Below are 57,671 nucleotides of genomic sequence, written 5' to 3'. Positions count from 1 at the left end.
TGAGGTGTATTGTTGTATTGGAACTACAAAGGCAAAAACACCAGATAAAGAAACTTATAAACACATAGATTACGGCATACCATTGCAAGCAGCAAAGTTATGTAAAGAAAATGGTATAGGAACATTTATGGTAATATCTGCCTTAGGAGCAAACGCAAGTAGTTCTGTTTTTTATAATAAAGTTAAAGGTCAAATGGAAGATGCTGTAATTGCATTGCAACTACCAAAAACACATATATTGCAACCATCATTAATTGCGGGTAAAAGAGAAGAGAAAAGAATGGGCGAGTGGTTGGCAAAACAGTTTTTTAAGGTGTTTCAGTTTTTACTAATTGGTTCTTTAAAAAAATACAGACCTATACACCCAGAAACCATTGCAAAAGCTATGGTTTGGTTAGGAAATAATGAAGAAAACACTATAAAAATACAGTCTGATAAAATTAAGGAATTAGGAGGAGAATGATGATTGAAATAGAACGTAAATTTTTAGTAAAGAGTGATGCTTTTAAAACAGAAGCAATTTCTAAAAAAAGAATAGTGCAGGGTTATTTAAATACTAACCCAGAACGTGCTGTACGAGTTAGAATTAAAGGAGATGTAGGTTTTATTACTGTAAAGGGTATTTCTAACGCATCTGGTATGTCTAGGTTTGAGTGGGAAAAAGAAATACCTGTTACAGAAGCAGAGCAATTGCTAAGCATTTGTGAAGCAGGTGTAATAAGTAAAACACGATATAATGTTAATGTAGGCAATTATATATTTGAAGTTGATGAATTTGATGGAGATAACCAAGGATTACTACTGGCGGAAGTAGAATTGCAGTCTGAAACTGATGAATTTGAAAAACCAATTTGGTTAGCAGATGAGGTTACGGGTGATACTAAGTACTATAACTCACAACTGAGTAAAAACCCATTTAAAAATTGGAGTTTATAAAAAAAGTCTAGTAAATTTTACTAGACTTTTTTTATTTTTTCTTCTGCTATTTAGTTAGATGTGTAGTTTAGTTTTTTCTCAATAGCTCTAATCATAACATTAGCAATATCTAAACCGGTTGCATACTCTATACCTTCTAAACCAGGAGAAGAGTTTACCTCTAACAATAATGGTCCTTTGTTAGAACGTATTATGTCTACGCCAGCAACAGCCAGGTTTAATATTTTAGCTGCTTTTACAGCAAGTTTACGTTCTTCAGACGTTATTTTAATTAATGAAGCTACACCACCTTGATGAATATTAGCTCTAAATTCTCCTTTTTGAGCTTGGCGCTGCATAGATGCTACAACTTTTCCGTTTACTACAAAACAACGTATATCTTGCCCGTTAGCTTCTTTAATAAACTCTTGTACCAATATGTTTGTTTGTACACTTTTAAAAGCGTTAATAACACTTTCTGCAGCTTTATTGGTTTCTGCTAAAACAACACCTTTACCTTGTGTGCTTTCTAATAGTTTTATTATTAATGGCGCACCGTTTACCATACGTATAAGGTCTTTGGTATCCATAGGAGATTTTGCAAAACCAGTAATAGGTATGTCAATATCGTTTTTAGAAAATAACTGAGAAGCAAACAACTTATCTCTAGACTGTGTAATTGCTTCTGCGGTGTTCAAACAATACACACCAAGATTATCAAACTGCCTAATTAAAGCACAACCATAAAACGTAACTGATGGCTTAATTCTAGGGATTACCGCATCAAACTTATTTAAAACATTACCACCTCTGTAACGTATTTGTGGCGATTTTGTATCTAGTTTCATGTAAGCGTTTTCTACATTTAAAAAAACTACTTCATGACCTCTAGCTTCACCAGCCTCTATAATTCTTTTGTTGCTATATAAATTAGGGTTACTAGCTAATAAAGCAATTGTTAAACCAGATTTTTCGGCCATATGAGATGCGTACTTTTCTTGAACTTCTTCTTCAGAAAAATTTTGCATACAATAGCTTTCTGCAGGATTTACAATATAACGCTGGTTTATAGCTTCGCGCCCTAATAACATGCGGTATTCCATAGTGTCTCTGTTGGCCAGCGTAAGCTCTACACTATGTATATTATTACCTAACTTAATGGTAGTTTTTACCACTAAACGCTCTTCAGAAATACCAACAGAGCTTTTTACAGTTCTGCGGTCTACCAAAGGAGCCTCACAAGTAATTGTTACACTTCTGTTTTCTTGTATTGGGTTTACCTCAAATTTTACCCATTCTTCTAAACCTTTGTTGTATACTTTTACATTATTGGCTTGTATAGATGATGTTTTTGCGCCAGAATCTACACGTGCTTTTATAGCAGGTATACCAAGGTCTTCAAAAACGCACCATTCTTCTCCGCCAATAACTTGTAATCCTTCAAATTTAGTAGTGTTGCTCATAGGTAAAATCTTAATTTTAAAAAGTGCGAATGTAGCTTAAAAATAAATAAGCTTATGTTTCCTTAAGGCTATTATTTTGCTAAAATTCCGTCTTTTTCTATTAACGGTATTGTGGTTAAATTTGCCTTAGTTACTGTGTTTTTTTCAAAAATAAAACGCTTTTCAAAAAGCTTATTATCAGCAAAAAAAGTTACAAAAAACTCGTTATTTAACTGTAAAACATCTTCTTGTACCATTTCTACTTTAGCATAAGATTTACCATCTAATTTGGTAATAGAATGTCTCATAGTTGAGGTAAGTTTTTCACCATCGTACCCTTTAGAAACAACAAGTACCATTTCTATGGTTTCTGCTGTATTGTTAATTACATAAACATTCCATTCTTTATCTAAAAACTCTTTGTTAAACTCGTGTATAATAGCAACGTGTACATCTTTAACAACTGGTATTATGATGTCTTTTTTCATCTATTTATAACTTTAAGTTGTTTTTACAAAGCACTTTTAAATTGCTCTAAAAAGCGAACATCATTTTCACTTAACAAACGAATATCTGTAATTTGGTGTAATAACATAGCAATACGGTCTATACCAACACCAAAGGCAAAGCCAGAGTATTCTTCTGGGTCTATACCACAATTTTTAAGTACATTAGGATCTACCATACCACATCCGCCAATTTCTAACCAGCCGGTTCCTTTGGTAATTTTATAGTCAGACTCTGTTTCTAGCCCCCAATATACATCTACTTCGGCACTAGGCTCTGTAAATGGAAAATATGATGGGCGTAAACGAATTTTAGATTTTCCAAAAAGTTCTGTTGTAAAAAACTGTAATGTTTGCTTTAAATCTGCAAACGAAACATCTTTATCTATATACAAACCTTCTATTTGGTGAAAAAAGCAGTGAGAACGAGCAGAAATTGCTTCGTTTCTGTATACTCTACCCGGAGAAATTGTACGTATTGGTGGCTTGTTGTTTTCCATATACCTTACCTGTACAGATGAGGTATGCGTACGTAACAAAACATCTGGGTTGGTTTGTATAAAAAAGGTGTCTTGCATATCTCTTGCCGGATGATACTCTGGCAAGTTAAGTGCAGTAAAGTTATGCCAATCGTCTTCAATTTCTGGCCCTTCAGAAACATTAAAGCCTATTCTAGAGAAAATCTCTATAATTTGGTTTTTTACAATAGATATTGGATGTCTTGCACCAATAGACATTGGCTGTCCTGGGCGTGTTAAGTCACCATAAACACTATCGCTAACTGTTGTGCTAGCTAAAGCATCTTTTAAGGAGTTTACTTTTTCTGTAGCAGCATTTTTAAGCTGGTTTATAGTTTGTCCAAACTCCTTTTTTTGTTCGTTTGGAACATTTTTAAACTCGGCAAAAAAGTCATTTAACAATCCTTTTTTACCTAAATATTTTATTCTAAAACTTTCTATTGCTTCTAAGTCTGTTGATGTAAACTCGTTAACTATGGCAATATGTTTTTTTATTTCATCTATCATAACACAAAAAAATCCAATACGCGGCAAATTTAGCAATTATTCCCGTATTGGATTGTATTAATTAATGTTTTGTAGTCACATTTAATAGGTGTCTTTTACATTTTCTTTAACCCAAGCAACAGCGTCATCAAAATTAGAGAACAAATGCTCTGTTGGTATAAGGTCTGGTATAATGTCTATACGCTCCATCATATACCTAGGTTGTTGTAATAGATTTACAAAAAGTACGTTTACATTATTTTTTTTAAGATCTACCAAAACATCTTCCATAGCATACAGGCCAGACTGGTCCATATATTGCATTTTACCGGTTCTAATAATTACCGTACTTGCTGTACTAGGTATTTGTGATGCCAGCTGTTGAAACTCGCTAGTAGAACCAAAAAATAACGGACCTTTTATATGTTTTATAAAAACTTCTTCTTTTAAGTTTTTAGGAAAGTTATCTTCATCTTTCCAAGCTTTTTCTTCCAAAAGCGATTTAACATCTGAACGTTTGGCGGTTAAATCGCCTATTTTTTTCATAAACATTAATGATGCAATAACAAGGCCTATTCCTACGGCATATACTAAGTTCCATACTGATGATAGCACTAAAACTACAAGCATTATTATAACTTCTGAACTTACTTTTAATGGTCCTATTTTTAGGTCGCGTGGTAAACTAGGAATAGCTTTTAGTCCTTTATAGTCCATAACCCCAATACCAACAGTAATTAAAATACCTGCTAATACCGCAGCTGGAATTTGAGATGCTACCGGCCCTAATGCCAACAAAACAACTAAAAGTACTATACCGGCAACCATACCAGATATTTTGGTTTTACCGCCAGAATTAATATTTACAACTGTACGTATGGTTGCACCAGCACCTGGTATACCATTAAAAATTGCAGCAATGGTATTACCAATACCTTGACCAATTAATTCTTTATTTGGCTTGTGCTTAGTTTTGGTCATATTATCTGCAACAACAGATGTAAGTAAAGAATCTATTGCGCCCAAAAGAGCTAATGTTAAAGCCGTAAATACATACGGTGTTAAAGATGTTAGACTAAACTCTGTAAAAATAGCCATATTTGGCATTGGCATTCCTGTTGGAATTTCTTCAATAGGTCTGTAAGGTAATTTAAAGACATAAGCTACGCCAGAAACAGCTAGTAGAGCCACTAGCGTACTTGGTATGGCTGTTGTAATGCGTTTAAAACCATAAATAATAACAATTGTGGCAATTGCTAATGCTAGCTCTAGCCAATTAATAAACTGTAAAGCTCTAGGTAAAACTTTTATAGCTCCAATAACACCAGAAGCTTCTTTGCCTGCCAAGGTTTTGGCTTCATTAAATGTATCGTCATTTGTTATAGCATTAGCTTTGTTGATGGTTTGTTTAAAATGATCTAAAACCAAAATATCTTCACCAACTTCATCTTTTAATATATTTTGCAGTATAACTTCTTTTGCTTGTGGTTTAAATTGATTTACAAAGTCTTTATCCTCTTTAGGATAGTAACCAATAGCTGGAAGTATTTGAGTAACTAATATTATAACCCCAATTGCGGTCATAAAGCCAGAAACAACAGGGTAAGGTATGTATTTTATGTATTTTCCCATACCTAATAGGCCAAGGCTAATTTGCATTAATCCGGCTAAAATAAATACAGATAAAATATAGGGTAGGGCTTTTTCTACATTGCCATCATGAATAGCAATAATACTAGCAATAACTACCATACTTACAGCTGTCATAGGAGCTGTTGGACCAGAAATTTGTGTGCTAGTGCCACCAAATAGGGCAGCAAAAAAACTAATAAAAATAGCCCCGTATAAACCTGCAGCGGGACCAAGACCAGAGCTAACTCCAAATGCTAATGCCAAAGGCAGAGCAACAATACCAGCGGTAATACCACCAAAAATATCTCCTTTTATATTAGAGAAAAGATTTTTCATAGATTTAAGTTAATTTCTTAGAACAATTGAATAATTAAAAATTGAACTAAGTATTTATATAATATACAATTAAATTGATAGAACTACTAAATGTAGTTTTGTTGTCATTTTAGATAAAAAAATGATAAACTACTTATAAATATACGTGTTAAAGCAAATTTATAAATGATAAATTTAATGTTCTAAAATGAGAATTAGAATTAAAAGTAATGTTTTACTTTTTTAGTTTAGCGCATTGTAGTACATAAGCACTAAAATATAACCCAGTGTTAACTTAACTCTGGCGGCGGTAAAAGTAGATTAAAATGTGGTTTAGTGTAATTTTTATAGTAGTAACTAGGTATAGCTAAAGGCTTGAAAGGATTTGTAAAAGTCCAGTTATTGTTTGAAACTATAATTTCTAATGATTTACATTCTTCATCCTCTGCAGATTTGTATGTAACTGATAATTCTATATTGTCATCTACATACAAAAGAACGGTTGGGGTAATGATAAAACCAACTACTAAAATTGCTAAAAACAGTGAGAAAAATTTTCTAAACATTTTAAATTATTGGTGTGATAAATGTATTAAACTGAAATTTAAATTAAGTTGTAATACGTTTATTTAATTTCTTTTATTTCTTCAGATGAAATCCACCCAGTTTTACCATCAGCCAATTTTATTTTAGAGTAGTCTTTTAATTGCTCTAATACAAATACTTTTGTGCCTTCATGTAATCTAAATACCTCTTTGCCTCTGCTATTTGGTTCTGCTACCACTAAAGATTCTTCATTAAAAACAATTGCTGGTCTGTTTTTAATAAAATCATTATAATTTAAGTAAGCAGCAGTTACAGTTGCTATAGCTAAAAGTAAAAAGGTTATACTTAGTATAAAAGAAATCCTTTTTTTAGTAGAATAAATAAAAAACTTAAAGGCTATATAGCTAATAACAAATAAAACTACAAGCATAACACTTATATAAGCCCATTGGTCAAAATTAAAATAACCAACAATTTTATTGTAAATACTTTTTAGTGTAGTAACCGGTAAAGGGTTAATAACATCTAAAGTCATATTTTTAGCATAACTTAAGTTGTTTTTTATTTCGCTATCATTTGGTTTAAGTAATAATGCTTTTTCATAATAATAAATACTAGGAGCAACTTTATTTAGTTTGTAATAAGCGTTTCCTAAGTTGTAATATAGTTCCGCAGAATGTTTGCCGTTTTCTATTATTTGCAAATAATCTTTTATAGCGGCATCATATTTTCCATTATTATAAGCATCTGTGGCTTTTTTAAATAGATCGTTGTTTTGAGAATACCCAAAAAACGAAATACATAAAACAAGTATAAATATTATTTTTCTCATAATTATAGTTGTTTATCCATTTGCGAAATTACTTCACTTGCCTTGTTATAATCTTGCTGCATTTGTACATTAGAAAACGGACTATAGCGTGCCATTTCACAGTTTTTTAAGAGTGATATAAAACCTTCTATTGTACCATTATCTATCTCTTTCTCATTTAGTAATTCTGTTATTTTATCTTTACTAAAATCAGATGTTTCAATTTTTAACTTAGCTTTTAAATAATTATGTAATGCTTTTTCTAAAGCAATGTAAAAAGCATCTTTTTTACCTAATGTTTTCTTTGCTGCAGATAAGTATTTACGAGCTAATTTATTTGCTTTTCTAACCTTATTGCCAACAACGTCAGAAGCCATAGCTTCTCTTTTACGGCCAAGTAATATTGCAATAGGAATTAATAGTATTGGCAATAGTAACCATAAATAAAAAGCTGTAGACTTAAAAAAATAAGTACTTGCAATAGGTGTTAAATTTGTTTTTGTTTTTATAAAATTAAACTGCTTGCCTTTTGTTTCTACAACTTGCTTGTTGGTTGTAGTAGGGTTTTTAGCAGCGGTTTCTTCTGTATTTGTTGGGCCTTCTACCACATTTATAACTAGTTCATCTGAGTTAAGGGTGTGGTATTTGTTTGTTTTTGGGTTAAAATAACTAAATGCAATACTTGGTATTGGGTATTTGCCTCTATATTCTGGTACTATGGTATAACTGTCACTAATTTTACCTTCCATACCTGTGTAAGAGGTTGTTACCTTTTCATCATGCTCTGGATCATAAACCTCTAAAGAACCAGGTAAGTTTAAGGTAGGAATATCAAATAGTTTTAAGTTTCCTTTTCCGCTAATTTCTACTTTAGCTTGTAAAGATTCTGCTGCGTTTAAATGAGTTTTACTTGTGGTAACAAAGAAATTAAAATCTCCTACAGCTCCAGTAAAACTTGCTGGTTTTCCTTGTTCTGGTAAAGATTTAACATTTATATATCTGTTACCGGCAGATACTCTTAAATTAGCTTGTGCGTAAATTGGTCCGCCAAAAAAGTCTCTTCTTTGTGTAGGTACTTGCACACCAACATCTAAAGTAAGTGGTTCTAATATGAGTTTGCCTGTTTTTTGAGGATATAATACAACACGTTTTAGTATCACAGATCTGTACTCCTCTCCTTTATAAGTATCTTCTTTAGTGGTGTATCTTTTTACAGGAATATCTTGACTCCAAAAATTATTATATTTAGGATTATCTACAGCCTGAAAACCAGAAACTTCTATAGAAGGACTAACATACATTTTATAAACAACGGTTATGGCCTCGTTTAAATAAGGATTTGGTTTGCTTATTTCTGCAACTAAATGTAGGTTTTCTTGCGCAATATCACTAGGAGATGGAGGTGCGTTAGGGTTTACAACAGCATCTGTTACCGTAATAGTTTTGGCATCCGATTTGTATTCCTGGTCATCTATAGTAATTTTTGCAGGTTCTATAGTGATACTTCCTTTAGTAGTGGGTTGTAAAATATATGAGTATGATAATGAAAATTTACGTTTACCATTATTCCAAGATCTACTAATGGATGTTGCTGGGCCCATAAGTACCGTAAACCCATTAAAGTTAGGTGCAACAAAGTTATCACCTTGTTTATTAGTTGTAAATTCTACTTTTAAGCGCTCGTTTAAGCCTAGTTTTTCTTTACTAAGTTTTACAGAAAACGTAACTTTTTCTTCTTGTGCAGCTACACTACTAAGCGTAAAAAAAGTTAGAATATATAATATGTATAGTTTCGTTTTCATGTGTTTAATTACCAATCTTTTTCGTTCTTTACTTTAGCGCCTTTTACTTTTTGGGCATCCATTTTTTCTTGAACTTTTTTCTCCTCATTCTCCATAGCTTTTAATAGGTTTTTTACCTGTTGCTTAGAGAGCTGATTAGGCCTTGGTTGCTGTTGTTGGTCTTGCGGCTTTTTATCTCCTTTATCATTTGGCTTTTTTTGGTCTTTTTTATCGTCACCTTTGCCGTCCTTATCATCTTTATTTTCTTTGTCTCCTTCGTCCCCTTTATTCTTTTTGTCTTCGCCGTCTTTTTTGTCCTTATCTTTTCCTTGGTCGTCTTTTTTATCGTCTCCGTCCCCTTCGTTCTTTTCTTTGTCTTCGTTTTTATCTTTTTGGTCTTCCTTATTGTCTTTTTGGTCGTCCTTGTTTTGGTCGTTTTTCTTTTGCTCGTCTTGTTGTTTTTTTAGTAGCTCTTTAGCTAAGGCAAAATTGTACCTGGTTTCTTCATCAGAAGGATTATTTCTAAGAGCTTCTTTGTATGCTTCTACCGCCTTTTCATACTCTTTGTTTTTCATGAAAACATTACCCATATTGTGGTATGCCTTATGTTTATCTGCTTTGGTGCTAGCTAACTCGCCAGCTTGCTTAAACCTGCCAAAAGCTTCACTATACGTTTCTTTATTGTAATAAGCACTCCCTAAATTATATGGAGCAACGGCATTTTCTGAACTTTTAGAAATTGCTTTACGGTAATTTGCTTCTGCTTGTGAAAAATTATTTTCAGATAGTTCTTTATTAGCCTCCCAAGTTAAATTTTTAGAGGTGTTTAATGCTTTTTCTTTTTCTTTAACGTCTGCATCATCTTGTGCATAAGTAAAGCATCCTATTAAAAAAACAATGTATACTAGCTTTTTCATTTATTCTACTTCTTTTTCGTTAAACAAATTAAGTTTTTGAAGCCATTTTGTTTTTCGGTCTAAAAGAAAAATATCTATGAATAAAAAGAACAATCCTGCACCAATAAACCATTGAAATTGGTCTTTGTACTCAGAAAATTGTTTGGCTTCAAACTCTGTTTTATCCATTTTATTTAATTCTTCTTTAATAATAGTTACAGCATCATTAGTATTTGTGCCATCTATAAATTGGCCATTACCTTCATCTGCAATATCTTCTAAAACGCTTTTGTTAAGTTTTGTAATTACAACTTCTCCTTGTAAGTCTTTTTTAAGACTTTGTAAAACTCCATTACGCTTTATAGGTATTGGAGCTCCTTTTTCTGTGCCAACCCCAATGGTAAATATTTTTATGCCTTGGTCTACTGCTTTTTCTACTGCACCTTCTGTAGCACCTTCAGAGTGGTCTTCTCCGTCTGATATAATAAATAACACTCTGTTTGTTTGTTCATCATCATCATAATACGTAGAAGCTAAATCTAACGCTTGGTTAATGGCTGTACCTTGAGATGATAGCATATTGGTGTTTAAACCTTGTAAAAACATTTTTGCCGCACCATAATCTGTAGTAATTGGTAATTGCGGGTACGCTTGCCCTGCGTAAGCAATAATACCAATACGGTCACTACCAAGCTGAGCAATAATTTCTGAAACAATGCGCTTTGCTTTATCTAACCTACTAGGAGCAATGTCTTCTGCAAGCATACTTTTAGATACATCAACAGCAAAAACAATATCTACACCTTCTCTTTTTACGGTTTCAAGTTTTGTGCCAATTTTAGGGTTTGCCAATCCAACTATTAAAAGTGTTAATCCTAAAATAAATACACAGAATTTTAAAATTGATTTAAAGGTAGATTTAGTAGGTGTTAAGCGCTTTAGTAAGTGTATATCAGCAAATTTCTTTTGTGCTCTTTTTTTCCAGATTAAAAGCAGCACAAAGAAGATCACCATTACAGGAATGATGAACAGTAAATAGAAATATATTTTTTCGTCTATTTGTATCATTTGTCTTTCTTAATCTTAGATAAAACTTCTAAATAAAGTGTTTCGCATTACCCATTCTAGTAAAAGTAAAATACCAGCCAAAAGTATTAATGGTCTAAACTTTTCTTCAAAATTGGTATATTTAATTTCTTCTATGTCGGTTTTTTCTAACTTATTAATTTCATCATAAATAGCTGCAAGCTTTTCATTGTCTGTAGCTCTAAAATATTGTCCGCCTGTTACTGTAGCAATTTCTTCCAGCAATTTTTCATCAATTTCTACTTGCCTCATACCATACCTGTAAGTACGGTCTGGGTTAAAGCCAATTGGCGTTAATGCATTTCCATTGGTACCTAAACCAATGGTATAGGTTTTAATTTTGTATTCTACTGCTAAATCTGCTGCAGTTTTTGGCTCTATAAAGCCAGAGTTGTTAACCCCATCTGTAAGTAAAATAATTACTTTACTTTTAGACTTGCTGTCTTTTAAACGGTTTACAGCAGTTGCTAAACCCATACCAATTGCTGTGCCATCTTCTAACTGGCCGTGCGTTATTTGGCGTAATGATGATAGTACAATAGACTTGTCACTAGTAATAGGTGTTTTTGTGTAACTCTCACCAGCATAGGCAACCAGGCCAATACGGTCATTAGGCCTTTTTTTTATAAAATCTGCGGCAACTTTTTTTAATGCTGTTAGTCTGTTTGGTTTTAAATCTCTGGCAAGCATACTAGAAGATACATCTATTGCCATAACAATATCTATACCTTTTGTAGTTTTAGTCCTGGTAGATACATCTTTGGTTTGTGGGCGTGCTAAGGCAGTAATTATTGCGGCTAATGCTAATAAGCGAAAAATAAAGAGTAAAGGCTTTAGTTTAGACAATATACTAGTGTCTGTAAAGCCTTGTGTGCTAGATATTTTTAATGCTGCAGTTTCTTGCTTATGTTTAAAAAAATACCATAGCGCAGCCAGTGGTAGCAGTAATAGCAACCAAAAAAGCTGAGGGTTTGCAAAAGTGATATTTTCTAGCATTTATTCTTTTTTATCTTCTTTAACTTCAATTGAATTAAATATACGATTAGCAATTTCCTGTGCATACTCGTCATCTGCTAAGTAGGTTACCAGTATTTGTTGCTGAAAACCTTTGCCTCCAAAACAAATTATTGCATACTCTCCATTTACCAATTCTTTAGAATTTGGCATTTTAAACTTACCAGAACCATATATTTTTAAACCTTTGGTGTCTGATGAAAAAGTGCTAAACTCTTCTTGCTTTGTGGTAATGTTTTTAGTTCCAGAAGCTTCAAATTCAGCCAATATTTTTTCTGCTACTTGGTTAAAGTTTGGCTCTGTTTCTGGGTTAGCAAACGTAGCAGATGAAACACTTACTCCAAATAATGTTTTGTTACTTTTATAAGTAAACAATTGCAGTTCTTTAACGTTTGCTTGTGCCTCTGGAGGTAATTTAACTTCTTGCCTAATTAAAACCTCTGGTGTTTCTATTTGTATTGGTGGGTAGCCATAAGAGCTTTGTACCCAATCGTTCTCTAATAATTCTTTTACCGGATGTCCAAAAGCTGTGTCCTTTACTGTTTTAAAACCGTATATTTTAATTAAGACACCTAAACCAATTAATAAAGCACCTACAAAAGTGGCAATGGCAATAATCCATTTTTTCTTTTCTTTTTTTCGCGCTAATTCTTCTAGGTATTCTTCATTTTTAAGCAGTTCTTCCTCTGTAGGCTCTGGTAACGCCTCATGTGTTTTTTCTACAATCTGAGTTATTGCCACGCGGTCTTGCTCTGCAATAGAAGTTTCTGGTTTCTTTTTGGCAAATTTTACTAAATCTGCAGTTTGTAAAACACGTTTAAATTGTGATATAGTATCGTTGTCTAACTTTAATTGCCCTGCATCTTTTAAAAATTCTAGCTTGGTAATAAGTTGGTCTGTAGTGCTTTCTAAGGCAGATATTTTTACATCTTCTTCTAAATAAGAACGTACAATAGTGGTAAGCTCAGAGTAATACTCCTTATACTCATCTTGTATAATGTACTTAGAATTTTCTAGTTTTTTAAGTTCTATAATTGCTCGGTCATATGGTGGTAATAGCGCTATTTTTTCTTCGTCAGTTAATGGTTTTTTACGTAAAATAAACCAGTAAATTAAACCGATAACCACTAGTAAACTAGCTACAATAATACCAACTAGCAACCAAGGGAATGAAGAGGCTTTTTCTACCTCCATAAGTGGTTTAATATCGTACATTTTTTGGGCAAAAGTATCTACCTTAACAGTACCAACATTAACCCTTAAAGAATCTGTAAAAAAAGCTTTACCATTAATTTCTATGCGTTGTATAGGAATTGTATAAGCACCAGAATCAAACTGAGTAAGGGCATAAGAACGCTGTAATGTAATGCGGTCTTTATACTTTGTGGTATCTATTTCTAAGGCTTCAACCATTTCTAATGGAGAAAAAGTTTGATCTTCAGGAAATAGTACTTGTGCTGTAGAGTCCGCATCTACCAATATGGTATACTTTATTTGCTCACCAATTCTAATAGCAGTAGTATCTATATCTGCTGTTATTTTAGGTTGGTTTTGGGCATAACTATAGTACGAGCCAAAAATAAGGCACGCCAAAACACATATTATTTGTAATAATGTGTTACTAGAATTTGTTATTTGCTTGTTACTAATTGTCATTATCCTCTTCGCTTAAAATAGCCTAATAGCTTTTTAACATAACTTTCGTCTACTCTACAACTTAGTGTTCCGCAGCCCGATTTTGTGAATGTTTCTTTAAAGTAAGTTACTTTATCTTGGTAGTACTTACCATAAGCTAACCTTACTTTTTTAGATTGTGTGTTTATAAGTTTTATGGCGCCAGTTTCTGCATCTTGCATTTGCACCATACCTATGTTTGGTATAGTTTCTTCACGTTCATCAAAAATACGTATGCCTGTAACATCATGTTTTTTACCTGTAATGCGTAATGTTTGTAAATAATCATCAGTAATAAAGTCAGACAACACAAATACTATGGCTTTCTTTTTCATTACATTGGTTAAATACTTTAGGGCTTCAGATAAATTTGTTTTAGTGCTTTTTGGTGTAAATTCTAACAGCTCTCTAATAATACGCAATGCGTGACTTTTTCCTTTTTTTGGAGGAATAAAAAGTTCTACTTCATCAGAAAAAAGAATTAAACCAACTTTGTCATTGTTTTGGAGTGCAGAAAAAGCAAGTGTAGCAGATATTTCTGTAATAATATCTTTTTTAAACTGATTGGTTGTACCAAAGTTTTCAGAGCCACTTACATCTACCATAAGCATCATCGTAAGCTCTCTTTCTTCCTCAAAAACTTTAATGTAAGGTTCGTTATAACGTGCGGTAACGTTCCAGTCTATAGCACGTACATCATCGCCAAATTGGTATTGGCGCACCTCACTAAACGTCATACCACGTCCTTTAAACGTAGAATGGTACTCTCCGCCAAATATATGGTTAGAGAGACGTCTAGTTTTTATCTCAATTTTTCGTACTTTTTTAAGTAATTCTTTAGTATCCATTTTTCAGTTTGCAGTGTACATTATTAGATTGTAGTTTTTGTTTGTAAAAAAACAGAACCACGACATATAACTGACGACTGATTTAAGGCACTTCTACTTCGTTTACAATCTTATTAATTATTTCTTCAGAAGTAATGTTTTCTGCTTCAGCCTCATAAGTTATTCCAATTCTATGTCTTAACACATCATGAACAACGGCTCTAACATCTTCAGGAATAACATACCCTCTACGTTTAATAAAAGCATAACATTTAGCTGCTGTAGCTAAGTTTATACTACCACGAGGAGACGCTCCAAAACTTATAAGTGGTTTTAAATTTTCTAGATTGTATTTTTCTGGGTAACGTGTGGCAAATATGATGTCTAAGATGTATTTTTCAATCTTTTCATCCATATATACTTCTTTTACAGCTTTTTGTGCATTTAATATTTGCTGTACAGTAACCACAGGTTTAACCTCATCATAAGAACCTTTTAAGTTTTGACGCATAATTAACTGCTCCTCATTAATTTTAGGATAGTCTATTACTGTTTTTAACATAAAACGGTCTACTTGTGCCTCTGGTAGTGGGTACGTACCTTCTTGCTCAACAGGGTTTTGAGTAGCCATTACTAAAAAAGGTTTTTCTAAAACAAAGGTTTCGTCTCCAATAGTTACTTGTTTTTCTTGCATAGCTTCTAACAAAGCCGACTGAACTTTTGCTGGGGCTCTGTTAATTTCATCAGCCAAAACAAAGTTTGCAAATATTGGACCTTTTTTAATAGAGAAATCATTCTCTTTAATATTGTATATCATTGTACCTACAACATCTGCAGGTAATAAATCTGGTGTAAATTGTATTCTGCTAAAGTCTCCGCGGACTGCCTTAGATAAAGTGTTAATTGCTAATGTTTTAGCTAGCCCAGGTACACCTTCTAATAATATGTGTCCTCGTCCTAGTAATCCAATTAGTAGACGTTCTACCATATGCTTTTGACCCACAATTACTTTGTTCATCTCTAGCATTAGTAGATCTATAAAAGCACTTTCTTGAGCAATTTTCTCGTTAACCGCACTAATATCTACTGTAGTATTTTCTTCCATAAGCCATTAAAATTGTTCTGCAAAATATAAAAGTATTTAATAAGATGCAAAATCTTAATTTATTTACGGTTCTGCTGTTAATAATAGGTTAAATGTTGTATAACGCTACTATTATTATGAACTATTTAAGGAATTTATTTTTAATTTTCACATAGTGTTATGAAAACCAGATGCTAGCACCCAAAAGAAGGTTTTTTTGAATGTACTTAAAAAGTTGAAAATTATTTCATTTTTTCTTTAGCTTCAAGAGTAATCGGTTTTATAAATATACTATAAACCTCATCTGGAGATAAATTTAAGTTGTAAGTAGCTAGTTTTTTTCTAAAAGCATCGCTCTTTTCAACCTTGTTATCTCCTAATTCATTTAGAATATAATAATAACTACTTTTATTTAAAACTTTTGATAGTGTAAGGTCAAATTTTTTATAATCAAAAAGGGTATAGGCTAGTAACGAGGAATCCCATTCTTTGTATTCTGTAGTTTGCTTTATTAATTTAACCTCCTTTATTTTTTCTTTGTTTTGGGTGTAATTAGAGGTAGAATATAGAAAAAATAATATAAGTAGTATTTTTTTCATTTTGTAAAAGTTTAATTAAACAGAATAATGTTTATGAGTTTATTCTTTGGTCACTTATGTTTATTTTTTTTGGGTTTAGGTGTAGGAAATAATCTATATAAAAATAAGACAAATTAAATGTATAATATTTATAAAAAAATGTTATTTATATAGTGTTAGTTTAGTTGTTTTTTTATTTTCACAACTATTATGAAAGCAACACAAAATTATTCCAGAATTATTGCCGGAACAATGACCTGGGGAAACTGGGGAAAAAACTTATCTACAACACAAATAGACAAACTAATACACCATTGTTTAAGTGTAGGCATAACTACGTTTGACCACGCAGATATTTATGGCGGCTATACCAATGAGGCTATGTTTGGTAAGGCCTTTGTTAATAGCGGAGTGTCTAGAGAACATATGCAACTTATTACCAAATGTGGAATACAACACGTTTGTGAAGCCAGAGACAATAAAATAGGGCATTACCAGTATAATAAAGATTATATTGTAAGCTCTGTTCATCAATCTTTAAAAAATTTAAAAACAGATTATATAGATTTTTTATTGTTGCATAGGCCTAGTCCTTTAATGCATCCGCTAGAAATATCAGAGGCTATTTATCAATTAAAAAAAGAAGGGAAGATTATAGATTTTGGAGTGTCTAACTTTACACCTTCTCAAATTAAAATGATAGAGACTGCGGTTCCTGTTGTTGGTAATCAGGTAGAGTTTTCATTAACACAAAATAACGTGATGTATGATGGTACTTTAGATGATTGTATTACTAATAAAAGAATGGCAATGGCTTGGAGTTCTTTGGGGTCTTATTTTAAAGAGAAAAATGACCAAACATCTCGTATAAAAGAGGCTTTAAGTTTATTAATTAAAAAGTACAATGCAACAGAAGATCAGTTATTGTTGGCTTGGGTTTTAAAGCATCCGTCAATGGTTTTTCCTGTGGTTGGTACTGCTACTCCAGAACGTATAGCGGCATCTTTTAAGGCTCTAGATATTAAATTAGAATTAGAAGATTGGTTTGTGTTGTTAAAAGCTAGTCAGGGGCATCCTGTACCTTAGAAAAATTAGATATAAAATGAATAAAAATAAAATTGCTTTAATAACTGGTGCTACAAGTGGTATTGGTATGGCAACCGCTAAAATATTTGCTAAAAATAATATAGACCTAGTGCTATGTGGTCGTAGGCAAGAGCGTTTAGATATGCTTAAAAATGAGTTAGAAAAAGAGGTTGCCGTGCACACATTAAATTTTGATGTGCGCAATAAAACAGCCGTTTTAGAACAAATTAATAGCTTGCCGCCAGAGTTTTTAGATGTAGATATTTTAATTAATAATGCGGGTAATGCACACGGTTTAGAGCCCATACAAGATGGTAATTTAGACGATTGGGACGCAATGCTAGATATTAATGTTAAAGGGTTATTGTATGTGTCTAAAGCTGTAATTCCTAATATGATAGCTAAAAAGTCTGGGCACATTATAAATATTGGTTCTACAGCTGGTAAAGAGGTATACCCAAATGGCAACGTGTATTGTGCTAGTAAGCACGCTGTAGATGCAATAAACCAAGGCATGCGTATAGATTTGAATCCGTATAATATTAGAATTGGTGCTGTAAATCCAGGAATGGTAGAGACCGAGTTTAGTGAGGTGAGATTTAAAGGAGATACTGCAAAAGCAGCAAAAGTTTACCAAGGTTTTAAGCCATTACAAGCCTTAGATATAGCAGATATTATACATTTTGTGGTTACTAGACCGTACCACGTAAATATTGCAGATTTAGTAGTTATGAGCACAGCGCAAGCAAGTAGTACAATTGTTAATAAAAACTGATTTTCTATTTTGTAACTAACATTTTTTAAAATGATAAATAAGCGACTTTTAGTTAAAAACCTTCTGGCTCATAATGACGAGAATAGTTTTTATGACAAAAAGCGCTTTATAGATATTGGTCAAAAAGAAGGAAAAGCAAAATTTTTAAAACACGTTTGCGCTTTAGCAAATAGCAATCCTAATAACAATTCCTTTATTGTTATTGGTGTAGAAGATGAAGATAATAAAATAGTTGGAGTAGATTTTTTTGATGATAGTAAAATACAAAATCTAGTAAATGCGTATTTAGATAACCCTCCTTTAATCTCTTATGAAAATATACCATTTCCTCAGCTCCCAGAGGGTAAAGTTGTAGGTTTAGTAACCATAAAATCTAACGGTAAAGTATGTGCGCTACGTAAAAATATTTGGAAATATTATGGTGGCTCTGTTTTTTTTAGAGAGGGTAGTATAAGCTTGCCTAAAGCATATGGTATAGAGTTAAAAGATCTAAATTCTAATGCTGTTGCAACTATAGAAAAACACGCCAAAAATAACATAGAACTTACTTTAGATGGTGTTATAGATTTTATAAATAATAGGCATAAAGACTTAATAAGTAATTATAAAGTTTTTAAAGAGCAATTTGTGGTTTGTTGGGCAGGAAACCAAAAAAAAGTAAAAGATAAAACGTATTATTCTAGGGTAGATATAGAGCTAATTAACGAGCAAGTAAAACTATTTTACTCCAATTTAGATGAAATAACTATAGCCTATAATGATGATTCATTTACCACCACAGAGTATGTACAATTAGGTTTGGGCAAACAACAAAAGTATTATCCGTTTGAAAAAGTAATTTTAAACTTTAATGATAATGGAAAGTATTTTATACAAAGTAATTTAATATTTAACCCTCCACAATATAACAAAAAGTCATTATACCATACCTATAATGCTACTAATGCTTTGGTAGATAAACTAGAAAAGAAACAAAAATTAACAAAGCAAGAAGATGCAGATTTACAACAGCTACCAGATATTTATTTAATTTGTTATTTAAACGATTTTCCTGAAGCTATTACACAAATGGAACGCGTAAAACCATTTGTAAAAGAATACAATAAAAATGTGTATAGGTCTTTAAAAGAGGCTTTTAGGATATTAAGAAAAGTAAAGTATAATTAAGTATAGCTAGTTATCATGATAAATTTAATAGCTTTTTAAACTTTTTTAGTTTGATGATAGCCTTAAAAACACTATCTTTTTTCAGTAAAATTAAAACACTACCACAATGGGAATATTTGATGAAATTAAAAAGAAATTAAGTCACGAATTTATAGATATAATAGAATGGTTAGATAATACTGACGATACTATTGTGCACCGTTTTGAGCGTTACCAAAACGAAATTAAAAATAACGCAAAACTAATTGTTAGAGAAGGGCAAGTTGCAGTATTTGTAAATGAAGGGCAACTAGCAGATGTTTTTAATCCCGGGACATATACTTTAAACACTCAAAACTTACCAATTTTAACGACATTAAAAGGTTGGAAGTATGGTTTTAATAGTCCGTTTAAAGCAGAGGTTTATTTTGTAAACACACGCTTATTTACAGATGAAAAATGGGGAACTAAAAACCCAATTATGCTTAGTGACGCACGCTTTGGGTTAACAGAAATTAGAGCATTTGGTACGTATAGTTTTAGAATAGAAGATGCAGGTAAATTTGTAGTAGATGTTGTAGGTACAGATGGTAATTTTACAAACTACGAAGTTAATGAGCACCTTAAAAGTTTAATAGTTACACGTTTTACAGATACTGTTGGTGAAGCTAATTTGCCAATAGAATTGTATGCTGCTAACACAACAGAACTATCTGATACTTGCCAAGAGGTTATGCAGCCAGAGTTTGGGCGCATAGGGATATTATTAGAAAAATTCTACATAGAAAATGTGTCTATGCCAGAAGAGCTTAAAAAAGAAATTTTTGAGTACAGTAGGTTAGACAAGTTAGACTTAAATAAATTAACCCAATTTAAAACAGCAAAAGCAATTGAGGCCGCAGCCAAAAATGATGGCGGTACAGCAGGTGCAGGTATGGGAATGGGTATGGGTTTTGTAATGGCACAGCAAATGGGCGGAATGATGAACCCGCAAATGATGCAGCAACAACCAGCAGTGCAACCACAAGGCGCAGCAGTACCGCCACCAATGCCAACCCAGGTACAGTACTTTTACGCAGCTAACGGTCAGCAAATGGGCCCAGTTACTTTTGATAAGCTAAAAGAGCTTTTTGCCAATAGAACCATTAATAAAGATTCATTAGTTTGGAAACAAGGTATGGCAAATTGGTCTGCTTTACAAGATGTAGAAGAATTAAAAGTATTTTTAGGTGGTAACACACCTCCTCCTTTACCAACGGTATAATACGCTAATCTTCATCAACCTAAAAAAAGTTTTACCCTTTAGTTAGGGGTAATTTTTATGGAAGAATTAAAACAATCTGAACAAAAGAAATCTTGTGCCAATTGTGGTGCAGAGTTAAAATACAAACCCGGCTCACAGCAATTAAGCTGTGGGTATTGCGGGTATGAAGAGTTTATAGAACAAGCTAAAAGTAGTTTTGAAGAGCTAGAACTAGAGCATTATTTAAAAGCTGTTGGAGATAATGCTTATACAGAAACTATAGATTTACTGCATTGTAAAAACTGTGGTGCAAATCAGCATATAGAAGAAAATTACAAATCTTTACACTGTGTGTATTGCAGTGAGCCACTAATTATAGAAGATGTAGAAAAAGAAGGCTGGATTTTACCAAGTGCTGTAGTGCCTTTTCAAATAGATGCTAAAAAGGCAAGAAGCATTTTTAAAAATTGGGTAAATGGTATTTGGTTTGCACCAGATAAACTAAAAAAAGCAGCTTTAGACCCAGAGGGTATTCGTGGGTTGTATATGCCTCATTGGACTTTTGATGCTAATATGACTGCAGATTATATAGGTAAAAGAGGTGAGTATTATTATGTAACCAGAACATATAAAACTAAAAACGGAACAAGTACAAGGCAAGAGCGCAGAACAAGGTGGTATCCTGCTTCTGGTAGTGTTAATGGTTTTGTAGATGATATTTTGATAAATGCATCTGAAAAGAAACAAAGAGAAATACCCGCCAAAGTTGCTTTTTGGAATTTTAAGGAATTAAAACCGTACAACTCTGGTTTTTTAGCTGGTTTTGTTACGGAAAAATACACCATATCATTAAAAGATGGGCACCATCAATCCTTTGAAAAAGCTAAAGAAATTGCCTACAATTGGATTCGTAGAGATATTGGTGGAGATACACAGCAAATATCTTCCACAGATATTAAACTTAAAGATGAAACTTTTAAGCATATTTTGTTGCCAATTTATATAAGCGCCTATAATTATAATGGAAAAGAATATAGGTTTTACGTAAACGGACAAACAGGAAAAATTAGTGGTACCAGACCATATTCATTCTGGAAAATATTCTTTTTAGTACTTTTTGTAGTGCTAATAATTGCATTATTTATATTATTTACCCAATGAGAAAATTAGTAATAGGAGACATACACTCTGGCTTAAAAGCATTAAAACAATTGTTACAAAAAGCAGAGGTTACTACTAGTGATCATCTTATTTTTTTAGGAGATTATGTAGATGGTTGGAGTGAGGCAGTAGAGACCATTAGCTACTTAATAACACTAAACAAAACACACAACTGTACTTTTATTAGGGGTAACCATGATGAGCTTTGCTTAAACTGGTTAAAAACAGACGAACATAATGATACCTGGGTTTTACACGGCGGACAGGCTACACAGAGTTCATATTTGGGTATAGATAGTAAAACTAAAAATGAGCATATTTCATTTTTAGAAAATTTAGAGAATTATTATTTAGATGAAGAAAATAGACTTTTTCTGCACGCAGGGTTTACCAATTTAAAGGGAGTAGATTATGAGTATTTTAAAAAAAATTTTTATTGGGATAGAACTCTTTGGGAACTTGCTTTAGCTGTAGATCGTACTTTGCCAAAAGAAGACAATAAATACCCAAAGCGGTTATTAAAATATAACGAAATTTATATTGGGCATACTCCAGTCACACGTATAGGAAAAACAGTCCCCCAAAATGCTGCAAATGTATATAATATAGATACTGGAGCTGCTTTTAAAGGACCTTTATCTATGTTAAATGTAGATACAAAAGAAGTATGGCAAAGTGATCCTGTGACTACTTTTTATCCTACAGAAAAAGGAAGGAATTAAAAATTATTGTCGACCTTTGTGAAAACAACTTGTATTATATGTCTGCACACAACATAAGATTAGAAGTAATGAAAGCCATTGAGGGCAAAGTAGAAGGTTTTATAGATAGCTACTTAGTTCCTATTGAAAAAATATGGCAACCAACAGATTTTTTACCAGACTCTCAGAGCGATAACTTTTTTAACGAAGTAGAACAAATTAGAGAAGAAGCAAAAGAGTTGGGCTATGATTTTTGGGTTACTCTAGTTGCAGATACTATAACAGAAGAAGCATTGCCAACCTATGAGTCTTGGTTAATGGATGTGGAAGGTGTAGACCAACATGATGGTCCGGAAAATGGATGGGCCAAATGGGTTAGAAACTGGACCGCAGAAGAAAACAGACACGGTGATGTGCTAAATAAATATTTGTACTTATCTGGAAGAGTAAATATGCGTGAGGTAGAAATTACAACACAGCATTTAATTGCAGATGGTTTTGATATTGGTACAGACAGAGATCCGTATAAAAATTTTGTATATACTTCATTTCAGGAGTTAGCTACAAATATTTCTCATAAGAGAGTTGGGCAAATGGCCAAGAAAAAAGGAAACACTTTACTTGGTAAAATGTGTAATATTATTGCGGGTGACGAAATGCGCCATCACCTAGCCTATAGAGAGTTTGTAAAAGTTATTATGGATCAGGACCCTAACGGAATGATTTTAGCTTTTGCAGATATGATGAAACGTAAAATTGTTATGCCAGCGCACTTTTTACGTGAGTCTGGCGGTAGCATAGGTACTGCTTTTGAAACTTTTAGTAATTGCGCACAAAGGTTAGGTGTGTATACAGCTCAAGATTATATAGAAATCCTTAGTAAACTTAATGGTTATTGGGATATTGAAAATTTAAGAGGTTTAAATGATTCTGCAGAAAAAGCGAGAGATTATTTAACCAAACTACCTTCTAGATTACAACGTATATCGGACCGTATGAAAATTGATGATGACCAGTATCACTTTAAATGGGTACAAGCAAATGGTATGCTTTAATACTGTTTTTATACATAAAACAAAACCCCAATTCTTATAAGGAATTGGGGTTTTTTGCTTGGTTGTTGATGTAATTATAGTTTACCGTGTTTGTGCTCACTTTGCCATTTTTGCAAATCGGCCCATTTGCCTTCATAGCACATTTTTGCTTGCATAGGCCATGAAGATGGGTCGTGTATTCTATAACGCTCTCCACCAGAGTTTAAAACTTCTTGGCACTTAGCTACTGTAGCTTCAGATAATGCTTTCCAAGTTTTAATATCAAAAGAATGAAATAATCCTTCTATTTTAGGGCCAATTCCTTCTACTAATTTTAAATCGTCTTGTTTTACTTTTTTACCAAATATAGCTTTGGCTGCAGCAGCATCAAAAGCAATACCGGTCTCTTGCACAGGAGTAGGTGCCATTGCAGCTACAGGAGGAGTAACAACAGCTTTTGCTGCTTCTTTGGCTTGTGCTTTACAAGCGTCTAAATCTGATTTTAGTTGTGTATTTTTAGCTGCTAGTTCATCCTTATCTGTTGCTAATTTGTTGTTTTTGTCTTTCCATATTTGTAAATCTTCAGAGTTATCTATTACCTCTTTGTTACCTTTTCCTAGTAAGTAGCCCAGAATTGCACAAATTAAGCCTACTAAAGCAGGTATAATCCAGCACCAGATGTTTGTGTTTTCCATGTTTAATTTAGTTTTATGTGTTTTACTTTAAAGTTATTACTGTTCTTCTATTTTGCGCTTTGCCTTCTTCTGTATCATTGGTTGCAATTGGCTCATCTGGGCCTTTAGAAGATGTATTTATTTTAGACGGAGAAATTCCGTTGTTTACTAGGTATTCTTTGGCAAATTCAGCTCTTTTTAATCCAAGACCAATATTAGTTGTTCTATCGCCAGTGTTGTCTGTATGGCCAACTACATTACACATAGCACCTTCTACTTTGTCCAAATACATAGATATGTCTGCTATTTTTTGTCTTTGTTCTGTAGTTAAATTTATAGAAGCTTGTCCTGTTTTAAAATGAAGAACCAATGGATTAGATTTTATTTTTAAATAAAGAGCATCCATTTCTGCGGTGTTGTCTTCTGCAATAACAGCGTCATAAGCCACTGGACCAAGGTAAATACTATCTTTAGGTACCATTGAATTCATTAATTGTCCAGAAATATTTAATTTAGAAGATGGCACACCACTAGCAACAATATAATTTTTAATGGTATTTGCTCTGGCTATGCCTAAGTTAGGGTAAGCAGAATTGTTTTCTTCGTTATCTGTATAATAGCCTGTAATGGTAACAGCGTTTTTAGAGTCTTTATCTAAATACTGTTGTACAGCAGCTACACCTTTATTTACATTTTCTGATAAAGGTTGTTGGTATGCAAATTCTGATGTTTTAAAATTGAAATTATCATTGTTTTCAAATTCAAAACCATTTCCTTTTAAAGAAAAAGGATAAGCAGTTGCTTTTGGTTCAATTGGTGTTTGTTCCTCTTTATTAGTTTCCGTTACAGAACTAGAATCTGTAGTTGCAAATCCGCAACAAGTACAGCACGTAATAAAAAAGTAAGTTCCTACTAGAATAGTGATAATTATTCCTAGCAGATACATTAGTTTTTTTGTCATAATGGTCTGGTTTTTTTGTGTTTACGCTACAATGTAAAAAAAAATTATTTAAAATGTTAAAAATGTTAAAGAAATACGCATTCTTAAACTTTTTTTAATGAATTTTTTACTTTTTGCGTTTGCACTTACCAGTTATGTACTAAAACCTACCAAATATACATTGTTTGCTTATGAATATATAATTCTGTAAAAAAACCAGAAATATTAATATTACTTTTATAATATCATAGTAGGAAAAAAACCCTGTTCTCCCGTAAAGTACGGCATTGAATTTGGGTTTTTTTCATTTTATTATTAGTTAGTTAGCTGTGTGTAAATTTTAGGTACAAAAAAGCCGCTGTATACATTTGTAAACAGCGGCTTTATATTTTTATGTTTTTCTGTTATAAATTAAATTTAATCCCTTGAGCAAGAGGTAGTTCTGTTGTGTAGTTAATTGTGTTTGTTTGTCTTCTCATATAAACTTTCCAAGCATCAGAACCAGATTCACGTCCTCCGCCAGTTTCTTTTTCACCTCCAAATGCACCACCAATTTCTGCGCCAGACGTACCTATGTTTACATTTGCTATACCACAATCAGATCCTTGTACAGATAAAAAGTGTTCTGCCTCGCGTAAATTGTTTGTCATTATAGCAGAAGACAAACCTTGTGCAACACCGTTTTGCATTTCTAGGGCATTTTCTACACCGCCAGAATATTTTAACAAGTATAAAATAGGAGCAAACGTTTCATGTTGTACAATCTCAAAAGAGTTTTTGGCTTCTGCAATTGCTGGTTTAACATAACAACCACTTTCATAACCTTCTCCATCTAAAACACCGCCTTCTACTACAATGTTGCCACCTTCTTTAACAACTTTGTCTAAAGCATCTTGATACATTTTTACTGCATCTTTATCTATAATTGGTCCTACGTGATTGTTTTCATCTAGTGGGTTACCAATACGTAATTGTTTGTAAGCACTTACAACTGCATCTTTTACTTTATCGTAAATAGAGTCGTGTATAATTAATCTACGTGTAGATGTACAACGTTGGCCTGCTGTACCTACGGCACCAAATACGGCACCAATAACAGTCATTTTTATATCTGCATCTGGTGTAACTATAATTGCATTGTTACCTCCTAACTCCAATAAAGACTTTCCTAAACGACCAGCTACTTCTTTAGCAACAATTTTACCCATTCTGGTAGATCCTGTAGCCGATACTAAAGGAATGCGAGTATCTTTTGTCATCATTTCACCAACTTTATAGTCGCCATTTATTAGGTTGCAAATACCTTCTGGCAAGTTATTGGCAGCAAAAACCTCTGCAGCAATATTTTGGCAAGCTACACCACACATAGGCGTTTTTTCACTAGGTTTCCACACACAAACATCTCCACAAATCCAAGCTAAGGCAGTATTCCAAGCCCAAACGGCAACCGGAAAATTAAACGCAGATATAATGCCAACTACGCCAAGTGGGTGGTATTGCTCATACATTCTATGTCCTGGACGCTCGGAGTGCATTGTTAGTCCGTGTAATTGTCTAGACAACCCAACTGCAAAGTCGCATATGTCTATCATTTCCTGTACTTCCCCTAAGCCTTCCTGGTAACTTTTTCCCATTTCATAGGAAACAAGTTTTCCAAGCGCTTCTTTTTTTTCTCTTAATTTTTCTCCAAACTGGCGTACAATTTCTCCTCGTTGTGGAGCTGGCATTGTTCTCCATGTTTTAAATGCAGAAGTAGCAGTTTTCATTACAATATTGTAATCTTCTTTTGTGGTAGCTTTTACTTTACCAATAAGTTTACCGTCTACTGGAGAATAACTTTCTATAATGTCTCCGTTAGAGAAATTATTAGAGCCGGTAGAAGTTCCTTCATTAATATCTTTAAGGCCCAATTCTTTTAAGGCGCTTTCTATTCCAAAAGATGTTGCTATTTTTGACATTTTTATAACTTTTATATTAAAAATTGTTATGTTTCACACAAAGTTACAAATAAATGTGCTTTGTTTAACAAAACTAGGTAATGGTTTATGATAGGTGTTTATACGCTCGGTAAATTATTCTTCATCTGCGGTATACCTACTATCCACAGGCATTACAGTGCCACAATTATCACAAGTACGATGTTCTTTAGAACCGTAAAATATTTTAAAATGACTTAAAAAGTCTTTCTCTATATCGTTAAGGGTAAAATAAGCTTCGTAAAGTTTATGGTTGCAATTATCACAATACCAAAGTAGACCATCGTCTACTCCAAGATTATTTCTTTTACGTTCTATAACTAAGCCAATAGAGTCTTTGTGCCGAACAGGAGAATGCGGTACTTTTGCTGGGTGTAAATACATATCACCAGGCCCCAATTGCATTGTTTTCTTTTTGCCATCTTCTTGTATATGTACTTCTATGGTGCCTTCTAACTGATAAAAAAGTTCTTCTGTTTCGTTATAATGGTAGTCTTTTCTGGCGTTTGGGCCTGCTACAATCATAACTATATAATCACCTGCATCTTTATATAAATTTTTGTTGCCAACAGGTGGTTTTAAGGTGTCTCTGTTTTCAGAAATCCATTTGTTTAAATTAAAGGGTGCTCTTATAGCCATAATTCTTTTCTTTATTTACGCAAAATGCTTATCAAATTTAAGAAAAGAAAATAGTTTATCCGTTTGTTATTTGTATAAGATTTGGGTGGCGTAGTGTTCGCCTTGTTTGTTAGTAAGTATACACAATCCTGTATATTCAAAATCTGTTTCTATATTGTCTCTATGCTTTGGGCTGTTTAGCCATCCATTAAGTATTTGTGATGCTGTACTGTATTGGTTTGCTACATTTTCTGCTACCAAACTAGCGTTGGTTTCTAATGATAAACTTTCTGCTCTTTGTATAAAATTATCATGGTTAATAGAATTGATTTCTATCATATAAATATTATGCTCTTTTGCATACCTATATGCGTTGTTACTTATTTGTAATTTTTTTAAGCCAATATTAGTTCGGTGGTTATTAATTAAGGCAAATAATTCTGCTTCCATTTTGGTTGCGGCAACTTCTTCATAAAGTTCATCTGCACCATCAGTTTTATTACAGCTTATAAAAAGTATAAGCAAAAGAGGAATTAGGGGAAATTTCATCTTATACATAACAATCAATCTTCATTTAAAATTTAGATGTTGTAAAAATATAGGTATAAGTAATTGTGTTAGTGTTAAATACTATGTATGATGAAATAAAAACGGTAAAAAGTATATTTATAGATTAAATACAATTATACGTGTTAACTGTACTTGTAATTGATAATTTACTTGTAAAAAAGTTGTGTGTAATAGTAATCTCCGTCTTGTTTATGCATTACGCTAATACCTGTGTGGGTGTAATCTCCTTCTAAATTAGCCTTGTGTCCTTCACTTTGCAACCAACTATTTAGTGTTTTTTGTGCGGTTGTGTAGCTGTTAGCTATGTTTTCTGAAATGTAATTGGCGCCAGTTTCTTCTGATATAGCTTTTGCTCTTTCCTGAAAATTAGCGTGACCAAGATCATTAGTATTAGCCATATATTTGCTATGTGTAGCAGCATATTTTTTAGCTATATCACTCTTTTTTAGAGGTAACAAGCCTAAAGATTCTCTATGTGCATTAACTTTTAAAAACAAGTCATTTTCTATTTCTACGTTGTTTAATGTGCTAATTTCTTCTTCTAAGTTGTCTTTAGAACAACTGGTTATAATTAAAGGTAAAAGCACTAATAATAAGTAATATAGCTTTTTTAACATGGTTAGTGTAAAACAGGTTTTAGTTAGGTTGGTTTAATTTATGGTTAATATAAATAAAAAGTAGCAACAAATGGACAAATAAATACGTTCTTGTTAAATAATTTGTTTTTAACAAGATATTACCCAGTTTTCAGGGAGTATTCTATGTATTTTAAACTGTACTTTTACCAAAACTAATTTTTTATGAAAACCAAATCAATCTTTCTTGTATTATGTTTAGCCCTTTTTTTTGGATGTAAAAAGAAAGCAACTGTTGTAGATGAAGAGTCTGCTGCAAAATATGCAGAATACGTATCTGGCTATACACAAGGCATTATTTCTACTAAAGCACCTGTAAAAATTGTTTTAAGTAAGCCTGTAGCAGAGTGGGCAAACGGAAAAGATTTAAGTTCTAGTGTTTTAGATGTTTCTCCTAGTGTATCAGGAAAAATAAAAGCAATAAATGAGAATACTCTAGTTTTTACTCCGTCTAAGGCATTTAAACAAAATACAGAGTATACGTTTTTAGTAAACTTAAAAGAAATTTATAAAGATATTCCTGGTGAATTAGAAGAGTTTGCTTTTTCTGTTAACACAATAAAACAAGAGTTTAGTGTAACATTAAGTCCTATGCAAGCATATTCTAAAGAATATCAATACATAGACTTACAGTTAAGATCTGCAGATATATTAACCTTAGAAACCGTAAAAAAATTAACTTCTGCTACATATAAAGGTAAAAAGTTACCTTTTAAATATGGTAATAATCCAAAAAGTGGAACACAGTTTCAGCTTAAGTTAGATAGTATAAAGAGGTACAATGAAGATGAAAAATTAGAGTTGGTATATGATGGAAATTCTTTTGATATAGATACAAAAGGAAAAATAGAAGTTGTAATTCCTGGTAAAAATAATTTTTCAATATTAAATGTAGATGTAAGGCAAACAGGAAGTCCTGCCGTAAAAATCAATTTTTCAGACCCATTAAAAAAAGGTCAAAATTTAAAAGGTTTGGTTGTATTAGAGAACGATGCAAACCCTAAATTTTCTATAAAGGGAAATACGCTTTATTTGTACCCTTCACAAAACCATACTGGATCCTTATTATTAGAGGTTTTTGATGGTATAAAAAGGGGTGATGGTGTAAAACTTAAAAAAAAATATACAGAGCATATAGCTTTTGAGCAAATTAAACCACAGGTTAGAGCGTTGTCTAACGGTGTTATTTTGCCATCATCTACCAACTTAAAAGTAAATTTTGAGGCCGTAAACTTAAAAGCTGTAGATGTTAAGGTTTTTCGTATTTATGAAAACAATGTACTTCAGTTTTTACAAGTAACAGAGTTAGGTGGTAACAACCAATTACGTAGAGTTGCAAGGCCAATTGCAAGTAAAAAACTAAAGCTAATAGATGAGCTTACCGTTAATAATGGTAAATGGCAAGCACACGCATTAGACTTAACAAATTTAATAACACCAGAAAAGGGTGCTATTTACAGAGTAGAGTTTTCTTTTAAACCACAATATAGTTTGTACACTTGTAGTGATGGAACAAACTTTAGTCCTTTTGATGAAGAGGAAAATAATGATGATTTTGATGAAGAAACAGAAAGTAGCTATTGGGATAATTCTGAAAGTTACTACAACAATGATTATAGCTGGAGTGAAAGAGAAAATCCTTGTCACACATCATACTACGTAAATAAAAAAGTAGGAATTAATGTTTTGGCAACAGATATTGGAGTAACGGTAAAAAAAGGTGTCAATAAAAATTACTTTGTAGCTACTACAGATCTTGTAACAGCCAAACCAATAGTAGGTGCTAAAGTTACTTTTTATAACTACCAGCAACAAGAGTTAGGAACGGTAACAACAAATGCAGAAGGAGTATCTTTTTATGATGCTAAGCATTTAGCATTTTTTGCAGTAGCAGAATTTAAAGGCCAAAAAACATATGTAAAACTTAATGATGGTAACGCCTTGTCAGTAAGTAAGTTTAAGGTTTCAGGAGTGAAGCTACAAAAAGGTATTAAGGGCTATATTTTTGGAGAACGTGGTGTTTGGCGTCCAGGAGATATGTTACACCTATCATTTGTTTTAAATGACAATGCTAATAAATTACCTGCTAACCATCCTGTAAAATTAGAATTATTAGACCCTTATAATGATGTGGTTCATAGAGAAATAAAAACATTAGGTGTAAACAACTTTTATAACTTTCCTATACAAACAGATGAAGACGCTATGACGGGAGACTGGTTGGCAAAAGTATCTGTTGGTGGAGCACAGTTTACAAAAACCATTAAAATTGAAACCATAAAACCGAATCGTTTAAAAATTAAAAACAATTTTGGAGAAGATATACTTAATGGCAAACAACCTATAAAAGGCACAATGGAAGTTAAGTGGTTGCACGGTGCAATTGCAAAAAATTTAAATACAGATATTGCAGCTAAATTTAATGCAGTAGAAACCAAATTTAAAAATTATCCAGGTTATATTTTTGATGATCCAAGTAGAGGTTTTTCTGCAGAAGAACAAATGGTTTATAATGGCAAAATAGATGCAGAAGGTAAAGCTAATTTTTCTATCAATCCACAATTAGAGAGTAACCCTCCGGGTATGTTAAAGGCATCTTTTGTAACTAAAGTATACGAAAACGGCGGAGATTTTAGCACAGATGTTTTTAGTAAAGATTATTCTCCTTATGACACGTACATTGGGCTTAATGTACCAAAGGGAGACAAGTCTAAAGGGATGCTGTTAACAGATGTTAAACATAATTTTGAAGTGGTTTCTGTAGATCAAAACGGAAAACCTAAGGCAGTTAAAAACCTAAAAGTAGCCATTTATAAAATTCAGTGGCGTTGGTGGTGGGAGACATCAGAAGATAACTTAACGCATTATGGTAATAGTGGTTACAGAAATAAGGTTTTTGAAACAACAATTAGCACAAACTCTAAAGGAAAAGGAAATTTTGAATTTGAATTAAAATACCCAGACTGGGGAAGGTACTTAGTTAGAGTAGAAGATGAAAATGGCGGGCACGCAACAGGCAAAGCTGTTTATATAGATTGGCCAGGCTGGGCAGGGAAGTCTAAAAAGAACGATCCGTCTGCTGCTACTATGTTGTTATTTTCGTCTGATAAAGAAAAATACAATGTTGGAGAAAAAGCAACATTTACTTTTCCTAGCTCAGAAAACGGAAGAGCTTTAGTTACCGTAGAAAATGGTAATGAAGTGTTACAATCTCTTTGGGTAGAAACTCAAAAAGGAGAAACTAAGTTTACAATACCAATGACAAAGGAATTTACACCAAATGTGTTTATTCATATTTCTTTATTACAACCACACGCCTCTACGCAAAACGATTTGCCAATACGTATGTATGGTGTAATTCCAATCTCTGTAGAAAATAAAGAAACAAAATTAGAACCAGAAATTGAAATGCCAGATGTGCTTAGGCCAGAAGAAACAATTAGTGTTAAAGTAAGCGAAAAAGAAGGCAAAGCAATGACATATACTATTGCTATTGTAGATGAAGGTTTGTTAGATTTAACTAGGTTTAAAACACCTAACCCTTGGGGAACTTTTTATGCAGATGAAGCATTAGGAGTAAAAACCTGGGATGTTTATGATGATGTTATTGGTGCTTTTGGCGGCAGAATAAATCAGGTATTTGCTATTGGTGGTGATGATGAACTTGCTGGGGCTAAAAGCAAAAAAGCAAATAGGTTTGAGCCTATGGTGGTACATTTAGGCCCTTTTAAATTAGAAAAAGGACAAACTAAAGCACATAAAATTAAAATACCAAAGTACGTAGGTTCTGTTAGAACAATGGTTGTTGCTGCAGATGCAGAGAAGGAAGCATATGGTAGTGAAGAAAAAACAACACCAGTGCGTAAACCCTTAATGATTTTAGCGTCATTACCACGTAAAATAACTCCGGGAGAATTTGTAATATTACCAGTTACTGTTTTTGCTATGGAGAAAAAGGTTAAAAATGTAACAGTAAAAATTAAGGATAACAAGGCTTTTACTATTGAAGCTGGAAATACCAAATCGTTAAGGTTTACTACTCCAGACGAGAAAATGGCGTATTTTGTTCTTAAAGTATCGGACTTTAAAGGTATTGGTAAAGTAATAGTAGAGGCTTCTGGTAATGGAGAAAAAGCATCTTTTGAGATTCCAATAGATGTGGTAAATCCTAATCCTGTTACTGCAGAGGCAACCAATTATGTATTAGATCCTAACAGTAGTAAAAATATTAGTTTAGAAACTTTTGGTGTAGCTGGTACAAATACGGCATCAATAGAACTATCTACATTACCACCAATGAATTTTAACGGAAGAATGCAATACTTAATTCGTTACCCACACGGTTGTGTAGAGCAAACTACATCTGGTGCTTTTCCTCAGTTATTTTTAGCAGATATTTTTGATATGCCTAAATCGAAAAAAGAAGAAGTGCAGAAAAACGTAGAAATGGCTATAAATCGTTTAGCTGGTTTCCAAAAATCTAACGGAGGTTTATCATACTGGCCAGGTCAAGGTAGTGCCAACGATTGGGGAACAACCTATGCTGGACATTTTATGTTAGAAGCAGAAAAAAGAGGATATGCATTACCAATAGGATTTAAATCTAAATGGATAACTTATCAAAAGAATGTAGCAAAACAGTACAGAACCAGTGGTAGATACACCTTATTACCGCAAGCATACCGTTTATATACACTAGCATTAGCTGGTAACGCAGATGTTGCGTCTATGAACAGGTTACAAGAAACAAAAGACTTGTCTAACCAATCTAAATTAAGACTAGCAGCTGCTTATGCCCTTATTGGGCAAAAATCTGTAGCTACCAAGTTAATGAACAGTGCTACTTTAGATTTTACCAATGTTAAACATAATTATGGAACGTATGGTTCTGTAGAACGCAATAAGGCTATGGCTTTAGAAACTATGTCTATAATGGAAAACAAAAAAGCGTCTCAGCAGTTGGCAAAAGAAATTGCAGAAGCTTTAAATAGCAATACCTATATGAGTACACAAAGTACAGCATATAGCTTATTAGCAATGGCTAAATTTGCAGATATGGTTGGTGGTAAAGGTATAAATGCAACACTAAAAGTTAACGGTAATAAAGATAATGTTAGTACAAGTAAAACATTGGCTAACAGGTCACTTTCTATTAAAAATGGAAGTAACTCTTTGCAAATAAAAAATAATGAGGGTAATACACTTTATGTAACCTTGGTTAACAGTGGTAAGTTGCCTGTGGGTGAAGAAAAAACAGTGCAGAATAACTTAAGTGTAAATGTTGTCTTCAAATCTAGAAATGGTAGTTCTATAGATGCATCACAAATACAACAAGGAACAGATTTTGTTGCTGAGGTTGTACTAAAAAATACTACCAATAGTAAAATTGAAGACGTAGCATTAACTGAAATTTTTCCTAGTGGATGGGAAATTGTAAATACACGTTTTACAGATTTTGGCAATTTTGCAGCAAACAATGTAACCTATACAGATTTACGTGATGATAGAGCTAATTTTTATTTTGACTTAAAAGAAAATGAAACTAAAAGCTTTAGAGTTTTATTAAACGCATCATACCTAGGAACATATTATTTGCCTGGTGTGCAAGCAGAAGCTATGTATGATAATGATTACTTAGTACGTACAAAAGGACGTTGGGTAGAGGTTGTAAAATAAACACAACTTCTACGCAACCTTTTTTAAATTTTTGGTTCTAATTAGTATATAACAATTATAAAATTAGAATTATGAAATTTAAATTAGCTTGTATTGGTTTACTTGGTGTTTTATTCTTGAATTGTTCTTCAGATGATGATCTTGTTTGCGCAGAAGATTATACAGGAGAGTTAACAGCGGTAGAAAGTGTGTTGCAAGGTACTTGGGTGTTAACGGCGGTAGAATCTAGTGTAGCAGTAGATTTAACAGATGATGAAGAAGATAATCCTATAAAAGATATTTTTGTACAAAGTACAGATTGCCAAAATGATGCTGAATACAATTTTATGACGGACAGAAGTTTTACGTTTAAACAAGGTTTAACAGCTGCAAATTGTGAGCAAAAGAGTGATATTTTAGGAACTTGGCAATTTACTGGTAATACTTTAAATTTTTCTAGTGCGTGTACAATTTTTAGTTCGCAAATTAATTTAAATGATGACGAAACAGCTTTCTCTGTAGAAAGCCTGTTAAATATTAGAGACATAAATAATCAATTGGTTGAAGCTGAGGTAACATATACCTACACTAAAAATTAATTATAACCAACAAAACTTAGGGCGTCTAAGTTTATTTAGGCGCTTTTTATGCATAAAAAAGTAGCTTTTAAAGGGTTTCTGTAGGGTGTTCTTGTGTTTCTTCTAAAACAAAAGCAAAAACTAACTCGCCAATAGTTTTTATAGGCGTATAAAGTGTAGAGCTTTCTATGGTTTCTTGCTTAACAATTTGTAGTTTGTTGTTTGCTTGGTCTAAAAATAAGAGAAGTGCTCCTATAATAACAGCAACTTTTAGAGCGCCAAATAAGCCGCCAGCTATTCTATTTAAAGTGCCAAGCATAACAGCTTTAGCAACTTTGGTAAGCAGTTTACCAATTAAATTAATAATAAGTACCACCACAATAAAAGTTAAGATGGAAGATGCAATGTGTATAGTGCTTTGGTCCCATTGCCATTTTTCAGTAAGGTAATTGCCAATAATGTAAGAGAAATGTATAGCAGCATATATACCAGCAACTAATGCAATTAAAGAGGCTATTTCTATTAAAAGTCCGTTTTTAATGCCTTTATAAAGTCCAAAAATTACTAGTATGCCAAGTATAATGTCTAAAAAATTCATTCTCAAGTGTTTTTACAAATATAGGATATTGATTTGTACCTTTACATCTTATTAAAAAACAGAATAAAACAACATAAATTTTGTAACTATTACAATGTCAAGAGATACCGAATTAAAAGAGAGATGGGATGTTTTAGTAGAAAAATTATCTGCCCAATTTGCAGATGGTGATACACTAGAGCTAGATGCAATTATATACTTGGTAGGCATACAAGAGTTAGGTAAACCACACGCTAAATATAAAAAAGACGAAAAAATAAATTTAATGCATATTGCCATTTGTAGGTTACTAGAGCCTTATGGTTATTATGAGTTTGAAATGTTTGATGAAGACGGATGGCCACATTATAAAATAAAAGAAGAGTTGCCAACATTAAAAGCAGGTGAACAAAGTGTTTTAATGAAAGAAGCTTTGGTAAATTATTTTGTAGAAAAACAATACATAGACTAAAAATAGTAAAATGTAGTTTTAATATGGGTTTTGTAAGCAAACTTAAAAATACGGTAATTGGTAAATTTTTACGCAACAACCCTAAAAAAAGCATAGTAGTAACAGTACTACTTATTGCGTATTATTTTTGCTTGCCAAAACAACTATTTAATGTGCCAACAGCTACTGTTGTAGAAAGTGAAGAAGGGATGCTTTTAGGAGCCCAAATTGCTAGCGATGGTCAGTGGCGTTTTCCTAAAGTAGATAGTATACCTAAAAAATTTGAGCATTGTTTACTACAGTTTGAAGATGCACACTTTTACAAGCATTTTGGTTTTAATCCTGTTTCTATAGCTAAAGCTGTTGGGCAAAATATAAAAGCAGGTAAAACAGTACGTGGTGGTAGCACCATAACACAACAAGTAATACGTTTAGCGCGTAAAGGCAAAAGCAGGTCTTATGCAGAAAAATTTATAGAGCTTATATGGGCAACACGCCTAGAGTTTAGGTATAGCAAAGAAGAAATACTAAAAATGTATGCTAGTAATGCACCTTATGGCGGTAACGTTGTGGGCTTAGAGGTTGCATCTTGGCGTTATTTTGGGTTAAAATCGCATCAACTATCTTGGGCAGAAACTGCAACACTAGCTGTTTTACCAAACGCACCTAGTTTAATATATCCAGGTAAAAACCAACAGCGTTTATTAGTTAAAAGAAATGCTTTATTACGTAAACTTTTAGATAAAGGCATTATAAATAAAACTACCTACAATTTAGCCCTGCTAGAAGAGCTGCCACAAAAGCCGTATGCATTACCACAAAATGCACAACATTTGGTTACGCACTTATCCAAAAAACATAAAGGAGAGCGTATTGTAAGTAGTATAAAAGCTCCTTTACAAGAAAGTGTAAATGCAGTGGTACAAAAACACTACTTACACTTAAAACAGAATGAAGTTTATAATGCAGCTGTTCTAGTTTTAGACGTTAATACACGTAAAGTTTTGGCGTATGTAGGTAATACAAAAACAGATAAAAGTCATCAAAAAGATGTAGATATGGTACAAGCAAACCGCAGTACGGGCAGTACCATAAAACCATTATTGTATACCGCAATGTTAGATGCTGGTGAGCTATTACCCAATATGTTGGTTGCAGATATACCTACACAAATTGCTGGGTACACACCTCAAAATTTTAATGAAGACTTTAGTGGCGCTGTAGAGGCTAAAAAGGCATTAGCAAGATCACTAAATATACCAGCTGTTAGGTTGTTACAATCATACGGATTGCAAAAATTTAGAGACCAGTTAAATCTGTTTCATCTAAAAGGTATTAACAAATCTGCAGATCATTACGGGTTAACATTAATTTTAGGAGGTGCAGAAAGTAGCCTTTGGGACTTGTGTAAAACTTATGCATCTATGGCATCTACGGTAAACCATTTTAATACAACATCTAGCGAGTATTTTACAAATGAATTTGCAGAACCAGTTTTAAAAGCAAACGAAACTGTAGATTTTGGAAAAAAATCTACAGAAAAAACAATTTTTGATGCAGCAAGTATGTATCTTACTTTTGAAGCAATGAAAGAGGTAAACCGACCAGAAGGACAGGAGTCTTGGGAGTTTTATGACTCGTCTAAACCAATTGCTTGGAAAACAGGTACTAGTTTTGGTAATAAAGATGCGTGGGCAATTGGAGCAACTAAAAATTACGTGGTTGGTGTTTGGGTTGGTAATGCAGATGGTGAAGGTAGACCAAATGTAACAGGTGTTACCAGTGCAGCACCAATTTTATTTGACGTTTTTAATGTTTTACCTAAAACAAGTTGGTTTTTAAAACCTTTGGATGAGTTTACAGAAATAGATGTATGTAGTAATAGCGGCTACTTAGCAACACCAAATTGCCCAATAAAAAAAATAAGTATACCTGCTAAACAAAATTATGTAGAGGCTTGCCCTTACCATAAATTAGTGCATTTAGATGCCAAGCAGCAGTTTCAGGTTAATACTTCATGTGAGTTGTTAGAGAATATGGTAACCAAGCCTTGGTTTGTTTTGCCTCCTATACAAGAGTTTTACTACAAAAAAACCAACGTTACGTACAAAACATTACCAGATTTTAGAAACGACTGTAAAACTGAAAATGCAAGGGTAATGGAGTTTATTTATCCTAAAAGTGGAGCAAAAATTACTCTACCAAAAAACTTTGATGGCGAAACCAATGAGCTGGTTTTAAAAATAGCACACTCTAAATCTAAAACAAAAGTATTTTGGTATGTAGATGATAGGTTTGTAAAACAAACAGATACCTTTCATGAAATAGCTATTTTGCCAAAACCTGGTGTGCATAAAATTACCGTTGTAGATGAGGTTGGTAATGATGCTGTTATTTGGATAACAATACTAGAGTAGCTGTAACTATAACTACCCTAGTATTAAATTATATTTTATGGTAAAAGAACACTTGTTATTTTAAATGTGTGTTCTTTTAAAGCTTGCTCGCTTTCTATTAAAATTTCTATAGTCCAGTTTGGCTGTGCTTCTTCCTTTAAGCTTATGCTAAGTTTGTGAGCTCCATACCTACTACTTCCATAATTCATTTTTTTACCTTCTTCATTGTAAATAAATATATCTACAATTTTTTCCTTAGGATCCTCTACGTAAAAAGACAACGCATTTTTTTCGCCAAAGCCACCAAAACCTTCAAAAAACTGCTTAAAAGCATCAACAGTTTCTGCCATACCTTCTGCAATTACGCCAGATTCTTTAAGTTCTTTTAGCTTTTTTTGGTATTCTTTTTCATCTTTTTCTTTTAGTTTATCTAAAGCCGCCTTGTCTACCAAAGTAACCTTAACATCTTTATACTTTTTGCTTAATAAGTTTTTGTTATAGTAATTAAGCGGGTTTTTAACAATAACTTTTCCGCCATTAGCTTCTGTAGGGCTAAAGTATTTTAGAACGCCTTCAATATTTATTAAATTAATTGCTTTACGTGTTGGGGCTTCAAGTTTAATTTTTAATTCATTGTTATTGCTATAATCATCTCCAAAAAAGCTTTCTTTTTTTTGTAAAGTACTGCCATCATCTGCAGATGCGCTTGTGATAGACTTTATTTTTACCTGGTTAAATTCATCTACTTTAACACCTTTAATTAAGGCGGTTAATTCTACAAAACTTTTGTCAGAATCTAAATGTCGTTCTTCTTTAATGTCATTTACAAATAAATTTATATCCTGCGCTAATATTAGTTTACTACATAGCCCTAATGCTATACAAATAAGAACTTTTTTTGTCATTTGTTGTTGTTTTTAAAATTGAATAGTTGAAAAATAAATAGTTTTTTTATAGCCAGCAGAATATAGTTTGTTTCTTATTTTTTTATACTGCTGCACGTGTGTTGGTGTATAAATAAAATAGGTAGGAATTTCTTGACTGTCTACAGTTAAAAATAGAGGCACTAATGCTTCAGCTTTATTCTCTAATGGTAGTTTGTGCATTACCTTATACTCGCATTTAAATCCTTTGGCTTCGCACTGCTTTGTTATTTCGCTAATAGCAATAATAGCATCTACCCTAAGTTTGCCCGTTACACTAATTTCCGGAACATTTAAAAATAGCTCGTTGTTAATGTTGGTTTTAAAAGTAAGATTGTCTTTTTCTAAGCTTAAATCTTGATACTGAAAAAACAAGCCTTCATCTAGTAAGTTGTTTACTTTTTTTGTGCCCATTGCACTCCTAATTAAAATAATTGGCGCAATAATTACAAAAATTACGATGGCTAAAATTAGCCCAATTATTGAAGAAATAATAGCGCGTCCACTAAAGCAACTTTTAAAAATTAAGTCCCAATAATTAGCAATAGAGTTGGTTTGAAAACAATAGGTAACAATTTTAATAATGTTTCCAGAGTTAATAAAAAAATTGATAAGCAAAATAATAACACCTGCTACTAGCAAGAGTACTCTAATTCCGTCCATAAGGTTATAAATTTGGTTAAGGTTATTTGTTTTAAGTATTCACTTAAAACTGGTTAAAACTTATAACGGAGCTATTTTTGTAAAAGTACTTTTAGATAGTTTTTTTTAGTTATTGTACATAAAATAATGCACATTAGTACATAGTATTTTTGTTTTTAGACGTTTTTGGTATTTGTTGTATGGCATCCCAATGCTCTATAATTTTACCATTTTGGTCAAATCTAAAAAAATCCATAGTAACATACTCATCATTACCAGGCCACGTTTGGTGCGTGTGCAAAGCCACCAGATTACCCTCTGTTATAGCCCTAACAAACTCAATGGTTTTGTTTGGGTATTCTGTTTGCATACGCTCAAAATATGCTATAAAACCCTCTTTACCATTCTCAACATCTGGGTTGTGCTGTATGTACTCTTCACCAACATATAATTCTACCGCTTTTTTAGGATTTCCTAAATATGCAGTTTTGTAAAATGCAATTGCTTTTTCTTTTAAATTAAGACTCATATTAGCTTTTTACTTTAAAGGTACTATTTTTTAAATTTAACATTTTTAGCTTTGTTTTACGTGTTATTTTTTAATCTATATTTGCCGCCTTTTTTAAAGGAAATTGAATACTGAAATACAAATAGAGAAGTGGCTCTCCTGGGTAGATGAGCTTTCTTGTAACGATTATGTAGTAATTGATGATTTTTTAGATACAAGCACGTATTTAGAAGTTAGAAAATTCTTTTTATCTAAGCTAAATTATTTTGCACAAGCTGGTATTGGTGCGCTAGATAAAAACGTGGTACATACCGAAATTAGAGGAGACCATACTTTTTGGTTAAACAAAGAGAGAGATGTTGAAATTACTGCCTTTTGGAAAATTGTAGACCAAGCGGTGCAGATATTTAATAGGTATTGTTTTTTAAGTTTATCTGGGTACGAGTTTCATTTTGCAAACTATCCTCCTGGCGGACATTATACCAAACATCTAGACCAATTTAAAAACAGAAATAACCGTACCATTTCTTTTATTGTGTATTTAAATGAAGGTTGGCAGAAAGGTGATGGTGGCGAGTTGGAGATTTTTAAACCAGATAATAGCTCGTTTTTAGTAGAGCCATTAGCAGGTAGGTGTGTGTTGTTTAAGAGTGATGTTGTACCGCACGCTGTACTAAAATCATATAAAAACAGATACAGTCTAACAGGTTGGTTGTTGCAAACCCCAGCTAAGTTAGGGCAGTTTTTAGGGTAATAAAAAGCTAGTGTTTAGACACTAGTTTGTTTACTACGCATTGCCATATTTCTTAGGTCTATAAGAGTTTGTTCTGCGTCTTTAGTCTCAAAAGAAAGTAAAGATCTATTGTTCATTATAAGGTATTTTTCTTGACTTCTGTCTTCGTTTTGCATTTCTACAACGGTGTATTTAGATCTTTTTAAATGAAAAGACTTTGGATACCCTATTTTATCAAAAGGGTAGTGTTTAGCAGCTCTAAACTTCTTTTTTAAAACAAGTTTATCTCCAATAACACGCGCATCACATATATACATAAATTGGTATACAATAAACCCAATTAACGCTATAAATACTGCAGCAGCTATAATCATACCCATATGAAACTCCTGCTCTTGGGTAACTTTTGCTAAAATTGGAATCATTATGAGTACTACAAATGTACCCAAGTACAATCCAAGGTTGGTCCAGTTAGATGATAATTTAATTTCTGTGTTACTTGCCATTTTTTTCTTTTAAAGATATGAAATTTTCTGGTTGATGCAATTTTAATGTTGGTAGCAGTGGCCTACGCCTTTCACTTTTCTTTTACAATAATTACCGGATTTAGTAAGAGCACCACAAATATTTGTTACATAACTTTTAGGTGAATTATGCCTGTCTGAATAAGAAGATTTATTTTGTGAGGAATGAGAAGAAGAGTTATTATTGGTTTTCTTTTTTAATGAGTTAACTAACTTAGTTTTTAAAATATCATCTTCTTTTACATAACCAATTTTATTATTGTAAATAGCTTTGTAATACTTACCATATTCATAATATTCTATTAGATAAAGCTGCTCTTTTTGGTTTATAGTTTCTAGTATTTCTGTTTTTTCACTTGGAAGTTTAAACAAGTTAGAATCTCTTTTTAGTAACGCTTTAGTGGCATTCTCTAGTTGGTTTTGTATTGCAATTTCGTTTTCAATTAAAAGAAGACTATTATTAATTGAATCTATTTGGTTTTCAATAGTTTTCTTTTTTAGAACTAGATATTTTCTTTTATGAATTAGGTCTTCTTTTTTTGTATATAATTGGTTTATGTTCTGAGAAAACATAAGACTTGATATTAAGCTTATTAGGGTTAACATAATTGTTTTTTTCATGTCAAGAACTTTATGATTAGTACTTAATAACCCAATTTACTCCCTTCCTCCTTATCAAAAAAACAGATTTCCGTAATTGGTATTTAATAATGTATAGTTTGCAGTTTTTTAAGGGTAATTGGTAGGTGTGTATTTGTGTGTAGCATTGTAGGTGGCTCTAAAACAAACAAAAACCTTTACTTTTTAGAGGTTTGTCTAAATAGTAAAGGCTTGGTTTTTTATGGTAAAAAGGTAAAAGTTACTCTGTTTCTTCTACTTCTTTTATAGAGTAAATAATTTTATCTAAATCGTCTTTATATAAATTTTCATTACTTGCCAACGTCCAACTGTTTGCCTGGTAATATCTTGTTTTACCTTTAAAAATACCTATAGAGTAAAATATGTCTACGCCGTTAATTGTTCCTCTTAAATGCGTGGTAATTGCTTGCATATTATTAACTACGGTGTCTTTTGTATTAAACATTTCTGCGTTTGTAAGCTGTGTTTTATAATCGTCTAGTGTCATTTTTTTATAATCTTCTAGCGTATTTTTATACCCTATATTTTCTTCTTTTTCATAATATTCAATAGCAGTATCTACTTCCTCAAAAGATTCTTCTATTACTGCTATGTAAAATTCTCTTCTTTCATTTTGGTATTGTAGGCTTGCATCATCATTTAAGTCATTGGTTTTGGTTAAAAAAGAAGGTAAAACAACTGAAAATCTGTTTTTAACGTTAACTGTCTCATAAGTGGTTTCTATATTGCAAGACTGCACTATAACTGCCGTTACCAATAGTAAAAAAATGCTTTTTGTGTGTTGCTTAATGTTAGTCATTTTTATAGGGTTTTGTTGGGTGCTACAGTACGTAAGTAGCAAATAATTTTTCTAAGGTTTCTTCTGGGTTGTTGCACAAACCAGGGTGTGTTTTAGAGCTTTGTATAACGGTACTTCTAGAGGCTGCCAACCACCTAAATCTATCAGATAGTTCTAGCTTACCAATTGGGCCACCTGCCGGTTCTCCTTTACAAACCAGTTCCCAGGCTTTTAGGTAATCTTGCAGTAAATTATAATCTAGCTCCTTACAAAAAGCCTCTAGTTTAGTGCGATCTATATGGTATTTTACGCCTAAAAATTTTTTTCGTTTACTAAATAAAATAACGCCAATATTAAAAAATTCTTCGCGTTCTACTTTTGGTACAATGCGTATAACGGCATATTCAAACGTAACTTTATCTTGCATCTTTAGCTTCTTTTATTAGTGCATCTACCATACCCAATTTTGCATTTAAATATGTGGTGTAAGCAGCTCTCATTTGCGCAGGAGTTAAAGAATCGGTTTGGTTTATTAGCCAATCTTCTGGTATGCTATTGGTAATATTTTTTATAACTTGTGGTGTAATTTTACTTGTAATTTCTTGTTTTGCAAAGTCTAATTCTGTTGCTTGCGGTAGCAGTACGTGGTCTTTAATTAACGGAAAAGTTCTGGTTAGGTGGTTCTCCCACAAAGGCCAGTTATGATGAAAATAAAAGCTAGCACCATTGTCTATAATCCACAATTCTTGGTTCCAAATAAGTAAGTTGGTGTTTTTTGCAGTACGGTCTATATTGCTAATTATACTATCTAATAGCACCACTTTAGAAGCGGTTTTGGCATCTACGGTAGTTACTAACGGATCAAAAGTTATAGCGCTAGATAAATAGTGTAATCCTAGGTTTAGACCAACGCTAAATTTTAGTAAATCCTGAATTTCTTCGTCTGGTTCTGTTTTACTAAAAGAGTCGTCTAGGTTTGCAAGCACCAGTTCTGGTACTTTTAGTCCAATAGCACGTGCAAGCTCGCCACCAATAAACTCGGCAATTAGAGCTTTAGTGCCTTGGCCAGCGCCTCTAAATTTTAAAACATAAAGGAAATCATCATCTGCCTTAACTATAGCAGGCAAAGAGCCACCTTCTCGTAAAGGTTGTACATACTGTACAACGTTTACGGTTCTTATGTCTAGTTTGTTCATAAACTCTAAGGTACTAAAATTTAAAAGTTATGTAGTATATTAATTACTTACTTAATAAGCGTACCAACTGTGGTCTGTACAAGTTGTCTTTTTCGTTTAAGTTTATGGTTTTTTGTGCAAAATTAAAGTTTACAAAAAGCTCGGCATTTTCTTCATCGTCCTCTAAAAATATTTTAAATCTGCTACTGCCATTTTTGTAATCTACAGCATTTTGATTAAGATTAGCGCAAGTAAAAATTTGTTCTTGTTTTAACGTATTGTCTTTAGCAGGTAAATTATATTTTTTACGCATAAAGCTTAATAATCTGTTGCTTTGCTCGCCAATAGATGTAAATTTAATACCATTATCTACAAACATATTTTTTGGCTCACCATTAACAAAACCTGCTTTAATATCCTTTTTTAAAGAAACCAACATACCAATAGTATCATTATCTACAGTAGCTTTAATAGTGTATTGGTAATAGCCTTTATCTTCTTTGGTGTTTGTAATAGTAAACGGAAAATCTATAAAACCATCTACGGCGTATAGGTTAGATAAATTGCTCACTTTTTGTTCCTGTTCTGTTTTACAACCAACAATAGTTAGTAAAATAAGGGCTGTAATGGTTAGTGTTTTTTTCATATTTAGTTTAAATTATTTTATGCGTACACTTTCAAAATCGTTTTTCATTTTATCTAAAGTGGGACTTAAAAATACCATATACAGTATAATTAAAAGCCCAAAAAACATAAAGTCTGGTTTTATAAATAGAATGATAAAAGCAGCACCTTCTAAAATTGCCCATCTTATAATTGATGCAGTTTGGTACACACCAAATTTGTCTTCTAAGTTTTTAATATTTTTAGCTTGTTTTAGGGTGTTTTTAAACACAAAATTACTAGCAAAAACAGCAATTAATGGTAATGCTAAAAATACAACTGAAGACGCATCTAAAGCAGGTACAGTAAAACTTTTTAAGGCCGTAATATCTCCTAAAGTAAAATAAATAGCAACAATCCCAAAGGTTATAGCTAAGTGAATAATTTTTAATGTTTTTATTTTCTGATCCATAGTTTTATGTTACTGTTTCTATGTTATTTCAATCCTTTAAAATATTAGCCACTTTATTTAGGTAAAAATCTACTAGGGTCTTCTTTGGCCTTACGGTCTTGTTCTTTTTGTTCTGCAGAACGTACATCTGTATTAGTAGCAATTGGTTTTTTTGCTTCTTGTACAACTTTGGGTTCTGTTTCTTTTTTTCCTCCAAAAAACGAGAGTACCATAAGTAGCGCTAGAATTCCCCATACAATACCAACAATAAGGTCTGTAACAGATTTCCCTTTTTTATTTTCAGTATCAATATCTGCCTGTGGATCTTCAGAAACTATATTAGGGTTTTCTTTTAAATAGTAAAGTTTTAGTTGAGGGAAACTAGGTAGTGTAGATAAAGAAATTTCATCTGTATAAGTGCGGCCATTTAAAGTAAAAGTATAATTAAACTTGTACATTTTTACAACTTTTGCCAAAGTGGTTTCTGTATACTCGTTAGATAAGTCTGCAATTACAAACGTGTTTTCATCTAACATTTGTTGGCGTTCCGCAATTTTATCTTTGTCTCCTTCGTAAATATAATCGCTAACACAAGATTTTGCTAGTAAAGAGAATACAATAATAAATACTATTCTGTATAACACAGATTTTACTTTTCTCATAAATTTAGTTGGTGTTTGGTTATTTGTATTGGTTTATTTAATAGGCTTGTTTTATTTTTTTCTACTGGATATAAAAAAACCGAATCAATTTCTTACAATTTATGTTGTTTTTAGAAATACACAAATAAAAAAGCTTGTTTTTAGAGCAATTGCATAGAATTACTATAAAAACAAGCTTTGTAAAATTTAGCCATTGTAGCTAGTCTAGTTTATCTGTTAAGTTATTAAATACTTTTTTAGGATTTTTACCATCGTATAAAATAGCATAAACTGCGTCTATAATAGGAGTTTTGGACTTTTTACTGTGTTTTTCGTTAATTAAATGAGCACTTTTAGTAGCGTAGTAACCTTCGGCAACCATACTCATTTCCATCATAGCACTTTTAACTGTGTATCCTTTGCCAATCATATTACCAAACATTCTGTTTCTACTAAAAACAGAATAGCCAGTAACTAGCAAATCACCAAGGTAGGCAGAATTGTTAATATTACGTTTCATATGGTGTACACGCTTAATAAAACGTTTCATTTCTCTAATAGCATTACTCATAAGCACACTCTGAAAATTGTCTCCGTAGCCCAAACCGTGAGCCATACCAGCAGCAATGGCGTAAATGTTTTTAAGCACGGCAGCATACTCGGTACCAATAATATCGTCAGATGTTTTTGTCTTTATATAATCGCTACTTAAGTTTTTAGCCACCAATTTGGCTTTTTTCTCATCTGCGCAGGCAATAGTTAAGTAAGACAAGCGCTCTAAAGCAACTTCCTCTGCGTGGCAAGGACCGGCAATAACACCAATATTTTCTAATGGTATATTATAGGTTTCATTAAAATGCTCACCTACAATTAATCCTGTTTCTGGTACAATACCTTTTATAGCAGAAAATACAATTTTACCTTCTAAAGAAACTGTTAACTTTTGCAGTTCTGTAACTAAAAAAGCAGAAGGTATTGCAAAAATTACAACATCTGCATTGGCAATAGCTTTGTTAATATCTGCGGTTAATTCTAATTGTTGTGTGTTAAATTCTACTGCGCTTATATAATTAGGGTTGTGACTGTGTTCTTTTATATGTGCAATAGCATCTGTGTTGCGCATATACCAATTTACTGTGCTCACATTTTCTGTAAGCATTTTTACAATTGCAGTAGCCCAGCTACCACCACCCAAAACAGCAAATTTTGTAGTATTCTTCATAAAATATATTTAGAAAATCAAAAGTAGATAAAATTTAATTGAAAGTAGAAAATTAACCCTTGTATAGCTTCAATTTAATAAAACTTTAAAATACAGTAACCAAACGGTTTGTTGCCACTACAAAACTTAATAACTATTAAAAATTGCATAATTACGTTCATATTTAAATATGTAAAATACTGATAATAAATATATTGAGTTTTTTGGCACGCCCTTTGTTTTATACTTGGCAGAACCAATACATTTTTTATTATGAGAACAAAATTACTATTAGGATTATTGTTATTGGGAACCTTAGTTTCATCATGCTATTCTGAAATAATAATAGAAGATGATTTTATAGAACCAGGATTTTCTGTAGAACACGCTATACACAAATATGACCTTTGGTATGTAGATATTAATGCTACACAAGGAAACGGCGAAGTACCTTTTTTACAACGTGCATTTACTATTACATTTAATAATGGCCGTTTGTATGCTAATAATAATATTGTGGGTATTGGTAAAACCGGTGGCGGCTATGGTGTAGATGTTGGTAATTATGATGTTTTTAATGATGGTATACGAGTAAACCATAGTGTAGATGGTAGGTGGCCACTAGAGGTATATGTGGTAAATAGCAATACTCTAGAACTATTAGATGTTGGCACAAACACATCATACTACTTAAGGGGTTACAGGCAAAGCACGTTTGATTATGATTACGTATTTTATGATAATTTAAAATACTTTTTACAGGAATATGATGTTTGGGAAAAAACATACACAAGCCAAGAAGGAGCTATAAATGAATTTGATGCAGAAAACTTTTTACAATTTTTTACAGATGGTAATGCCGATGTTTTTAGGTCATCTATAGATAATAATGGTACCAGACCAAGAAATTTACAGTGGGATTATGAAGGTGATTATAAAGTTTTTGATGTGGAAGGAGATGAAACTTTAAAGCTATTAGAGTTGGATTATGACTTTATGGGTGATGATTATTTTGAGCTTTATGTAATTAATGATAGTACTATAGAATTGTATCATCCAAATTCTGGCACGGTTTATGAATTTACTGGATTAGGATACATACAATATTTAAAAGGTGATGCATCTGCTTCAGATAAAAAAAGAACAAAGTCTACTAACGGTATAAAAACTGTAAAGAGACAGCGTATAAAATAAAAAGAATTTTTAGGTTGGTTATTAGTTGTAAAACCGTCTTAAACAGTAGTATGTTTAAGGCGGTTTTTTTATGTTTATTGGTCTTCTAATTTTAAAATACTAGTAGTATAATTTCTTGTGCTTTTACAAAGTTTTTCATCTGTAATTAGTGAGTGCCCTAAAGACGGAATCATTTCTGTTAGCTTTTTTTGCCAAGCTCTAGATTTTACTTGCATAGGAAAACATTGGTTTAATACAGATAACATAATAGATACAGATGTAGATGCACCCGGTGATGCGCCAAGCAAAGCAGCCAACGTTTTGTTTTTATTGGTAACAATTTCGGTTCCAAATTTAAGCACTCCACCTTCTTTGGCGTCTTTTTTTATAATTTGTACCCTTTGCCCAGCAGTAATAAGTTCCCAGTCCTCAATTTTAGCATTTGGATAGTACTTTTCTAGAGCTTTAAAACGTTCTTCTGGTGATTGTACCACCTGCTCTATAAGGTATTTGGTTAATGATATGTTGTGTAAACCAGCCCTAAGCATAGGAAAAATATTATGAGCATCTATAGACAATGGCAAATCAAAATAAGAACCATTTTTTAAAAACTTAGTAGAAAAACCAGCATACGGACCAAAAAGTAACGAGCGTACGCCATTTAACATTCTAGTATCTAAATGCGGAACAGACATTGGTGGTGCGCCAACTTCTGCCATACCATAAACTTTGGCTTCATGCTGTAAAATAACATCTTGGTTGTTACATTTTAAAAATTGTCCGCTTACTGGAAAACCACCATAACCATCTGCTTCTGGTATATCAGATTTTTCTAATAATTTTAGTGCACCTCCACCAGCACCAATAAACACAAAATTACTTTCTATGGTTTTTTCTTTATCTGTATGTAAATCTTTAACCTCTATTTTCCAAGTGCCATCTTTTTTGTCATCTATATCTTCTACTTGGTGGCCTAAAAACACTTCTACGCCATCACAAGACTGTAAATAGGCAATCATACCTCTGGTTATAGCTCCAAAATTTACGTCTGTACCTATAGACATTCTTGTGGCTCCTATAGTTTGGTTTTTGTTGCGGCCTGTCATCATCAAGGGTACCCATTCTTTAATTTCATCATAATTTTCAGAATGTAACATATCTTTAAAAATAGGATATGCCGTAAGTGCTTTGTGTCTTTTTCTTAAAAAGTTTAGGTTTTCATCACCCCATACAAAACTCATATGGTCTATGTCATTAATAAAAGGATCTTCTGTAGGTAATAAATTGTTTTTTACTAAGTATGCCCAAAGTTGTTTAGATACCTCAAAAGACTCACTAATTTTTAATGCTTTAGAAATATCTATGCCTCCTTGTTCATTTTCTGGTGTGTAGTTTAATTCACAAAAAGCAGAGTGTCCTGTGCCTGCATTGTTCCAAGCATCAGAGCTTTCTGCGCCAACCTTATCTAAGCGTTCATAAATAGCTATTTTTGCATCTGGTAGTAATTGTTTTAATAAAACGCCAAGCGTTGCGCTCATTATACCAGCTCCTATAAGTGTAAAGTCTTGTTTTGCCATTATATAGATGTGTTTACTACAAAGCTAAGAAACGTTTTGTTAGTGAGTTGTGTTAGATTTTTATTAATTAAAGAAGTGTTTTTTAGTTTTACACAGTTTATTTCTATAAGAGCCCAATAAACACTACTTTTGCGCCCTTAATTTTATAGCTAAAATGAAAAAGTATTTAAATTTATTTGATTTTAAGCAGAAGGTAGACTACAAGAATGAAATTTTAGCAGGATTAACAGTTGCAATGACAATGATTCCAGAGTCATTAATGTTTGCAATTCTAGCAGGATTTTCACCTCTAGTAGGATTATATGGTGCTTTTATTATGGGCTTGGTTACAGCCATATTTGGAGGAAGGCCAGGGTTAATTTCTGGTGGAGCTGGGGCAACTGTGGTTGTACTTATGGCCTTAATGAATTCTCACGGATTAGAATACGTTTTTGGGGCAGTTGCTTTGGCAGGTGTTATACAAATGATAATAGGTTTTTTAAAGCTTGGTAAATTTATTCGTTTAGTGCCACAGCCAGTAATGTTTGGGTTTGTTAACGGTTTGGCTATTATTATTTTTATGGCACAAATGGACCAATTTAAAATTGGTGTTGGTGATGCTGCAGTTTGGTTAACAGGTGAAACATTGTATACTATGCTAGGTTTGGTATTGTTTACCATAGCAATAATTGTTTTTGTTCCCAAATTTACAAAAGCTGTTCCAGCATCATTAATAGGTATTATTGTTGTGTTTTTGGTAGTGTATTTCTTTAATATAGAAACAAAGCAAGTTGTAGATATTATAAATCAAGATACATTACCAGGAGAGCCACTAAAGTCGCTTAGTGGTACATTACCTTCTTTTCATATACCAGCAATTCCGTTTACATTAGAAGCCTTTAAAATTATTTTACCTTATGGATTAATAATGGCGGCTGTTGGTTTAACAGAAGGTTTACTTACTTTAAACTTGGTTGATGAAATTACAGGAACAAAAGGAAACAGTAATAGAGAGTGTGTAGCTCAAGGTGGGGCAAACATATTAAACGGTTTTTTTGGCGGTATGGGTGGTTGCCCTATGATTGCACAAACTTTAGTAAACTTATCTGCAGGTTCAAGAGCAAGATTATCTGGTATAATTGCTGCGTTAACTATATTGGTTATTATATTGTTTGGTGCGCCGGTAATAGAGCTTGTGCCTATAGCTGCATTAGTTGGTGTTATGGTAATGGTTTCTGTAGGTACTTTTGAGTGGGCTAGCTTTAAGGCTTTACGAAGAATGCCTAAGCCAGATATTTTTGTAATGATATTGGTTACCTTAATTACCGTGTTTTTACACAATTTAGCGTTAGCTGTTTTAATAGGAGTAATAATTTCTGCATTGGTATTTGCTTGGGAAAGTGCCAAAAGAATTAGAGCCAGAAAGCATATTGATGAAAACGGAGTTAAACATTACGAAATATACGGACCTTTATTTTTTGGATCTACAACGCTGTTTAATGAAAAGTTTGATGTGCAGGATGATCCAGACGAAGTTATTATAGACTTTAAGGAAAGTAGAGTTACTGATATGAGTGGTATTGAGGCTCTAAATAAAATAACAGAACGTTATGCCAAAGTGGGTAAAAAAGTTCATCTACGTCATTTAAGTAAAGACTGCATACGTTTGTTATCTAATGCAGATGACATAATTGATGTGAATGTAATGGAAGACCCAACGTACAAAGTAGTGGCTAATAAGTAAACTATTTTACTGTACTAAATTTATATAAAGTTACGCTGTGGTATTCTTCTTTAGGATGCAATACCACAGTAGGAAACTGAGGCTTGTTAGGGCTGTCTGGATAATGCTGGGTTTCTAAACAAAAAGCTGCTCTAGGATGGTATTTTTTTCCAGACTTACCAACTAAATTTTCATTAATAAAGTTACCAGTATATAATTGCACACCTGGCTCTGTAGTATATACATCCATAATAATACCTGTACTAGGTGCTTTAGCAGTTGCCACTAAGTTTAGAGTTGTATTTTGGTCAATAACAAAATTATGGTCATAACCATTGCCAATAATTAATTGTTTATAATCAGCATCAATATCTCTACCAATTGGTTTTTCTTTTCTAAAATCTAGTGGAGTATCATTAACAGGAGTTAATTCTCCTGTAGGTATACAAGTGTTGTCTATACTTGTAAAAGAAGATGCATTAATTTGTAGTTTGTGGTTTAAAATGTCACCAGTGCCTTCTCCGTTTAAATTAAAATAAGAATGGTTTGTTAGGTTTACTACTGTTGTTTTATCTGTAATAGCCCAATACTTTATTTTAATGGCATTTTTTTCTGTTAGGTGGTATTGTACCTTAACCGCTAAGTTACCAGGGTAACCTTCCTCCATATCTGCAGAAACGTAAGTTAGCTCTAGCGTATCTTCTGTAGGTTGTTTTGCATCCCAAACAACGGCGTCAAAACCAGTAGTGCCACCGTGTAAGTGGTTTTCTCCATTATTAACAGCTAAATTGTAGGTTTTATTGTCTAGTGTAAATTTACCTTTTGCAATTCTGTTAGCATATCTACCCACAATACTACCAAAATAGGCATTAGGATTTGTTTGGTATTCGTGTAAAGACTTATATCCTAAAACAACATCTTTAAAATCATTGTTTTTGTCTTTTACCCATAATGATGCTAAAGTGCCACCATAGTTTGTTATTTGAGCAATAGAACCTTGAGTATTTTTTAAGGTATAAAGAGCTACTCTTTTTCCATTAATTAAGGCTTCAAAATCTTTTGGGTTTAGGAGTTGTGGTGCCATTTTAATAATTGGTTAGGATGTTTAATTTTTTAGTTCTACTAAAATTGGGCAATGGTCACTATGCTTAGCTTCTTTTAATATAACAGCTCTTTTAAGGCGGTTTTCTAAGGTTTTGCTAACCATTCCGTAATCCAATCGCCAACCTTTATTATTGTTTCTTGCGTTAGCTCTGTAGCTCCACCAAGAGTAGTTGTGTGGCTCTGTGTTAAAATATCTAAAACTATCTATAAAACCGCTTTTTATAAAATTTCCAATCCATTCTCGTTCTACAGGTAAAAAGCCAGATACGTTTTTATTACGTACAGGATCATGTATATCTATAGCTTCATGACATATATTATAATCTCCTAATACAACAATATTAGGTTTGTCTTTTTTTAATTCATTAATATATTTCTGAAAGTCATCCATATATTTTAGTTTAAAATCTAGTCTAGCCAAATTTGTACCAGATGGTAGATACATACTCATAATAGAAATATCTCCAAAATCTGCTCTAATATTTCTGCCTTCAAAATCCATATAATCTATACCTGTGCCATAAGTAACATTATCTGGTTCTATTTTAGATAAAATAGCAACACCGCTGTAGCCTTTTTTTTGTGCGCTATACCAATAGTTATAGCTGTAGCCAGCCTCTTCAAACAAAGATAAATCTAACTGCTCTTTAAGGGCTTTTATTTCCTGAAGGCATATAACATCTGGGTCTGTAGCGGTAAGCCAATCTATAAAACCTTTATTAATTGCTGCGCGAATACCGTTAACGTTATAGGATACTATTTTCATTATATGTAATTAAAAGGTTAAAAATAGAAAAAACAAAGGGTTCTATGAAAAATGAATGACAGAGATTCTTACAAAAAGTTCTATTTTTGCCAATTGAAAAATGAGATATAGAAAACACTAACATTATGAAAAAAGGATTATTAGTAGTAGTATTTTTATTGGGAGCCAAAATGGCATTTGCTCAAGCTTACTCTAATTTTGATAAAAACCAAGAAATTAAATTTAACATTGGTATGTTTTTAGCAACAACTTCTGTAGAATTTGGATACGAGTATTTTTTAGGTGATGATACTAGCGTTGGTGCAATTCTTCATTTTGATGGTGACGGTGAAGACTACAATGGTAGCTTTGGTTTTGGACCAAACTTTAGGGCTTACTTTGGAGATTTACCTAGAAGTGGCGCTTTTGCAGAAGCTTTTGGTTTGTATTTAAAGGGAGAAAAAAAATACAATGATATGGGCTCTAGAATTGTTGGAGAATACAGTGGTGTAGCTCTAGGTTTAGGTGGTGGTTACAAGTGGGTAACACGTAGCGAACGTTTTACATTAGAGCTAAATGGTGGTTTTGGTAGAAATATAAATCCTAAAGAATTTCAGGACGATTTTATTTTTAGAGCAGGTTTATCTGTAGGTTACAGATTTTAAAAGCAATTAATTACAATAAAAAAGAGCTCACTACTGGCAAATGCTTTAGTGAGCTCTTTTTGTATAAGTACTTAAAATTATATTTTTTTAAGCCATTCTTTCATAGATACTTCTGCATTAATAATAGATTTTAAATCTGCTATTGCCACACGTTTTTGCTCCATAGTATCTCTGTGACGTATGGTTACTGTTTTGTCTTCTAAAGTTTGGTGATCTACTGTAATACAAAACGGAGTACCGTTGGCATCTTGTCTTCTGTAACGACGACCAACAGCATCTTTTTCATCATATATTACTTTAAAATCCCACTTTAAATCCTCTATAATTTCTTTAGCAACATCTGGTAAGCCATCTTTTTTAACAAGTGGTAAAATAGCAGCTTTTGTTGGTGCTAATACAGCAGGTAGTTTAAGAACAGTTCTTGTAGATCCGTTTTCTAATTCCTCTTCTACAAGAGAATTAGAAAAAACAGCTAAAAACATACGGTCTAAACCTATAGATGTTTCTACCACGTAAGGTACATAGCTCTCGTTAATTTCATGATCAAAATATTGTAATTTTTTACCAGAATGCTTTTCGTGGCTACTTAAATCAAAATCTGTTCTAGAGTGTATACCCTCTAACTCTTTAAAGCCAAACGGGAATTTAAATTCTATATCTGCGGCAGCATCTGCGTAGTGTGCTAATTTATCATGGTCATGAAAACGGTAATTGTCTTCTCCCATACCTAAAGATAAATGCCATTTAATACGGTTTTGTTTCCAAGCCTCATACCATTCTTTTTGTGTGCCAGGGCGCACAAAAAATTGCATTTCCATTTGCTCAAATTCTCTTTGGCGAAAAATAAATTGTCTTGCAACAATCTCGTTTCTAAAAGCTTTTCCTATTTGGGCAATACCAAAAGGAATTTTCATACGTCCAGTTTTTTGCACATTTAGGAAATTTACAAATATACCTTGTGCCGTTTCTGGCCTTAAGTAAAGATCCATAGCACTGTCTGCAGAGGCTCCTAACTTGGTACCAAACATTAAGTTAAACTGCTTAACGTCTGTCCAGTTTTTAGATCCAGATACTGGGCAAACAATATCTAATTCTTCAATTAAACTCTTTACATCTGCTAAATCTTCATTTTCTAAGGATTTTCCCATTCTAGATAAAATAGTATCTATTTTTTCCTGATATCCTAGAACACGTGCATTTGTAGTAACAAATTCTTCTTTGTTAAATGCATCTCCAAAACGCTTAGCAGCTTTGTTTATTTCTTTGTCTATTTTGTTTTCTAATTTGGCACAATAGTCTTCAATTAAAACATCTGCTCTATACCTTTTTTTAGAATCTTTATTGTCTATTAATGGGTCATTAAACGCATCTACGTGTCCAGATGCTTTCCAAACCGTTGGGTGCATAAAAATGGCAGAGTCTATACCAACAATGTTATCGTGCAGTTGCACCATTGCTTTCCACCAATATTGTTTAATATTATTTTTTAATTCTGCTCCGTTTTGTGCGTAGTCATATACAGCACTTAAACCGTCGTATATTTCACTGGATTGAAAAACGTAACCGTATTCTTTAGCGTGAGATATAACTTTTTTAAATTTGTCTTCTTGATTTGCCATATGGCAAAAATAGAACTTTAGTGTTAATAGATTGAATTATTTTAATTCAAATTCTATTGAAGAAAGTAATTTTTCTTCTTCAAAAACATTTAAAGTATACATGCCTGGTTTTAAAGAGCCTGTAGGAAACTTAATATGCTCACAAATTTCTTCGTTAATACCTGTGTAAATAATGTCTACAGCTTTGCTGTATTCATTACCCTTAACATTAATAATATTAGCGTTGTTTGGTATTACTTTTTTGTTAGGATCTAAAAATTGTAGGTACAATCTTTTTTCAATATTAATATCATTAGGGTTGCCACTAATAGTTGTACAAGCTCTTAATTTAGAAATTAAATTTGCTTTGTTGGTATTAATATCTCTACCATTACGCACTCTAAAAGCTAAGGCTTCAGAACTTCTAATTTTTAAATATGTTTTATTTTTTAGCTCTTTATTTAGTTTACTGTTGGCATCTTTTAAGCTTTCTTCGTTTTGTGTTGCAGCAAGTGCTTGAGCCTTGTATTGTTCTGCTCGCTTTTTTGCATTTTGTACTGTTTCACTTAAAACAACGTTGCTATATTTTAAGGCATTGTATTTCATATTAAGACTGTCGTACTTAAGTTGCCACCTGCGTAAATCTCTTTTGTTTTGATCGTATTTTTTACTGTCAAAATTTAATTGTCCAATAGAGTCTAATAATCTAGATACATCACTATTGGCTACATCTAAATCTATTTTATTCACTTCAATTTCTGATGATAAGCTTTCTATATTTGCTTGCATATTGGCAAGCTTGTCAGTAAGCATTTTTTTCTCTCTTTCTAAGTAACTAATATTACTGTTGGACTGTGCATTGCTGTAATAAAAAGCAATTAATATACCCAGTATTACGGCCGCAAGCGCAGCTATAATCACTTTGTATTTTAAATTGTTATCTTGTGAGTCCATCAAAAGTTGGAGGTAATTTTAAGTAGGGTTAAATTTGGGACATTATAAGTTGTCAAATATACTAAATCATATCAATAAAATACTAATGCCCTTGGGGTGTTTTGGATGTAATACACCTTTGCGTAAAGGTGAACGATTAATTTGTACCGTTTGTCGAAATGAATTACCGCTTACCGAGTACAATTTTACCGATGAAAACCCAATAGACCGTATTTTTTATGGGAGAATTAATGTTAAAAAGGTTAATTCTTTCTTATTTTTCACAAAAAATGGGGTGGTAAAAAACATAATTCATCATTTAAAATATAAAAATCAGCAGCAATTAGGGTCCTTTTTTGGACTCTGGTTTGCGCAATCTATTAAAGAACGTTTAGATATTGATATTGTTGTGCCAGTACCTTTACATAAAAAAAAATTAACAAAAAGAGGATACAACCAAGTTAGCTTATTTGGGCAAGAATTGGCATTGCATTTTAATGCTAGTTACCAAGAAAATGTATTGTGTAAAACGGCTAATACTAGAACATTAACAAAAAAGAGCAGATTTTCTAGGTGGAAAGTAAATCAGGATTTATACAAGTTAACAAATAATGAAGATGTAGCGGGAAAAACCATTTTATTGGTAGATGATGTTATAACCACAGGTGCTACAATAGAGGCTTGTGCAACGGCATTAAATAAGGCGCAAAATGTTACAATTTATGTGGCAACAATTGCTGTAGTGCCATAGTTTTATGTTTGTGTAAATTGTTGTTACTTTGCGTTAATAATTTGGTTATGGCAAGACGTATTTTTAGCTTTCTTTTTATAGTGTTGGTTGTGTTTGCATTGGTGCAGTGCGCAAGAAGAGGTACACCGTCTGGCGGACCTAAAGATATTACACCGGCAGAGCTTATTAAGGCTACACCAGCCAATAAGAGCACTAATTTTAAGTTTAAAACCATTAAGTTGGAATTTAATGAGTATATAAAATTAAAAGATATACAAAAGCAACTAATTGTTTCACCG

At 32.6% G+C, this 57,671-nt stretch carries 57 protein-coding genes (2 of these 57 cut by a window edge); 19 read left to right on the top strand and 38 right to left on the bottom strand.

The window, feature by feature from the left end; translation table 11 throughout:
* On the top strand, positions 1–463 hold the 3' portion of the coding sequence (locus tag BFJ87_RS12685) for an NAD-dependent epimerase/dehydratase family protein (RefSeq protein WP_077405160.1). It extends 206 nt beyond the left edge of the window; 463 of the gene's 669 nt are visible here — the last part of the coding sequence; its start codon lies off the left edge, out of view; its stop codon occupies positions 461–463.
* Entirely contained in the window at positions 463–936 is a 474-nt protein-coding gene (locus tag BFJ87_RS12680; RefSeq protein ID WP_077405320.1) for a CYTH domain-containing protein, read from the top strand. Before BFJ87_RS12685 ends, BFJ87_RS12680 begins: the two co-directional genes overlap by 1 nt.
* Before the next feature lie 50 nt (positions 937–986).
* On the opposite strand, the gene rimK is transcribed toward BFJ87_RS12680, so the two are convergent.
* The 14 genes from rimK to BFJ87_RS12610 all read right to left on the bottom strand — a co-directional run bounded on the left by rimK (position 987) and on the right by BFJ87_RS12610 (position 16,132).
* Positions 987–2,378, bottom strand: coding sequence for a 30S ribosomal protein S6--L-glutamate ligase (rimK, locus tag BFJ87_RS12675; protein WP_077405157.1), 1,392 nt, complete (start codon positions 2,376–2,378; stop codon positions 987–989).
* 71 nt (positions 2,379–2,449) lie between these two features.
* A complete protein-coding gene (locus BFJ87_RS12670) occupies positions 2,450–2,845 on the bottom strand; it encodes a hypothetical protein (RefSeq protein WP_077405154.1) in 396 nt (131 codons plus the stop codon).
* A gap of 23 nt (positions 2,846–2,868) precedes the next feature.
* The gene (pheS, locus tag BFJ87_RS12665; RefSeq protein ID WP_077405317.1) at positions 2,869–3,888 is read right to left on the bottom strand and encodes a phenylalanine--tRNA ligase subunit alpha; all 1,020 of its coding nucleotides are present in this window, start codon (positions 3,886–3,888) and stop codon (positions 2,869–2,871) included.
* Between the two features lie 81 nt (positions 3,889–3,969).
* On the bottom strand, positions 3,970–5,835 hold the full coding sequence (locus BFJ87_RS12660; RefSeq protein ID WP_077405151.1) for a SulP family inorganic anion transporter: 1,866 nt from the start codon (positions 5,833–5,835) through the stop codon (positions 3,970–3,972).
* A gap of 269 nt (positions 5,836–6,104) precedes the next feature.
* Positions 6,105–6,380, bottom strand: coding sequence for a hypothetical protein (locus BFJ87_RS12655; RefSeq protein ID WP_077405148.1), 276 nt, complete (start codon positions 6,378–6,380; stop codon positions 6,105–6,107).
* Between the two features lie 59 nt (positions 6,381–6,439).
* Positions 6,440–7,192 carry a tetratricopeptide repeat protein gene (locus BFJ87_RS12650; protein ID WP_077405145.1) on the bottom strand — a complete coding sequence of 251 codons (753 nt, stop codon included), beginning with the start codon at positions 7,190–7,192 and terminating at the stop codon, positions 6,440–6,442.
* Between the two features lie 2 nt (positions 7,193–7,194).
* Positions 7,195–8,973, bottom strand: coding sequence for a BatD family protein (locus tag BFJ87_RS12645; RefSeq protein WP_077405142.1), 1,779 nt, complete (start codon positions 8,971–8,973; stop codon positions 7,195–7,197).
* An 8-nt stretch (positions 8,974–8,981) separates the two neighbouring features.
* Complete coding sequence (locus BFJ87_RS12640) at positions 8,982–9,869, bottom strand: tetratricopeptide repeat protein (RefSeq protein ID WP_077405139.1); 888 nt, start codon at positions 9,867–9,869, stop codon at positions 8,982–8,984.
* Entirely contained in the window at positions 9,870–10,916 is a 1,047-nt protein-coding gene (locus BFJ87_RS12635) for a vWA domain-containing protein (RefSeq protein ID WP_077405136.1), read from the bottom strand.
* A 15-nt stretch (positions 10,917–10,931) separates the two neighbouring features.
* Positions 10,932–11,930 (bottom strand): vWA domain-containing protein, encoded by a 999-nt coding sequence (locus BFJ87_RS12630; protein WP_077405133.1) that lies wholly within the window; start codon positions 11,928–11,930, stop codon positions 10,932–10,934.
* On the bottom strand, positions 11,931–13,604 hold the full coding sequence (locus BFJ87_RS12625; RefSeq protein ID WP_077405130.1) for a BatD family protein: 1,674 nt from the start codon (positions 13,602–13,604) through the stop codon (positions 11,931–11,933).
* On the bottom strand, positions 13,604–14,470 hold the full coding sequence (locus BFJ87_RS12620) for a DUF58 domain-containing protein (protein WP_013620716.1): 867 nt from the start codon (positions 14,468–14,470) through the stop codon (positions 13,604–13,606). Before BFJ87_RS12620 ends, BFJ87_RS12625 begins: the two co-directional genes overlap by 1 nt.
* Before the next feature lie 82 nt (positions 14,471–14,552).
* The gene (locus tag BFJ87_RS12615) at positions 14,553–15,554 is read right to left on the bottom strand and encodes an AAA family ATPase (RefSeq protein ID WP_077405127.1); all 1,002 of its coding nucleotides are present in this window, start codon (positions 15,552–15,554) and stop codon (positions 14,553–14,555) included.
* 221 nt (positions 15,555–15,775) lie between these two features.
* The gene (locus BFJ87_RS12610) at positions 15,776–16,132 is read right to left on the bottom strand and encodes a hypothetical protein (RefSeq protein ID WP_077405124.1); all 357 of its coding nucleotides are present in this window, start codon (positions 16,130–16,132) and stop codon (positions 15,776–15,778) included.
* A gap of 189 nt (positions 16,133–16,321) precedes the next feature.
* On the opposite strand from BFJ87_RS12610, the gene BFJ87_RS12605 reads away from it, so the two are divergent.
* The 7 genes from BFJ87_RS12605 (at position 16,322) to BFJ87_RS12575 (ending at position 23,278) form a co-directional block, all read left to right on the top strand.
* Positions 16,322–17,197 (top strand): aldo/keto reductase, encoded by an 876-nt coding sequence (locus BFJ87_RS12605; protein ID WP_077405121.1) that lies wholly within the window; start codon positions 16,322–16,324, stop codon positions 17,195–17,197.
* 16 nt (positions 17,198–17,213) lie between these two features.
* Positions 17,214–17,972 carry an SDR family NAD(P)-dependent oxidoreductase gene (locus tag BFJ87_RS12600; protein WP_077405118.1) on the top strand — a complete coding sequence of 253 codons (759 nt, stop codon included), beginning with the start codon at positions 17,214–17,216 and terminating at the stop codon, positions 17,970–17,972.
* Between the two features lie 30 nt (positions 17,973–18,002).
* On the top strand, positions 18,003–19,139 hold the full coding sequence (locus tag BFJ87_RS12595) for an ATP-binding protein (RefSeq protein WP_077405115.1): 1,137 nt from the start codon (positions 18,003–18,005) through the stop codon (positions 19,137–19,139).
* Between the two features lie 106 nt (positions 19,140–19,245).
* Entirely contained in the window at positions 19,246–20,382 is a 1,137-nt protein-coding gene (locus BFJ87_RS12590) for an SPFH domain-containing protein (protein WP_077405112.1), read from the top strand.
* A gap of 57 nt (positions 20,383–20,439) precedes the next feature.
* The gene (locus BFJ87_RS12585) at positions 20,440–21,522 is read left to right on the top strand and encodes a TFIIB-type zinc ribbon-containing protein (RefSeq protein ID WP_077405109.1); all 1,083 of its coding nucleotides are present in this window, start codon (positions 20,440–20,442) and stop codon (positions 21,520–21,522) included.
* Positions 21,519–22,244 (top strand): metallophosphoesterase family protein, encoded by a 726-nt coding sequence (locus BFJ87_RS12580; protein ID WP_077405106.1) that lies wholly within the window; start codon positions 21,519–21,521, stop codon positions 22,242–22,244. Before BFJ87_RS12585 ends, BFJ87_RS12580 begins: the two co-directional genes overlap by 4 nt.
* Before the next feature lie 38 nt (positions 22,245–22,282).
* Positions 22,283–23,278: an acyl-ACP desaturase gene (locus BFJ87_RS12575; RefSeq protein WP_077405103.1), complete on the top strand. Its 996-nt coding sequence runs from the start codon at positions 22,283–22,285 to the stop codon at positions 23,276–23,278.
* Between the two features lie 74 nt (positions 23,279–23,352).
* Here BFJ87_RS12575 and BFJ87_RS12570 read toward each other — a convergent pair whose 3' ends face one another.
* The 6 genes from BFJ87_RS12570 to BFJ87_RS12545 form a co-directional block, all read right to left on the bottom strand.
* On the bottom strand, positions 23,353–23,952 hold the full coding sequence (locus BFJ87_RS12570; RefSeq protein ID WP_077405100.1) for a hypothetical protein: 600 nt from the start codon (positions 23,950–23,952) through the stop codon (positions 23,353–23,355).
* Between the two features lie 22 nt (positions 23,953–23,974).
* Positions 23,975–24,892 carry an OmpA family protein gene (locus BFJ87_RS12565; protein ID WP_077405097.1) on the bottom strand — a complete coding sequence of 306 codons (918 nt, stop codon included), beginning with the start codon at positions 24,890–24,892 and terminating at the stop codon, positions 23,975–23,977.
* 383 nt (positions 24,893–25,275) lie between these two features.
* The gene (gene amaB, locus BFJ87_RS12560; protein ID WP_077405094.1) at positions 25,276–26,829 is read right to left on the bottom strand and encodes an L-piperidine-6-carboxylate dehydrogenase; all 1,554 of its coding nucleotides are present in this window, start codon (positions 26,827–26,829) and stop codon (positions 25,276–25,278) included.
* Between the two features lie 114 nt (positions 26,830–26,943).
* Entirely contained in the window at positions 26,944–27,486 is a 543-nt protein-coding gene (locus BFJ87_RS12555) for a 3-hydroxyanthranilate 3,4-dioxygenase (RefSeq protein WP_077405090.1), read from the bottom strand.
* A 66-nt stretch (positions 27,487–27,552) separates the two neighbouring features.
* Positions 27,553–28,014 carry a CAP domain-containing protein gene (locus BFJ87_RS12550; protein WP_171974510.1) on the bottom strand — a complete coding sequence of 154 codons (462 nt, stop codon included), beginning with the start codon at positions 28,012–28,014 and terminating at the stop codon, positions 27,553–27,555.
* 167 nt (positions 28,015–28,181) lie between these two features.
* A complete protein-coding gene (locus BFJ87_RS12545) occupies positions 28,182–28,652 on the bottom strand; it encodes a CAP domain-containing protein (protein ID WP_077405084.1) in 471 nt (156 codons plus the stop codon).
* Positions 28,653–28,835: 183 nt separating this feature from the next.
* On the opposite strand from BFJ87_RS12545, the gene BFJ87_RS12540 reads away from it, so the two are divergent.
* Complete coding sequence (locus BFJ87_RS12540) at positions 28,836–34,346, top strand: alpha-2-macroglobulin family protein (protein WP_077405081.1); 5,511 nt, start codon at positions 28,836–28,838, stop codon at positions 34,344–34,346.
* 71 nt (positions 34,347–34,417) lie between these two features.
* Positions 34,418–34,924 carry a DUF5004 domain-containing protein gene (locus BFJ87_RS12535; RefSeq protein ID WP_077405078.1) on the top strand — a complete coding sequence of 169 codons (507 nt, stop codon included), beginning with the start codon at positions 34,418–34,420 and terminating at the stop codon, positions 34,922–34,924.
* A gap of 67 nt (positions 34,925–34,991) precedes the next feature.
* On the opposite strand, the gene BFJ87_RS12530 is transcribed toward BFJ87_RS12535, so the two are convergent.
* Positions 34,992–35,501, bottom strand: a complete 510-nt coding sequence (locus BFJ87_RS12530; protein WP_077405074.1) for a CvpA family protein — start codon at positions 35,499–35,501, stop codon at positions 34,992–34,994.
* 94 nt (positions 35,502–35,595) lie between these two features.
* On the opposite strand from BFJ87_RS12530, the gene BFJ87_RS12525 reads away from it, so the two are divergent.
* Together BFJ87_RS12525 and pbpC are read left to right on the top strand one after the other, a co-directional pair.
* The gene (locus BFJ87_RS12525) at positions 35,596–35,952 is read left to right on the top strand and encodes a hypothetical protein (RefSeq protein WP_013620696.1); all 357 of its coding nucleotides are present in this window, start codon (positions 35,596–35,598) and stop codon (positions 35,950–35,952) included.
* A 23-nt stretch (positions 35,953–35,975) separates the two neighbouring features.
* Positions 35,976–38,348 carry a penicillin-binding protein 1C gene (gene pbpC / locus BFJ87_RS12520; protein WP_077405071.1) on the top strand — a complete coding sequence of 791 codons (2,373 nt, stop codon included), beginning with the start codon at positions 35,976–35,978 and terminating at the stop codon, positions 38,346–38,348.
* A gap of 35 nt (positions 38,349–38,383) precedes the next feature.
* Here pbpC and BFJ87_RS12515 read toward each other — a convergent pair whose 3' ends face one another.
* The 3 genes from BFJ87_RS12515 to BFJ87_RS12505 all read right to left on the bottom strand — a co-directional run bounded on the left by BFJ87_RS12515 (position 38,384) and on the right by BFJ87_RS12505 (position 40,421).
* Positions 38,384–39,232 carry a hypothetical protein gene (locus BFJ87_RS12515; RefSeq protein ID WP_077405069.1) on the bottom strand — a complete coding sequence of 283 codons (849 nt, stop codon included), beginning with the start codon at positions 39,230–39,232 and terminating at the stop codon, positions 38,384–38,386.
* A gap of 12 nt (positions 39,233–39,244) precedes the next feature.
* Entirely contained in the window at positions 39,245–39,913 is a 669-nt protein-coding gene (locus tag BFJ87_RS12510) for a hypothetical protein (protein ID WP_077405066.1), read from the bottom strand.
* 133 nt (positions 39,914–40,046) lie between these two features.
* Positions 40,047–40,421 (bottom strand): nuclear transport factor 2 family protein, encoded by a 375-nt coding sequence (locus BFJ87_RS12505; RefSeq protein ID WP_077405063.1) that lies wholly within the window; start codon positions 40,419–40,421, stop codon positions 40,047–40,049.
* 103 nt (positions 40,422–40,524) lie between these two features.
* Here BFJ87_RS12505 and BFJ87_RS12500 point away from each other — a divergent pair, with 103 nt between their 5' ends.
* On the top strand, positions 40,525–41,154 hold the full coding sequence (locus BFJ87_RS12500) for a 2OG-Fe(II) oxygenase (protein WP_077405060.1): 630 nt from the start codon (positions 40,525–40,527) through the stop codon (positions 41,152–41,154).
* Between the two features lie 14 nt (positions 41,155–41,168).
* Here the strand turns inward: BFJ87_RS12500 and BFJ87_RS12495 are convergent, their stop codons facing one another.
* The 9 genes from BFJ87_RS12495 to BFJ87_RS12455 all read right to left on the bottom strand — a co-directional run bounded on the left by BFJ87_RS12495 (position 41,169) and on the right by BFJ87_RS12455 (position 47,166).
* Complete coding sequence (locus BFJ87_RS12495) at positions 41,169–41,639, bottom strand: hypothetical protein (protein WP_077405057.1); 471 nt, start codon at positions 41,637–41,639, stop codon at positions 41,169–41,171.
* 42 nt (positions 41,640–41,681) lie between these two features.
* A complete protein-coding gene (locus BFJ87_RS12490; protein WP_077405054.1) occupies positions 41,682–42,230 on the bottom strand; it encodes a hypothetical protein in 549 nt (182 codons plus the stop codon).
* Between the two features lie 286 nt (positions 42,231–42,516).
* On the bottom strand, positions 42,517–43,095 hold the full coding sequence (locus BFJ87_RS12485; RefSeq protein ID WP_077405051.1) for a hypothetical protein: 579 nt from the start codon (positions 43,093–43,095) through the stop codon (positions 42,517–42,519).
* A 22-nt stretch (positions 43,096–43,117) separates the two neighbouring features.
* Positions 43,118–43,501, bottom strand: a complete 384-nt coding sequence (locus tag BFJ87_RS12480; RefSeq protein ID WP_077405048.1) for a DUF3037 domain-containing protein — start codon at positions 43,499–43,501, stop codon at positions 43,118–43,120.
* On the bottom strand, positions 43,491–44,270 hold the full coding sequence (locus tag BFJ87_RS12475; protein ID WP_077405045.1) for a HipA family kinase: 780 nt from the start codon (positions 44,268–44,270) through the stop codon (positions 43,491–43,493). The genes BFJ87_RS12480 and BFJ87_RS12475 overlap by 11 nt, the downstream gene beginning before the upstream one ends.
* Positions 44,271–44,313: 43 nt before the next feature.
* A complete protein-coding gene (locus BFJ87_RS12470) occupies positions 44,314–44,895 on the bottom strand; it encodes a hypothetical protein (RefSeq protein ID WP_077405042.1) in 582 nt (193 codons plus the stop codon).
* A 12-nt stretch (positions 44,896–44,907) separates the two neighbouring features.
* The gene (locus BFJ87_RS12465; protein ID WP_077405039.1) at positions 44,908–45,324 is read right to left on the bottom strand and encodes an MFS transporter; all 417 of its coding nucleotides are present in this window, start codon (positions 45,322–45,324) and stop codon (positions 44,908–44,910) included.
* Between the two features lie 53 nt (positions 45,325–45,377).
* Complete coding sequence (locus BFJ87_RS12460; protein WP_077405037.1) at positions 45,378–45,965, bottom strand: hypothetical protein; 588 nt, start codon at positions 45,963–45,965, stop codon at positions 45,378–45,380.
* Positions 45,966–46,164: 199 nt separating this feature from the next.
* Positions 46,165–47,166, bottom strand: coding sequence for an NAD(P)H-dependent glycerol-3-phosphate dehydrogenase (locus tag BFJ87_RS12455; protein WP_077405035.1), 1,002 nt, complete (start codon positions 47,164–47,166; stop codon positions 46,165–46,167).
* Between the two features lie 252 nt (positions 47,167–47,418).
* On the opposite strand from BFJ87_RS12455, the gene BFJ87_RS12450 reads away from it, so the two are divergent.
* A complete protein-coding gene (locus tag BFJ87_RS12450) occupies positions 47,419–48,339 on the top strand; it encodes a nicotinic acid mononucleotide adenyltransferase (RefSeq protein WP_077405032.1) in 921 nt (306 codons plus the stop codon).
* 74 nt (positions 48,340–48,413) lie between these two features.
* Here the strand turns inward: BFJ87_RS12450 and mqo are convergent, their stop codons facing one another.
* The gene (mqo, locus tag BFJ87_RS12445) at positions 48,414–49,895 is read right to left on the bottom strand and encodes a malate dehydrogenase (quinone) (RefSeq protein WP_077405029.1); all 1,482 of its coding nucleotides are present in this window, start codon (positions 49,893–49,895) and stop codon (positions 48,414–48,416) included.
* Between the two features lie 154 nt (positions 49,896–50,049).
* Here mqo and BFJ87_RS12440 point away from each other — a divergent pair, with 154 nt between their 5' ends.
* Positions 50,050–51,618 carry a SulP family inorganic anion transporter gene (locus BFJ87_RS12440; protein WP_077405026.1) on the top strand — a complete coding sequence of 523 codons (1,569 nt, stop codon included), beginning with the start codon at positions 50,050–50,052 and terminating at the stop codon, positions 51,616–51,618.
* Between the two features lies 1 nt (position 51,619).
* Here the strand turns inward: BFJ87_RS12440 and BFJ87_RS12435 are convergent, their stop codons facing one another.
* Both BFJ87_RS12435 and BFJ87_RS12430 read right to left on the bottom strand, forming a co-directional pair.
* A complete protein-coding gene (locus BFJ87_RS12435; protein WP_077405023.1) occupies positions 51,620–52,681 on the bottom strand; it encodes an aldose epimerase family protein in 1,062 nt (353 codons plus the stop codon).
* Between the two features lie 21 nt (positions 52,682–52,702).
* Positions 52,703–53,467 (bottom strand): exodeoxyribonuclease III, encoded by a 765-nt coding sequence (locus BFJ87_RS12430; protein ID WP_077405019.1) that lies wholly within the window; start codon positions 53,465–53,467, stop codon positions 52,703–52,705.
* A gap of 125 nt (positions 53,468–53,592) precedes the next feature.
* Between BFJ87_RS12430 and BFJ87_RS12425 the strand changes: the two genes are divergently transcribed.
* The gene (locus BFJ87_RS12425; RefSeq protein WP_077405016.1) at positions 53,593–54,111 is read left to right on the top strand and encodes a hypothetical protein; all 519 of its coding nucleotides are present in this window, start codon (positions 53,593–53,595) and stop codon (positions 54,109–54,111) included.
* A gap of 77 nt (positions 54,112–54,188) precedes the next feature.
* Here the strand turns inward: BFJ87_RS12425 and BFJ87_RS12420 are convergent, their stop codons facing one another.
* Entirely contained in the window at positions 54,189–55,730 is a 1,542-nt protein-coding gene (locus BFJ87_RS12420) for a glycine--tRNA ligase (RefSeq protein WP_077405013.1), read from the bottom strand.
* Positions 55,731–55,766: 36 nt separating this feature from the next.
* Positions 55,767–56,663: a coiled-coil domain-containing protein gene (locus tag BFJ87_RS12415; protein ID WP_077405010.1), complete on the bottom strand. Its 897-nt coding sequence runs from the start codon at positions 56,661–56,663 to the stop codon at positions 55,767–55,769.
* Between the two features lie 85 nt (positions 56,664–56,748).
* Between BFJ87_RS12415 and BFJ87_RS12410 the strand changes: the two genes are divergently transcribed.
* Complete coding sequence (locus BFJ87_RS12410; protein WP_077405008.1) at positions 56,749–57,393, top strand: ComF family protein; 645 nt, start codon at positions 56,749–56,751, stop codon at positions 57,391–57,393.
* 47 nt (positions 57,394–57,440) lie between these two features.
* Positions 57,441–57,671, top strand: the 5' portion of a protein-coding gene (locus tag BFJ87_RS12405; RefSeq protein ID WP_077405005.1) for an Ig-like domain-containing domain. 1,380 nt of this gene lie beyond the right edge of the window; the window shows 231 of its 1,611 coding nt (coding positions 1–231); its start codon is at positions 57,441–57,443; its stop codon lies beyond the right edge, outside the window.

This window comes from Cellulophaga omnivescoria (assembly GCF_001999725.1).
Lineage (GTDB): Bacteria > Bacteroidota > Bacteroidia > Flavobacteriales > Flavobacteriaceae > Cellulophaga > Cellulophaga omnivescoria.
This window is presented reverse-complemented; position numbering and strand designations above follow the sequence as displayed.

Bases quoted from the DNA above. Each gene is read 5' to 3' on its own strand.
- BFJ87_RS12680 (WP_077405320.1), top strand. From the start codon at position 463: ATGATTGAAATAGAACGTAAATTTTTAGTAAAGAGTGATGCTTTTAAA.
- rimK (WP_077405157.1), bottom strand. From the start codon at position 2,378: ATGAGCAACACTACTAAATTTGAAGGATTACAAGTTATTGGCGGAGAA.
- BFJ87_RS12670 (WP_077405154.1), bottom strand. From the start codon at position 2,845: ATGAAAAAAGACATCATAATACCAGTTGTTAAAGATGTACACGTTGCT.
- pheS (WP_077405317.1), bottom strand. From the start codon at position 3,888: ATGATAGATGAAATAAAAAAACATATTGCCATAGTTAACGAGTTTACA.
- BFJ87_RS12660 (WP_077405151.1), bottom strand. From the start codon at position 5,835: ATGAAAAATCTTTTCTCTAATATAAAAGGAGATATTTTTGGTGGTATT.
- BFJ87_RS12655 (WP_077405148.1), bottom strand. From the start codon at position 6,380: ATGTTTAGAAAATTTTTCTCACTGTTTTTAGCAATTTTAGTAGTTGGT.
- BFJ87_RS12650 (WP_077405145.1), bottom strand. From the start codon at position 7,192: ATGAGAAAAATAATATTTATACTTGTTTTATGTATTTCGTTTTTTGGG.
- BFJ87_RS12645 (WP_077405142.1), bottom strand. From the start codon at position 8,973: ATGAAAACGAAACTATACATATTATATATTCTAACTTTTTTTACGCTT.
- BFJ87_RS12640 (WP_077405139.1), bottom strand. From the start codon at position 9,869: ATGAAAAAGCTAGTATACATTGTTTTTTTAATAGGATGCTTTACTTAT.
- BFJ87_RS12635 (WP_077405136.1), bottom strand. From the start codon at position 10,916: ATGATACAAATAGACGAAAAAATATATTTCTATTTACTGTTCATCATT.
- BFJ87_RS12630 (WP_077405133.1), bottom strand. From the start codon at position 11,930: ATGCTAGAAAATATCACTTTTGCAAACCCTCAGCTTTTTTGGTTGCTA.
- BFJ87_RS12625 (WP_077405130.1), bottom strand. From the start codon at position 13,604: ATGACAATTAGTAACAAGCAAATAACAAATTCTAGTAACACATTATTA.
- BFJ87_RS12620 (WP_013620716.1), bottom strand. From the start codon at position 14,470: ATGGATACTAAAGAATTACTTAAAAAAGTACGAAAAATTGAGATAAAA.
- BFJ87_RS12615 (WP_077405127.1), bottom strand. From the start codon at position 15,554: ATGGAAGAAAATACTACAGTAGATATTAGTGCGGTTAACGAGAAAATT.
- BFJ87_RS12610 (WP_077405124.1), bottom strand. From the start codon at position 16,132: ATGAAAAAAATACTACTTATATTATTTTTTCTATATTCTACCTCTAAT.
- BFJ87_RS12605 (WP_077405121.1), top strand. From the start codon at position 16,322: ATGAAAGCAACACAAAATTATTCCAGAATTATTGCCGGAACAATGACC.
- BFJ87_RS12600 (WP_077405118.1), top strand. From the start codon at position 17,214: ATGAATAAAAATAAAATTGCTTTAATAACTGGTGCTACAAGTGGTATT.
- BFJ87_RS12595 (WP_077405115.1), top strand. From the start codon at position 18,003: ATGATAAATAAGCGACTTTTAGTTAAAAACCTTCTGGCTCATAATGAC.
- BFJ87_RS12590 (WP_077405112.1), top strand. From the start codon at position 19,246: ATGGGAATATTTGATGAAATTAAAAAGAAATTAAGTCACGAATTTATA.
- BFJ87_RS12585 (WP_077405109.1), top strand. From the start codon at position 20,440: ATGGAAGAATTAAAACAATCTGAACAAAAGAAATCTTGTGCCAATTGT.
- BFJ87_RS12580 (WP_077405106.1), top strand. From the start codon at position 21,519: ATGAGAAAATTAGTAATAGGAGACATACACTCTGGCTTAAAAGCATTA.
- BFJ87_RS12575 (WP_077405103.1), top strand. From the start codon at position 22,283: ATGTCTGCACACAACATAAGATTAGAAGTAATGAAAGCCATTGAGGGC.
- BFJ87_RS12570 (WP_077405100.1), bottom strand. From the start codon at position 23,952: ATGGAAAACACAAACATCTGGTGCTGGATTATACCTGCTTTAGTAGGC.
- BFJ87_RS12565 (WP_077405097.1), bottom strand. From the start codon at position 24,892: ATGACAAAAAAACTAATGTATCTGCTAGGAATAATTATCACTATTCTA.
- amaB (WP_077405094.1), bottom strand. From the start codon at position 26,829: ATGTCAAAAATAGCAACATCTTTTGGAATAGAAAGCGCCTTAAAAGAA.
- BFJ87_RS12555 (WP_077405090.1), bottom strand. From the start codon at position 27,486: ATGGCTATAAGAGCACCCTTTAATTTAAACAAATGGATTTCTGAAAAC.
- BFJ87_RS12550 (WP_171974510.1), bottom strand. From the start codon at position 28,014: ATGAAATTTCCCCTAATTCCTCTTTTGCTTATACTTTTTATAAGCTGT.
- BFJ87_RS12545 (WP_077405084.1), bottom strand. From the start codon at position 28,652: ATGTTAAAAAAGCTATATTACTTATTATTAGTGCTTTTACCTTTAATT.
- BFJ87_RS12540 (WP_077405081.1), top strand. From the start codon at position 28,836: ATGAAAACCAAATCAATCTTTCTTGTATTATGTTTAGCCCTTTTTTTT.
- BFJ87_RS12535 (WP_077405078.1), top strand. From the start codon at position 34,418: ATGAAATTTAAATTAGCTTGTATTGGTTTACTTGGTGTTTTATTCTTG.
- BFJ87_RS12530 (WP_077405074.1), bottom strand. From the start codon at position 35,501: ATGAATTTTTTAGACATTATACTTGGCATACTAGTAATTTTTGGACTT.
- BFJ87_RS12525 (WP_013620696.1), top strand. From the start codon at position 35,596: ATGTCAAGAGATACCGAATTAAAAGAGAGATGGGATGTTTTAGTAGAA.
- pbpC (WP_077405071.1), top strand. From the start codon at position 35,976: ATGGGTTTTGTAAGCAAACTTAAAAATACGGTAATTGGTAAATTTTTA.
- BFJ87_RS12515 (WP_077405069.1), bottom strand. From the start codon at position 39,232: ATGACAAAAAAAGTTCTTATTTGTATAGCATTAGGGCTATGTAGTAAA.
- BFJ87_RS12510 (WP_077405066.1), bottom strand. From the start codon at position 39,913: ATGGACGGAATTAGAGTACTCTTGCTAGTAGCAGGTGTTATTATTTTG.
- BFJ87_RS12505 (WP_077405063.1), bottom strand. From the start codon at position 40,421: ATGAGTCTTAATTTAAAAGAAAAAGCAATTGCATTTTACAAAACTGCA.
- BFJ87_RS12495 (WP_077405057.1), bottom strand. From the start codon at position 41,639: ATGGCAAGTAACACAGAAATTAAATTATCATCTAACTGGACCAACCTT.
- BFJ87_RS12490 (WP_077405054.1), bottom strand. From the start codon at position 42,230: ATGTTTTCTCAGAACATAAACCAATTATATACAAAAAAAGAAGACCTA.
- BFJ87_RS12485 (WP_077405051.1), bottom strand. From the start codon at position 43,095: ATGACTAACATTAAGCAACACACAAAAAGCATTTTTTTACTATTGGTA.
- BFJ87_RS12480 (WP_077405048.1), bottom strand. From the start codon at position 43,501: ATGCAAGATAAAGTTACGTTTGAATATGCCGTTATACGCATTGTACCA.
- BFJ87_RS12475 (WP_077405045.1), bottom strand. From the start codon at position 44,270: ATGAACAAACTAGACATAAGAACCGTAAACGTTGTACAGTATGTACAA.
- BFJ87_RS12470 (WP_077405042.1), bottom strand. From the start codon at position 44,895: ATGAAAAAAACACTAACCATTACAGCCCTTATTTTACTAACTATTGTT.
- BFJ87_RS12465 (WP_077405039.1), bottom strand. From the start codon at position 45,324: ATGGATCAGAAAATAAAAACATTAAAAATTATTCACTTAGCTATAACC.
- BFJ87_RS12460 (WP_077405037.1), bottom strand. From the start codon at position 45,965: ATGAGAAAAGTAAAATCTGTGTTATACAGAATAGTATTTATTATTGTA.
- BFJ87_RS12455 (WP_077405035.1), bottom strand. From the start codon at position 47,166: ATGAAGAATACTACAAAATTTGCTGTTTTGGGTGGTGGTAGCTGGGCT.
- BFJ87_RS12450 (WP_077405032.1), top strand. From the start codon at position 47,419: ATGAGAACAAAATTACTATTAGGATTATTGTTATTGGGAACCTTAGTT.
- mqo (WP_077405029.1), bottom strand. From the start codon at position 49,895: ATGGCAAAACAAGACTTTACACTTATAGGAGCTGGTATAATGAGCGCA.
- BFJ87_RS12440 (WP_077405026.1), top strand. From the start codon at position 50,050: ATGAAAAAGTATTTAAATTTATTTGATTTTAAGCAGAAGGTAGACTAC.
- BFJ87_RS12435 (WP_077405023.1), bottom strand. From the start codon at position 52,681: ATGGCACCACAACTCCTAAACCCAAAAGATTTTGAAGCCTTAATTAAT.
- BFJ87_RS12430 (WP_077405019.1), bottom strand. From the start codon at position 53,467: ATGAAAATAGTATCCTATAACGTTAACGGTATTCGCGCAGCAATTAAT.
- BFJ87_RS12425 (WP_077405016.1), top strand. From the start codon at position 53,593: ATGAAAAAAGGATTATTAGTAGTAGTATTTTTATTGGGAGCCAAAATG.
- BFJ87_RS12420 (WP_077405013.1), bottom strand. From the start codon at position 55,730: ATGGCAAATCAAGAAGACAAATTTAAAAAAGTTATATCTCACGCTAAA.
- BFJ87_RS12415 (WP_077405010.1), bottom strand. From the start codon at position 56,663: ATGGACTCACAAGATAACAATTTAAAATACAAAGTGATTATAGCTGCG.
- BFJ87_RS12410 (WP_077405008.1), top strand. From the start codon at position 56,749: ATGCCCTTGGGGTGTTTTGGATGTAATACACCTTTGCGTAAAGGTGAA.